The organism is Exobacillus caeni (assembly GCF_005747095.1).
Taxonomy (GTDB): Bacteria; Bacillota; Bacilli; order Bacillales; family Guptibacillaceae; genus Exobacillus; species Exobacillus caeni.
In genome coordinates this window covers 57,672-101,290 of sequence record NZ_SWLG01000014.1, presented here as the reverse complement: position 1 = coordinate 101,290, position 43,619 = coordinate 57,672, and the positions used below count along the sequence as shown (strand labels likewise).

Annotated in this window: 36 protein-coding genes (1 of these 36 only partly in view); 33 read left to right on the top strand and 3 right to left on the bottom strand. The window is 42.3% G+C overall.

What is annotated here, in order from left to right:
• Positions 1 to 789 precede the first annotated feature (789 nt).
• The 17 genes from pcrB (at position 790) to FCL54_RS24105 (ending at position 21,003) form a co-directional block, all read left to right on the top strand.
• On the top strand, positions 790 to 1,479 hold the full coding sequence (gene pcrB / locus FCL54_RS17775; RefSeq protein ID WP_138128265.1) for a heptaprenylglyceryl phosphate synthase: 690 nt from the start codon (positions 790 to 792) through the stop codon (positions 1,477 to 1,479).
• A 62-nt stretch (positions 1,480 to 1,541) separates the two neighbouring features.
• Entirely contained in the window at positions 1,542 to 3,758 is a 2,217-nt protein-coding gene (pcrA, locus tag FCL54_RS17770) for a DNA helicase PcrA (protein WP_138128263.1), read from the top strand.
• A 208-nt stretch (positions 3,759 to 3,966) separates the two neighbouring features.
• A complete protein-coding gene (gene ligA / locus FCL54_RS17765) occupies positions 3,967 to 5,973 on the top strand; it encodes an NAD-dependent DNA ligase LigA (protein ID WP_138128261.1) in 2,007 nt (668 codons plus the stop codon).
• A gap of 16 nt (positions 5,974 to 5,989) precedes the next feature.
• On the top strand, positions 5,990 to 7,189 hold the full coding sequence (locus FCL54_RS17760; RefSeq protein WP_138128259.1) for a CamS family sex pheromone protein: 1,200 nt from the start codon (positions 5,990 to 5,992) through the stop codon (positions 7,187 to 7,189).
• Positions 7,190 to 7,508: 319 nt separating this feature from the next.
• Positions 7,509 to 9,056: an L-glutamate gamma-semialdehyde dehydrogenase gene (gene pruA / locus FCL54_RS17755; protein ID WP_138128257.1), complete on the top strand. Its 1,548-nt coding sequence runs from the start codon at positions 7,509 to 7,511 to the stop codon at positions 9,054 to 9,056.
• 564 nt (positions 9,057 to 9,620) lie between these two features.
• The gene (gene putP / locus FCL54_RS17750; RefSeq protein ID WP_138128255.1) at positions 9,621 to 11,075 is read left to right on the top strand and encodes a sodium/proline symporter PutP; all 1,455 of its coding nucleotides are present in this window, start codon (positions 9,621 to 9,623) and stop codon (positions 11,073 to 11,075) included.
• Positions 11,076 to 11,578: 503 nt separating this feature from the next.
• Complete coding sequence (gene gatC, locus FCL54_RS17745; RefSeq protein ID WP_138128253.1) at positions 11,579 to 11,869, top strand: Asp-tRNA(Asn)/Glu-tRNA(Gln) amidotransferase subunit GatC; 291 nt, start codon at positions 11,579 to 11,581, stop codon at positions 11,867 to 11,869.
• Between the two features lie 18 nt (positions 11,870 to 11,887).
• Positions 11,888 to 13,339 carry an Asp-tRNA(Asn)/Glu-tRNA(Gln) amidotransferase subunit GatA gene (gatA, locus tag FCL54_RS17740; protein WP_138128251.1) on the top strand — a complete coding sequence of 484 codons (1,452 nt, stop codon included), beginning with the start codon at positions 11,888 to 11,890 and terminating at the stop codon, positions 13,337 to 13,339.
• A gap of 15 nt (positions 13,340 to 13,354) precedes the next feature.
• The gene (gatB, locus tag FCL54_RS17735) at positions 13,355 to 14,788 is read left to right on the top strand and encodes an Asp-tRNA(Asn)/Glu-tRNA(Gln) amidotransferase subunit GatB (RefSeq protein WP_138128249.1); all 1,434 of its coding nucleotides are present in this window, start codon (positions 13,355 to 13,357) and stop codon (positions 14,786 to 14,788) included.
• A 335-nt stretch (positions 14,789 to 15,123) separates the two neighbouring features.
• Positions 15,124 to 16,035: a diacylglycerol kinase gene (locus FCL54_RS17730; protein WP_138128247.1), complete on the top strand. Its 912-nt coding sequence runs from the start codon at positions 15,124 to 15,126 to the stop codon at positions 16,033 to 16,035.
• 247 nt (positions 16,036 to 16,282) lie between these two features.
• A complete protein-coding gene (gene rlmD, locus FCL54_RS17725; RefSeq protein ID WP_171016907.1) occupies positions 16,283 to 17,674 on the top strand; it encodes a 23S rRNA (uracil(1939)-C(5))-methyltransferase RlmD in 1,392 nt (463 codons plus the stop codon).
• A gap of 158 nt (positions 17,675 to 17,832) precedes the next feature.
• A complete protein-coding gene (locus FCL54_RS17720; RefSeq protein ID WP_171016906.1) occupies positions 17,833 to 18,255 on the top strand; it encodes an SRPBCC family protein in 423 nt (140 codons plus the stop codon).
• The gene (locus tag FCL54_RS17715) at positions 18,256 to 18,618 is read left to right on the top strand and encodes an ArsR/SmtB family transcription factor (protein ID WP_138128243.1); all 363 of its coding nucleotides are present in this window, start codon (positions 18,256 to 18,258) and stop codon (positions 18,616 to 18,618) included.
• Between the two features lie 88 nt (positions 18,619 to 18,706).
• The gene (locus FCL54_RS17710; protein ID WP_138128242.1) at positions 18,707 to 19,090 is read left to right on the top strand and encodes a VOC family protein; all 384 of its coding nucleotides are present in this window, start codon (positions 18,707 to 18,709) and stop codon (positions 19,088 to 19,090) included.
• A gap of 72 nt (positions 19,091 to 19,162) precedes the next feature.
• Positions 19,163 to 19,357: a hypothetical protein gene (locus tag FCL54_RS17705; protein WP_138128240.1), complete on the top strand. Its 195-nt coding sequence runs from the start codon at positions 19,163 to 19,165 to the stop codon at positions 19,355 to 19,357.
• 453 nt (positions 19,358 to 19,810) lie between these two features.
• The gene (locus tag FCL54_RS17700) at positions 19,811 to 20,680 is read left to right on the top strand and encodes a proline iminopeptidase-family hydrolase (protein WP_138128238.1); all 870 of its coding nucleotides are present in this window, start codon (positions 19,811 to 19,813) and stop codon (positions 20,678 to 20,680) included.
• Between the two features lie 158 nt (positions 20,681 to 20,838).
• On the top strand, positions 20,839 to 21,003 hold the full coding sequence (locus FCL54_RS24105; protein WP_171016905.1) for a hypothetical protein: 165 nt from the start codon (positions 20,839 to 20,841) through the stop codon (positions 21,001 to 21,003).
• 194 nt (positions 21,004 to 21,197) lie between these two features.
• On the opposite strand, the gene FCL54_RS17695 is transcribed toward FCL54_RS24105, so the two are convergent.
• A complete protein-coding gene (locus FCL54_RS17695) occupies positions 21,198 to 21,701 on the bottom strand; it encodes a CcdC family protein (protein WP_138128236.1) in 504 nt (167 codons plus the stop codon).
• A 227-nt stretch (positions 21,702 to 21,928) separates the two neighbouring features.
• Between FCL54_RS17695 and FCL54_RS17690 the strand changes: the two genes are divergently transcribed.
• The 10 genes from FCL54_RS17690 (at position 21,929) to mgrA (ending at position 34,889) form a co-directional block, all read left to right on the top strand.
• Entirely contained in the window at positions 21,929 to 23,086 is a 1,158-nt protein-coding gene (locus FCL54_RS17690; RefSeq protein WP_171016904.1) for a sensor histidine kinase, read from the top strand.
• A 12-nt stretch (positions 23,087 to 23,098) separates the two neighbouring features.
• Positions 23,099 to 23,734: a response regulator transcription factor gene (locus tag FCL54_RS17685; RefSeq protein WP_171016908.1), complete on the top strand. Its 636-nt coding sequence runs from the start codon at positions 23,099 to 23,101 to the stop codon at positions 23,732 to 23,734.
• A 459-nt stretch (positions 23,735 to 24,193) separates the two neighbouring features.
• Positions 24,194 to 25,207 (top strand): LacI family DNA-binding transcriptional regulator, encoded by a 1,014-nt coding sequence (locus tag FCL54_RS17680; protein ID WP_138128277.1) that lies wholly within the window; start codon positions 24,194 to 24,196, stop codon positions 25,205 to 25,207.
• 135 nt (positions 25,208 to 25,342) lie between these two features.
• On the top strand, positions 25,343 to 26,665 hold the full coding sequence (locus FCL54_RS17675) for an ABC transporter substrate-binding protein (RefSeq protein WP_138128230.1): 1,323 nt from the start codon (positions 25,343 to 25,345) through the stop codon (positions 26,663 to 26,665).
• A gap of 68 nt (positions 26,666 to 26,733) precedes the next feature.
• A complete protein-coding gene (locus FCL54_RS17670; RefSeq protein WP_138128228.1) occupies positions 26,734 to 27,633 on the top strand; it encodes a carbohydrate ABC transporter permease in 900 nt (299 codons plus the stop codon).
• Positions 27,634 to 27,636: 3 nt separating this feature from the next.
• Positions 27,637 to 28,545 (top strand): carbohydrate ABC transporter permease, encoded by a 909-nt coding sequence (locus tag FCL54_RS17665; RefSeq protein WP_138128226.1) that lies wholly within the window; start codon positions 27,637 to 27,639, stop codon positions 28,543 to 28,545.
• 14 nt (positions 28,546 to 28,559) lie between these two features.
• Positions 28,560 to 29,906, top strand: coding sequence for a GH1 family beta-glucosidase (locus tag FCL54_RS17660; protein WP_138128224.1), 1,347 nt, complete (start codon positions 28,560 to 28,562; stop codon positions 29,904 to 29,906).
• Positions 29,907 to 29,984: 78 nt separating this feature from the next.
• A complete protein-coding gene (locus FCL54_RS17655) occupies positions 29,985 to 31,274 on the top strand; it encodes a glycoside hydrolase family 30 protein (RefSeq protein ID WP_246055334.1) in 1,290 nt (429 codons plus the stop codon).
• A 150-nt stretch (positions 31,275 to 31,424) separates the two neighbouring features.
• A complete protein-coding gene (locus tag FCL54_RS17650; RefSeq protein WP_246055333.1) occupies positions 31,425 to 33,866 on the top strand; it encodes a carbohydrate binding domain-containing protein in 2,442 nt (813 codons plus the stop codon).
• 21 nt (positions 33,867 to 33,887) lie between these two features.
• Positions 33,888 to 34,889 carry an L-glyceraldehyde 3-phosphate reductase gene (gene mgrA / locus FCL54_RS17645; protein WP_138128220.1) on the top strand — a complete coding sequence of 334 codons (1,002 nt, stop codon included), beginning with the start codon at positions 33,888 to 33,890 and terminating at the stop codon, positions 34,887 to 34,889.
• A gap of 134 nt (positions 34,890 to 35,023) precedes the next feature.
• Here the strand turns inward: mgrA and FCL54_RS17640 are convergent, their stop codons facing one another.
• Complete coding sequence (locus FCL54_RS17640; protein ID WP_138128218.1) at positions 35,024 to 36,325, bottom strand: MFS transporter; 1,302 nt, start codon at positions 36,323 to 36,325, stop codon at positions 35,024 to 35,026.
• A gap of 364 nt (positions 36,326 to 36,689) precedes the next feature.
• Between FCL54_RS17640 and FCL54_RS17635 the strand changes: the two genes are divergently transcribed.
• Both FCL54_RS17635 and FCL54_RS17630 read left to right on the top strand, forming a co-directional pair.
• Positions 36,690 to 37,631 carry a Gfo/Idh/MocA family protein gene (locus tag FCL54_RS17635; protein ID WP_138128216.1) on the top strand — a complete coding sequence of 314 codons (942 nt, stop codon included), beginning with the start codon at positions 36,690 to 36,692 and terminating at the stop codon, positions 37,629 to 37,631.
• Positions 37,632 to 37,769: 138 nt separating this feature from the next.
• Positions 37,770 to 38,048, top strand: a complete 279-nt coding sequence (locus FCL54_RS17630) for a hypothetical protein (RefSeq protein ID WP_138128214.1) — start codon at positions 37,770 to 37,772, stop codon at positions 38,046 to 38,048.
• A gap of 150 nt (positions 38,049 to 38,198) precedes the next feature.
• Here the strand turns inward: FCL54_RS17630 and FCL54_RS17625 are convergent, their stop codons facing one another.
• On the bottom strand, positions 38,199 to 39,098 hold the full coding sequence (locus FCL54_RS17625) for a 3-hydroxyacyl-CoA dehydrogenase (RefSeq protein WP_138128212.1): 900 nt from the start codon (positions 39,096 to 39,098) through the stop codon (positions 38,199 to 38,201).
• Between the two features lie 250 nt (positions 39,099 to 39,348).
• Here FCL54_RS17625 and FCL54_RS17620 point away from each other — a divergent pair, with 250 nt between their 5' ends.
• From FCL54_RS17620 to FCL54_RS17605, 4 genes are all read left to right on the top strand, one after another.
• Positions 39,349 to 40,134, top strand: coding sequence for an SDR family oxidoreductase (locus FCL54_RS17620; RefSeq protein ID WP_138128210.1), 786 nt, complete (start codon positions 39,349 to 39,351; stop codon positions 40,132 to 40,134).
• A 275-nt stretch (positions 40,135 to 40,409) separates the two neighbouring features.
• Positions 40,410 to 41,144, top strand: coding sequence for an RQC-minor-1 family DNA-binding protein (locus FCL54_RS17615; protein WP_138128273.1), 735 nt, complete (start codon positions 40,410 to 40,412; stop codon positions 41,142 to 41,144).
• A gap of 71 nt (positions 41,145 to 41,215) precedes the next feature.
• A complete protein-coding gene (locus FCL54_RS17610; RefSeq protein WP_138128208.1) occupies positions 41,216 to 42,295 on the top strand; it encodes an SEC-C metal-binding domain-containing protein in 1,080 nt (359 codons plus the stop codon).
• 211 nt (positions 42,296 to 42,506) lie between these two features.
• On the top strand, positions 42,507 to 43,619 hold the 5' portion of the coding sequence (locus FCL54_RS17605) for a sensor histidine kinase (RefSeq protein WP_138128206.1). It continues 657 nt past the right edge of the window; only the first 1,113 of its 1,770 coding nucleotides appear in the window; the start codon lies at positions 42,507 to 42,509; its stop codon lies beyond the right edge, outside the window.

The window sequence follows — 43,619 nt, the reverse complement described above, 5'->3', positions numbered from 1 at the left end:
TGGGGAACTAACGAAAAGAAAGCCGGATGCGGGAAAGCCGCACGTCCGGTTTGATGAGGGGTCCGAGGGCGAAAGCCCTCGTCCTACTCTACTATACCTGGATGGGATTCTAGCAAAAAATTTTAATCAAATCCGTTAAGGAGCTCAAATCGGGTAAAATTGAGAAGGTATCGGACACTGATGCTTTTATAAAGCGCTGAAACAAGAATAAATTGCTCTGAAGCAAGAATAAACTGGCCTGAAACAGGAGCAAATCCTTCTGAAAGCCGAACAACTCTCATTGAAGCACGAATAAGGGCTTCTGAAGCTAGAATGAGAGGCGATGAGTTTAGAATAAGTGAGTTTGAAACAAGAATAAATTTCTATAACTAAAAAATTTTCCGGGAGGTGCTGAAAGCTTTCCTGAAATACCGGCTGGATTTCTTGAAACTCCGAAAGAAATGGCTGAACCACCGAAAGCTCTCGCTGAACCCCTAAAAATTACGCTAAAACTCCGAACCTCCCTGAACCTAAAAATCCTGGTGAAGCTCTAAAATCGCTGAATCTCCAAAACGAAGCTCCAATCCTCCAATAAGCACTTCTGAATCTCCAATACACACTCCGAAACTCCAATAAACGACATGGAGCCTATTTCAACCGCTCTAGAACGTCTGTAAAACTTCTTGCTACGAGTTTTCTTTCTCCAGAATAGGAGATATTAAGGGAAAAAAGGAACGGACCGATGAGTGAACGGGCAATTTTTGATATAATCCTCTTTATGAGGAACTGGAATAATAGGAGGCATGAACAATGCTTGAATATAAAGAATGGAAACATATCTTTAAGCTTGACCCGAATAAAGAGATCGAGGATACTGATCTGGAAAAAATATGCGAATCCGGCACGAATGCTGTTATGGTGGGCGGAAGCGACGGTGTAACACTTGACCGAACGTTAGAGCTGCTTGCCAGAATAAGAAGATATGCAGTACCCTGTGTACTTGAGGTTTCAAATATTGACGCTATTACACCCGGTTTTGACTACTATTTCATCCCGACGGTTTTTAACACGAACGATGTGCGCTGGATAAAAGGACTTCACCATGAAGCGGTTAAAGAGTACGGTGCACTGATGGATTGGGATGAGATCGTGATGGAAGGCTATTGTGTGTTAAACGAAGAATCGAAGGTAGCCTCGTTGACATCAGCAGATACCTCTATTTCGACTGAAGATGTGGTTGCCTATGCAAGAATGGCAGAAAAAATGTTCCACCTGCCTATTTTTTATCTGGAATACAGTGGGGCATACGGCGATATAGAAGCAGTAAAAGAAGTGAAGAGTGTACTTGAAGATACCAGGCTGTTTTACGGAGGGGGCATCTCCTCATTGGAGCAAGCAGAAGAGATGGCACATTATGCAGATGCCATTGTTGTCGGAAATATCATATATGAAGATATAAAGAAAGCACTGAAAACAGTAAAAATACTAAAACAAGATTGATTGTCTATTCGGCCTCGAGTAAAATAAAAGCAAGAACATACGTTTGTTAGGAGTGCTATATTATGCAACGGATAGTTGAAAAATTATTGGAGGGGCTAAACCCGGAACAGAAAAGCGCTGTTAAAGCAACGGACGGCCCTCTTTTGATCATGGCAGGAGCAGGAAGTGGCAAGACAAGGGTATTAACCCACCGAATCGCTTATCTTCTCGTAGAAAAGCAAGCAGCGCCGTGGAACATTCTTGCGATTACGTTTACGAACAAAGCAGCGAGAGAGATGAAAGAACGTGTAGCGAAAATCACCGGCCCGGCAGCGGAAGACATCTGGATTTCTACCTTTCACTCGATGTGTGTAAGAATGCTTCGCAGGGACATAGACCGAATTGGATTCAACCGTAATTTTACGATCCTCGATTCTAGCGATCAGCTCTCCGTAATTAAAAAAATTCTTAAGGAAAAGAACCTGGATCCGAAGAAATTTGACCCAAGAAGCATCCTTGGCTCGATCAGCAGTGCAAAGAACGAATTGAAGACGGCAGAAGACTATTCGAAAATTGCCCAGGGGCCATACGAGAGCGTGGTACTGGATGTGTACCGGGCTTATGAGAAGCAGCTTCGAAAAAACCACGCACTTGATTTTGATGACCTGATCATGACGACGATCAAACTATTTAAACAGGTCCCGGAAGTGCTTGAATTTTACCAGCGAAAGTTTCAATATATCCACGTCGACGAGTATCAGGATACAAACAGAGCGCAGTACGTACTCGTTAATATGCTGGCTGAGCGGCACGGAAACTTATGTGTTGTTGGGGATTCCGACCAATCGATCTACAGATGGAGAGGCGCGGATATCGAAAACATTCTTTCCTTTGAAAAAGATTACCCTGAAGCAAAGGTCATTATGCTAGAGCAAAACTACCGGTCCACAAAGAAAATTCTGCAGGCGGCTAACAAGGTGATCGGCAATAACTTTAACCGCAAGCCAAAGAATCTCTGGACCGAAAATGACGAAGGACCCAACCTTACTTATTACCAGGGAGACAACGAACATGATGAAAGCTACTATGTTGCCGGGAAGATCCGAAACATGGTCAGCGACGGAAAACGCAAAAATTCCGATATCGCGATTCTTTACCGGACAAACGCACAGTCTCGTGTGATCGAGGAAATCTTAATGAAATCCAACATAACGTATAACATTGTTGGAGGAACAAAGTTCTACGATCGAAAAGAAATTAAAGACGTACTTGCTTATTTGCGCTTGATCGCGAACCCGGACGATGATATCAGCTTGCTGCGAATCGTTAACGTACCGAAGCGGGGAATCGGTGCATCCACGATGGACAAGGTATCCCAATACGCAGCTGACAACGATCTTTCTATTTTCAACGCCCTTCAGGAAGTAGAGCAGGTCGGCTTGAGCGCACGCTTTGTTAATAGCTTAAGCGAGTTTGCAGGCTTGATCGCCAACTTCAATCAAATGCAGGAATACCTTTCCGTTTCAGAGCTTGTGGAGGAAGTGTTGGATAAAACAGGCTACAGAGACTCCTTGAAAAATGAGAATACGATTGAAGCACAAACAAGGCTTGAGAACATCGATGAGTTCCTGTCTGTTACGACTGACTTTGAAAAAGCGAGCGAGGACAAGAGCCTGATCGCTTTCCTAACCGATCTCGCATTAATCGCGGACATCGACAAACTTGATGAAGAAGATGAACAAAACGATGCCGTTACGTTGATGACTCTCCATGCGGCAAAAGGACTTGAGTTTCCTGTAGTGTTCTTGATGGGAATGGAAGAGAGCGTCTTCCCTCACAGCCGTTCACTCTTTGATGAAGAGGAAATGCAGGAGGAACGAAGATTGGCGTATGTTGGAATCACAAGGGCAGAAGAAGAGCTTTACCTGACCAATGCGAAAATGCGGACGTTATACGGCAAAACGAATGCGAACATGGTTTCAAGGTTCATCGCAGAAATACCGGAAGAATTGCTTGAAAAGAAATTCGAAGAGAAGAAAGTGCCGCAATGGGCAGCAACTTCAGGTGGAGTGGGAAGACCCGCTGCTCCTAAAGTTCCAAAACGCCCTCAATACACATCTACCGGCGGGGAATCCCTCGATTGGAAAGTCGGCGACAAAGCAAAGCACCGCAAATGGGGCGAAGGAACGGTTGTCAGTGTCAAAGGACAGGGAGAATCCGTTGAGTTGGACATTGCTTTTCCAAAGCCAGTTGGCGTGAAAAGGCTTCTTGCCAAGTTTGCGCCGATTGAAAAAGGATAAACTCGTTAAAACTATAAAAAATATCTTTTGCTTCTGCCGTATCTCACAGTCAGTGGAATACGGCAGTACGTGTGCTTTTTTTATTAACCGTTACAAAATAGATAAACTGTGGCTGACCGCTACGGAAAGAGACTGCCCGTTGCGGAAACCAACTTTAACTTCACGTTAGAAAATAAAATCTTGTACTTGATGGAAGGTGTGAACAGGATTGAACATAGAAGAAGCCCAAGAGCGTATCAAAGAACTGAGCGAGGTTCTGCAAAAATATAACTATGAGTACCACGTCCTGGATAATCCGTCTGTTCCTGATGCTGAATACGACCGTCTTATGAAGGAACTGATTGAACTGGAAGAACAGTATCCTGAACTGAGGAAGCCGGATTCACCGACTCAGCGAGTTGGAGGCCCGCCGATCGATGCTTTCCGAAAAGTCGAGCATAATATCCCGATGCTCAGTCTTGGAAATGCCTTTGGCGAACAGGACCTACGGGATTTTGACCGCAGGATCCGGGATAGGATAGGCGATGCTTTTTCCTATGTATGCGAGTTGAAAATCGATGGTCTTGCTGTTTCTCTTACATACGAAAACGGAGTGTTTGTAAGAGGTGCGACCCGCGGAGACGGTACGGTTGGTGAGGACATAACAGAAAATCTTAAAACAGTTAGGTCTATTCCTTTAAGGTTATCAGAAGAAGTTAACCTGGAGGTTCGTGGGGAAGCGTTCATGCCGAAGAAATCATTTGAAGCGCTTAACGAAAGCCGTGAACAGAACGGGGAAGCGCTTTTTGCCAATCCGAGGAACGCAGCAGCAGGTTCCTTGAGGCAGCTCGATCCTAAAATAGCCGCAAGCAGAAACCTCGATATTTTCGTCTACGGAATCGGGTCGCTTGACGGCAAGGAAATTTCTTCACACAGTGACGGACTTGACTATCTCAGGGAGCTTGGGTTTAAAACAAATCCTGAGTGGAGAAGATGCCCCGATATCGATGATGTGATTGCATTTATAGATGGTTGGTTTGAAAAGCGGCCTGATCTTTCCTATGAAATCGATGGCATCGTTATTAAAGTAGATTCACTTGAGCATCAGGAAGAACTGGGTTTCACCGCGAAAAGCCCGAGATGGGCAATCGCGTATAAGTTCCCTGCTGAAGAGGTGGTAACCCGGTTACGCGAAATCGAGTTGAGTGTTGGAAGAACCGGTGTTGTCACTCCGACCGCTATCCTTGACCCTGTACAGGTTGCGGGTACGACAGTAAAGAGGGCTTCGCTTCATAATGAGGACTTGATAAGAGAAAAAGACATCAAAATCGGCGACTATGTTGTTATAAAAAAAGCGGGAGACATCATTCCGGAAGTAGTAAATGTTATAAAAGATAAAAGAACTGGTGATGAAGTGGATTTCCGGATGCCGGAGCATTGTCCGGCCTGTGGCAGTGATCTTGTTCGCATCGAAGGGGAAGTAGCACTTCGCTGTATCAATCCGAAATGTCCTGCACAGATCAGAGAAGGCATGATCCATTTCGTTTCCAGAAATGCCATGAACATCGACGGTCTTGGCGAAAAGGTGATCGCCCAGTTATACAAAGAGAATTTAATCCATGATGTAGCAGACATCTACAAGCTGGAGAAGGATGAATTGCTTCAGTTAGAAAGAATGGGAGAAAAGTCGGTTTCTAACCTCCTTCAAGCGATTAAAGCTTCAAAGTCTAATTCTCTTGAGAAGCTTTTATTTGGCCTTGGTATCCGATATGTCGGCTCAAAAGCGGCAAAAACGCTCGCCCAGCATTTTGGAAACATGGCAAAATTGGAGAATGCTGCGAAAGAAGAGCTGGAAGCGATCGATGAAATCGGGGAAAAAATGGCCGATTCGATCGTTACTTACTTTGATAACGAAGAAGTTCATAATTTGGTCGTTGAATTAGAAAATTTAGGTGTTAATATGGAGTATAAGGGTCCAAAACCGGTTAACACGGAAAATATCGATTCCTATTTTACAGGGAAAACAGTTGTCCTGACAGGAAAACTGACCCAGCTGACCCGGGGAGATGCAAAGAAAAAGGTAGAAGAGCTCGGTGGAAACGTAACCGGAAGCGTAAGCAAGAATACAGACTTGCTTGTCGCAGGGGAAGACGCCGGTTCAAAGCTTGATAAAGCCCAAAAACTTGAGGTTCTCATCTGGAATGAAGACCGGTTTATGGAAGAGCTGAATAAATGAGGAGAGATGGTTGTAAATGGGTATACGACGAGGACTAATCGTCTCCATTAGTGCGATGAGTTTATTGCTGTCGGGATGCCTTCCGAATTCAGATAAACCGGAAGAGAAAATCGTTGAACAGCCTGATGATAAGAAAGAAAAAGCGATCATCAGCCAGGAAATTCAGACGACTGAAAAATATTACCGCAGCGTTTTAGATAAAAAAGGGGAAACAAATTCTTTAGATCCAGGGGCAGTCCGTGGATTGATCACGGACGGTGTAGATAACCGCCTTGATGTAGATGAATTAGAAACAGGCTTAATGAGAATAGCACAGGAAACATTTGATCCTGATAAATACTTTTTCAAAGACGGCCAGTTGTTTGACAGCAAAGAAATCCACACCTGGTTAAAAAGAAAAAGCAAAACGAACGAACAGGGCTTAAACCCTGCTCTCGGGATGAAGGAAGACCCGGCACAGCATGAAAAGGTGATGGAAGCCGAAAAGGCGAATCCGCGTTACTTGTCCTATATTCTTGAGCATAACTATTATGTGAAGAACGATGAGAATAAGGTAGCGCTTGGCGGAGTTGTCGTAGGACTTTCACTATATGACATTTATCCGTTTTCTGTATACGATGACCAGGGGTTAAAGTATACAGGAACAGCAGATGTAAAAAATGCTGTCGCAAAGGGGAAAAAGGCGGCAGAAGCTATTATAAAAGATATTCGAACCGATGAAAAAGTGGATGTTCCAATTGTGGTTGCTTTATTTATCGAACAGCCGAGGGATTCGATCGTTCCAGGTAACTTTGTAGCCAAAACGGTAGTGGACGGCGGTAAGGCTTCCATCGATGGCTGGAAAGAGATCGATGAAAAATATTATGCGTTTCCTTCTAAAGACGCAGAAGAAGCACATCCGTCTGACGCAGAAAAATTTGATTCCTTTAAAAGGAGTATCCAGGAATTCTTCCCGAACTTTGTAGGTGTTGTTGGTACAGGCCTCTATCGGGACGACAAGTTGCAACGAATGAAAGTCGAGATACCGGTTCAATTTTACAGCAAATCGGAAATCATTTCGTTTACGCAATTTGTTACAGGTCTTGTTAAAAATAAAAAAGACACATTCCCGCAAGACCTGCCTGTTTCTGTTTATATCACTTCGATGAATAAACCAGAATCGATCATAGTAAAAGATCCGCATGAAGAAGAACCATTTGTCCATATCTATCAGTAAGAAGAGGTGCGAGCCTCTTCTTTTTTGTTTTGCGGAGTCTTAAACAAACGTTTGATTGAAAAAACAAACGTGTTTAAAAAGCCTTGAAATCAGCTTTTAGCGGTCATTCAAGAGGAAGTTTTTAGTAAATAAAAAGAACCATGTTTAAAAAAAAGCTCAAAATGGAACAAGACAAGAGGGCGCTCAAACGTTTGCTAACCTGGTTGGTTTTATATAAGCAATCATTGATTCAGATTATTCCAAACGTTTGAACAACCAATTTCTATCATGTAGAATTATTAGATGAAAACGTTTTAGTAATGAAGGAGGCTGTTCTAATATGGTAGTACCTTACACACATGAACCATTCACAGATTTTACTGTTGAAGAGAATCGGAAAGAATTCGAAAAAGCTCTAAAACAGGTTGAGAATGAACTAGGAAAAGAGCATGACTTGCTTGTTAATGGCGAACGCATTAGCACCGAGGAGAAAATTGTTTCGAAAAATCCAGCGAACAAGGAACAAGTTATCGGGCGCGTTTCAAAAGCAAACAAAGATATTGCTGAAAAAGCGATCCAGTCTGCGGACGAAGCGTTAAAAAGCTGGAGAAAATGGAGTGCAAGAGCTCGTGCGGAAATTTTAATCCGAACAGCAGCGATTGTGCGCCGCCGCAAGCATGAGTTTTCTGCTTACCTTGTATACGAAGCAGGTAAACCGTGGAAAGAAGCAGATGCGGATACAGCAGAAGCGATCGACTTCATGGAATATTATGCTCGCCAGATGATCGAGCTAGGTGACGGAAAGCAAGTACAAAGCCGACCTGGTGAAGATAACCGTTATGTTTATACGCCGACTGGTGTAACGGTTGTCATTCCGCCATGGAACTTCGCATTTGCAATCATGGCTGGAACAACAGTAGCTCCAATCGTTACAGGAAACACGGTTTTATTGAAACCAGCAAGCGCTACACCCGTAATCGCTGCAAAATTTGTGGAAGCATTAGTAGAAGCAGGTTTACCTAAAGGTGTACTTAACTTTGTACCAGGAAGCGGTTCTGAAGTAGGGGACTATCTTGTTGATCATCCAAAAACAGCCTTGATCAGCTTTACTGGTTCACGTGAAGTAGGAACTAGAATCTTTGAACGTGCGGCAAAAGTCCAACCGGGACAAAATCATTTAAAACGCGTTATCGCTGAAATGGGCGGTAAAGATACAGTAGTAGTAGATAAAGATGCAGATCTCGAACTGGCTGCGGAGGCAATCGTTGTTTCTGCGTTTGGTTTCTCCGGACAAAAGTGTTCTGCTGGTTCACGTGCTGTAGTACATGAAGAAGTGTATGACAAAGTGCTGGATCGTGTAATAGAGTTAACAAACGATTTAACAACAGGTGACCCAACTAACTATGACAACTATATGGGACCTGTGATCGATAAAGGCGCTTATGACAAGATCATGAGTTACATCGAAATCGGGAAAGAAGAAGGACGCCTTGTTGCAGGCGGGACTGGTGACGATTCAAAAGGATTTTTCATCCAGCCGACTGTGTTCGCAGATCTTGACCCTGAGGCACGCATCCAGCAGGAAGAAATCTTCGGACCTGTTGTTGCCTTAACTAAAGTAAAAGATTTTGATGAAGCGATGGAAGTTGCAAACAACACAGAATACGGCTTGACAGGCGCGTTGATCACAAACAACCGTGAGTATATCGAAAGAGCGAAGGATGAGTTCCAGGTAGGTAACCTTTACTTCAACCGTAACTGTACAGGAGCGATCGTTGGATACCATCCGTTCGGCGGCTTTAAAATGTCTGGTACTGACTCCAAAGCAGGCGGACCGGATTACTTGATCCTTCACATGCAGGCAAAAACAATCTCAGAGATGTTTTAAATTTTTTATTCGGCCTCCCTATTATGGGGAGGTTTTTTTTTTGAAAAATGTACAAACTATAAATGGCTGTGAGAAGAAAAAGGTAAAATGCGGTTCTTTGGTCCCTGTAAGAAAAAGGATATATAATTATAAGAACTTTTTTACTGAAAAGAAAGTTTAACATTCAAGTAAAATGGGTATTTATTACCATGAATTTAATTTTTGTCACAAAAAAGTCAATTTATTTAAATAAATTTAATTGAATACTTATGACAATATATCTATAAAAACGGTTTAATTAGCCAATATAATGAATAATTATACACAAAAAGTTATATGTTATAATTTTCATAATGTTCTTACTACATTTGTATGATATAGTTAGTAATGGTTTAAAAGGAACGCGGGAGTTAAGAAAATTTTACAAATTTGCAGGTAATTGCATACCCGTGAATAAAACGGAGGTGAGAAAATGGAACATACATTAACAGCTGCAACATGGTTCTGGTTGTTAGTACCTATGCCACTCTTAGTTATCTTATCAATTATTACATTTTTCACTGAAAGGAGAGAGTAGTTACCATTATGAATATAGCAACGTTAATTACATTTATTGTATATCTTGTAGGAATGCTTGCGATTGGTATCGCGGCGTATCGTTTAACTAGTGACTTGTCTGATTATGTTCTTGGAGGCAGAAGGCTCGGAGGCTCCGTAGCAGCACTGAGTGCGGGTGCATCTGATATGAGTAGTTGGTTATTGCTTGGCTTACCTGGTGCAATGTACGCAGGAGGTATGAGCCAAATCTGGATTGGTGTTGGACTTGCTATAGGAGCTTATCTCAACTGGCAATTTATCGCAACTCGCTTGAGAAAGTATACGGAAGTTGCCAATGATTCCATTACGGTTCCGGACTTTTTAGAAAACCGTTTCCGTGATAAATCGAAGGCTTTACGTGTTATTTCTGCATTAGTTATTTTAGTATTCTTTACCTTTTACACTTCTTCCGGTCTTGTCGGTGGTGCTATCCTGTTTGAAAGTTCCTTTGGAATGAGTTATGAATCAGCGCTTTGGATAGGTGCGATCGTTATTATCTCCTATACCTTCCTTGGCGGATTCCTTGCAGTAAGCTGGACAGACTTCTTCCAGGGCATATTAATGTTCTTAGCGCTTGTTATTGTTCCGATCGTAGCCTTGAATGAAATGGGCGGCTGGAGCGAAACAGTTAACCGAGTTGGTGACATCGATACAACTTATCTTGACGTCTTTACTGGCATGACAACAATGGGTATCATTTCCCTTCTAGCGTGGGGACTCGGGTACTTTGGCCAACCGCATATCATTACGCGTTTTATGGCAGTAAAATCATCAAACGAAATTCCGAAGGCTCGTCTTGTCGGAATGACCTGGATGATCATCTCCCTGTTTGGTGCAATTTTTACAGGGTTTATCGGAATCGCTTATTTTGCAGGCAATCCGCTTGAAAACTCTGAAACAGTGTTTATCCAGTTTACAGACTTACTGTTTAACCCATGGATCTCTGGGTTCTTGCTTGCAGCAATCCTGTCTGCAATCATGAGTACAATTGACTCTCAATTGCTTGTATCTTCCAGTGCTGTTGCGGAAGACTTCTATAAAGCAATACTAAGAAAGAACGCGAGCCAAACAGAACTTGTATGGGTTGGCCGTATCGCAGTACTTGTTATCGCTTTGATCGCGATCTTACTTGCCTATAACCCAGAAAGCAGTGTGTTAAACCTTGTTAGTTATGCATGGGCTGGTTTCGGCGGTGCGTTTGGACCGGTTATTATTCTGAGCCTGTTCTGGAAACGTATGACTCGTAACGGGGCTCTTGCAGGTATCATCGTCGGTGCCGTCACTGTAATCGTATGGGCACAGCTTTCCGGTGGATTGTTCGACCTTTACGAAATCGTGCCAGGCTTTGTACTGTGCTGGATCGCTTCTATGGTATTCAGTTATGTTGGTGACGAACCTACTCCAGAAATGGAAGCTGAATTTGACGAAGCAAACGCAAGATAAAGAAAACATGAAGTCCCTTTCCACTCGAAAGGGGCTTTTTCTTTTGGTTTAATAAAGAAAACGAGGCGATGTAGGAGGATGCTGAATGCTTTTTATCGAGCAAAGAAACAGTGGCATTTATTTAGGGTATTTTGCTCTAGCTGTTTTTTCATTATTCACATTAAAAAAATTCAAGCTGGTCGAGAGTCAAAAACAAATATTAAAGGAACGAATGCAAGAGGCGAGGAAATACCGACATCGAATATGAAGATATAAAAACACGAACAGACATATCAATCAAACGTTTGATTATCGAACAGAGCAGTTAAACAAACGTTTGATTAACGAACAGATGGATTAAACAAACGTTTGATTGATGAACAAAATTATTAAACAAACGTTTGATTGAGATCAAAATCGTCAACGATGTAATCATAATTTGCAGTGGTAAGTTGCCTGTATTACAGGAATTTTGGTATCATCTATATATTGCAGACTGTTCGAATTTTTGGAGGTGACTCGAAATGGCAAGAATAACAAAAGAACAGGTTAAGCACGTTGCACACCTGGCAAGATTATCTTTTAATGAAGACGAAATCGAAACGTTTACTGAGCAATTGGACAATATTATTTCATTCGCAGAGCAATTGAATGAACTCGATACCACAGGGGTAGAACCGACAACCCATGTAATCGATGTAAAAAATGTATTGCGTGAAGATGAGACATGGGAAAGCCTTTCTCGTGAAGAAACACTTAAGAATGCCCCTGACCAGGAAAATGGCCAGGTTAAAGTACCGTCCATAATCGAGTAGAGGAGGAGAAGATAAGGCATGTTTGAAAAAAGCATCGGGGAAATTCATTCACTGCTTCAAAATAAACAATTATCCGTTAGCGAGCTTGTGCAAGCATCGTATGATAGGATCAGTCATGTTGAGGAGAAAGTTAAAGCGTTTGTCACTCTAAATGAAGAGGGCGCGAAAGAAACAGCAAGAAAGCTTGATGAAAAGCTTGGAACTGATGCAGCAAGAGGATTGCTGTTCGGCCTTCCAGTGGGCGTCAAAGACAATATTGTAACAAAAGGCCTTCGCACGACTTGTTCCAGCAAAATTCTGGAGAACTATGACCCTGTACATAATGCAACAGTGGTTGAGCGACTTCGCAATGCAGAAACAGTAACGATCGGAAAATTAAACATGGACGAGTTTGCGATGGGGTCTTCTAACGAAAACTCTGGCTTCTTCAAAACGCGCAACCCATGGAATACCGAACACGTTCCTGGAGGATCAAGCGGTGGGTCTGCGGCATCTGTCGCAGCAGGCGAAGTATTCTTCTCACTTGGTTCAGATACTGGTGGATCCGTTCGACAGCCTGCAGCTTTTTGCGGAGTCGTGGGATTAAAGCCGACTTATGGCCTGGTATCCCGTTACGGGCTTGTTGCCTTTGCATCATCCCTTGACCAAATCGGACCGATTTCCAAAACCGTTGAGGATAATGCATTTTTACTTCAGTCTATCGCTGGCCATGATAACCTTGATTCTACTTCAGCCAACGTTGATATTCCTGACTATCTTTCTCAGCTGACAGGGGACGTGAAAGGCCTAAAAATCGCTGTTCCAAAAGAATATATTGGAGAAGGGGTAGAAGAAGGCGTACGCGAAAAAGTGATGGAGGCACTAAAACAGCTTGAAAAGCTTGGTGCCACATGGGAAGAAGTTTCCCTTCCACACTCTAAATATGCCGTAGCAACCTATTATCTGCTTGCTTCCTCGGAAGCTTCTGCTAACCTTGCGCGCTTTGATGGCGTACGTTACGGTTATCGTGCTGATGATGCGGAGAATTTAATTGAGATGTATAAGAAGTCAAGAAGCGAAGGCTTCGGTGATGAAGTAAAACGCCGTATCATGCTTGGTACGTTCGCTTTGAGTTCGGGCTACTACGATGCCTATTATAAAAAGGCACAGCAGGTCAGAACGTTGATCAAACAGGACTTTGACAAAGTATTTGAAGATTATGATGTTGTGATTGGACCGACTGCGCCGACTACAGCATTTAAAATCGGAGAAAAAATCGACGATCCGCTTACAATGTACGTAAATGATATTCTAACCATTCCGATCAACCTTGCAGGTGTTCCGGCGATCTCTGTACCGTGCGGACTATCAAACGGGTTGCCGGTTGGACTACAAATTATCGGGAAGCATTTTGATGAAGGAAAAGTCTTCCGCGTAGCACATGCTTTTGAACAGGCTACAGATCATCATAAAGCAAGACCAGAGCTGTAAGGGGGTTGAGACAGAATGAATTTTGAAACAATAATCGGTTTAGAAGTTCACGCAGAACTGAAAACAAACTCAAAGATTTTCTGTGGATGTTCCACAAACTTCGGTGCTCCCCCAAACACTAACACTTGTCCTATCTGTACAGGACATCCGGGAGTACTCCCTGTTTTAAATAAAGAAGCTGTTAATTTTGCGATGCGCGCTGCGATGGCGTTAAACTGCGAAATCGCAACAGAAACGAAGTTTGACCGTAAAAACTACTTTTATCCGGATAACCCGAAGGCTTACCAGATTTCCCAGTTTGACAAGCCGATCGGTGAAAACGGCTGGATTGAGATCGAAGTAAACGGCAAGAAAAAGAAGATCGGTATCACAAGGCTGCACCTTGAAGAAGATGCCGGGAAAAATACTCATGTGGACGGAGAAGATTATTCTCTCGTAGATTTTAACCGCCAGGGTGTTCCACTGGTCGAAATCGTTTCTGAGCCGGATATCCGCACACCTGAAGAAGCGTATGCATATCTTGAGAAGCTTAAGGCGATCCTGCAATACACAGGCGTTTCTGACTGTAAGATGGAAGAGGGCTCCCTTCGCTGTGATGCGAACCTTTCTCTTCGTCCTCTGGGACAGGAAAAGTTCGGAACAAAAACAGAGCTAAAGAACTTGAACTCCTTTACGTTTGTTCAAAAGGGGCTTGAGTTCGAAGAAAAGCGCCAGGAAAAAGAATTGCTCTCAGGAGGTATCATCCAGCAGGAAACACGCCGTTATGACGAAGCGAAAAAATCGACGATCCTGATGCGCGTGAAAGAGGGCTCAGATGATTACCGTTACTTCCCTGAGCCGGATCTTGTAAAATTGATGATCGACCAGGATTGGAAAGACAAAGTGCGCGCTGAGATCCCTGAGCTTCCGGATGCGCGTCGTGAGCGCTATATGAGAGAATTCGAACTGCCGGCATATGACGCGATGGTTCTTACCCAATCGATCAGCATGGCTGATTTCTTTCAAGCGACAACTGAAAATGGCGCCGATCCAAAGCTTGCTTCCAACTGGTTGATGGGAGAAGTAACAGCGTATCTAAATTCTAATTACAAAGAACTTGAGGACGTAGCACTTACTCCTGAAGGGCTTGCTAAGCTGATCTCCCTGATCGAAAAAGGAACTATTTCTTCTAAAATCGCTAAAAAAGTTTTTAAAGATTTGATCGAAAAAGGTGGAGCCCCTGAAGAAATCGTGAAGGAAAAAGGCCTTGTCCAAATTTCGGATGAAGGTGAACTTCGCGGAATCGTTGAGGGCATCCTTAATGAAAATGAACAGTCGATCGTTGATTATAAGAACGGTAAAGACCGTGCGCTCGGCTTCTTAGTCGGCCAGGTTATGAAAGCGACAAAAGGAAAAGCGAACCCGCCAATGGTTAATAAACTTATCCTTGAAGAGATGGATAAAAGATAAGTGGTACACACTAACACAGACCAGTACTTTTGCTGGTCTGTGTTTTTATTTTCATCAATAGGGGAATGAACGGTATACCAATATCATACATTTTGCTTTTTGAATAGAAAGTGACTATAATCAATAGGTACGAATAAACTTTTGCCCAAACGGTCACGGCTCCAGGTGGTCGTTTTTTATCTGATAAGAATAAAAGGAACAAAAAGAAAGCTTTAATACGAAAGTTTTAATGTGACTTTTCATAAACTTTAAAACAGGCTATGATGTTAAAAAGTGGAATTGTTTCGAAATCGCGTTCAAGAAGTTTGCTATTGAAAAAGATAGGATGATGATCTATGAAGCGTGCAAGATTAATATATAATCCAACCTCAGGAAGGGAACAGGTAAAGCGCCAGCTGCCTTACATATTAGAGCGACTTGAGAAAGCAGGCTATGAGGCATCTGCCCATGCCACAACAAGCGAAGGAGATGCGACCGAAGCAGCGAAGAAAGCGGTAGAGAGGGAATTTGATCTTGTCATTGCGGCGGGTGGAGACGGAACGATCTATGAAGTCCTGAACGGTATTGCGGAGCAGACTTTCCGTCCTAAACTCGGTATTATACCAGCAGGGACTACGAACGACTTTGCACGGGCTATCCATGTACCCCGTACCATCGAAGGGGCGATGGATATTATCTGTGATGGATATGAAATGCCGATCGATGTAGGGAAAGTGAACAACAAATACTTTATCAATATCGCAGGCGGCGGCCGTTTAACAGAGCTTACATACGAGGTGCCAAGCAAGCTTAAAACGATGCTCGGCCAGCTGGCATATTACTTAAAAGGCGTGGAAATGCTTCCATCCATCCGTCCGACTGCTGTTAAAATGGAGTATGACGGAAAACTGTTCGAAGGGGAAATCATGCTGTTCCTCGTAGCCAACTCCAATTCGGTAGGCGGATTTGAAAAATTGGCGCCGACAGCTGACTTGAACGACGGGTTGTTTGATTTGATCGTTCTTAAGAAAACGAACCTGGCTGAATTTATCCGGCTTGCTACAAACGCGCTTCGAGGAGATCACATCAACGATCCGAACGTTCTCTATACGAAAGCAAGCCGCATTAAAGTGGAAGCGTCCGACAAGATGCAGCTCAATCTCGATGGAGAATACGGCGGACCGCTTCCGGCCGAGTTTGTTAACCTTTATCAGCATCTTACAATGATCGTACCGAAAGAAACCGCGGATAAGCATAACAGTAACTAATAGGCAGGCTATTACAGCTTGTCTATTTTTTTGTTATGCTGTCTTCATAAAACCTTAGCAGATAAGTAGTTGATTCCTTTAACAAATAAATAAAAAACCCTATCTTTTAAAGAACCTCTTAGAGATGTTTCCTTTAGAAACTGTGCTTTTTGGGAACAGTGTAAATAAAGGAAAGTTGCCTTTTTTTCACAAAGGATCTGTCTTATGGTAAAATCATTTGCAGCATTTGAAAAAGGACGGTTAAGCAATGGCTAAAATAGATGCACCTGTAAAGAAAAACGATATTGTAGAAGTCGAGTTCGTCGATTTGTCCCATGAAGGCGCAGGAGTAGCAAGAGTGGAAGGCTACACTTTATTTGTGCCATATGGCATCCCGGGTGAAAAAGCGAAAGTAAAAGTCCTGAAGACGAAAAAAGGTTTCGGATTCGGAAAGCTGTTGGAGGTACTGGATGAAAGCGAGCACCGCATTACGCCTCCGTGCCCGATTTACGATAAGTGCGGGGGCTGCCAGCTTCAGCATTTAACCTATGAACGCCAGCTTGTTTATAAAAGGAAGCTGGTTCAGGATGTGCTTGAGCGAATAGGCCATTTAAAAGATGTTACGGTTCACCCGACGCTCGGAATGGACGACCCCTGGAGATACCGAAACAAAGCACAGGTACCGATCGGGGAACGTGAGGGCGGTCTTATCGCTGGTTTTTACCAGAAGGGAAGCCACGAGATCATCGACATGGATGAATGCTTGATCCAGGAAGAGGCTAACGATACAGTTGTCCAGCAGGTGAAGAAAATCGCTTTAAAATACGGCATCAGAGCATATGACGAAAGAAGCCATCGCGGAACGCTAAGGCATGTTGTAGCAAAATACGGACGGCAAACGAAGGATGTTATGGTCGTACTGGTAACCAAACAAAAAGACCTCCCGAACCGTAAAAATATCATCAAAGAAATCTCAGAGACAGTTCCTGGCGTTAAATCGATCGTTCAAAATATCAATCCTAAACGCACCAATGTTATTTTCGGGAATGAAACAAGAGTACTATGGGGAACCCCGTATATTTACGATACGATCGGTGATGTGAAATTTGCGATTTCTGCCCGTTCTTTCTATCAGGTAAATCCGGAACAAACGAAAGTACTTTATGATAAAGCCCTGGCATACGCCGGGTTGAACGGGGAAGAGACTGTCATCGATGCGTATTGCGGAATCGGCACAATCTCACTGTTCCTTGCCCAAATGGCAAAAAAGGTATACGGAGTAGAGATCGTTCCTGAAGCAATCGAAGACGCTAAACGTAACGCCGAACTGAACGAGATGACTAACGTAGACTTCGAAGTTGGTGAAGCAGAGAAGGTTATCCCGGCATGGTATGACAAAGGGATCAAAGCTGACGTGATGGTCGTCGACCCTCCTAGAAAAGGCTGTGACGAAGCATTACTGCAAACGATCATCGATATGAAACCAAAGCGGGTAGTTTACGTGTCATGTAATCCAGCTACACTTGCGAGGGATCTGAAAGTATTGGAAGAGGGCGGGTTTATGACGAAGGAAGTGCAGCCGGTGGATATGTTTCCGCATACGACGCATTGCGAGGCGGTCGCAAAGATAGTTTTAAATAGTAACGATGCAGAGATTTAAGTAAGGATCTCTGCTTTTTTTATGTAAGTATAAAAGTTAATCCAGACACGTTAGGTTTTGTCAAAAAAATTAATTTTAAAAGTTTTGACAATTTTGAAACAATGTGATATGTTACTAATCAGTAATTGGTTACCGTTTAGTAACGCATGGAGGCAGGTATGGAAAAAATTCAACGCTTCATTGACATCAAAGCAGGTTTACAGGAAGTTTGGGAGCTTATCTCATCTCAGGAAGGCATGCGTCAATGGATCAGTACTGATATGGAGATTGACGCACGAGTAGGAGGGAAGTATCGAGTAAAGAATCCGGAAGAGAATCAGATGATTTGCGGCGAGGTGCTGGAAATCTTGCCGATGGAATCAATTTCTCTCTCATGGTTTGAATTGGGCTCAGATTGGATGAATCCGACTAAAGTAACGTTTAGACTAGAAGAAATAGCAAATGGTATTCGAGTTCATGTCACGCACACAGGATTTGAAAGGATCCGAAAAAGGGGATGGGAGAAAACTTATAATGAATACCAGAAAGGTTGGACCCGTCATCACTTGCTTGAGAACTTGAAGGCGCGAGCTGAGGCTTAGATGGCTTCATGCGATAAATCAAGCAAGGTGGATGTAAGAGACCTTTTCAACGCCCTCGGGGACAATACTCGTCGCACTATTATGGATCTTTTAGCAGAGCATGATGAAATGACGGTGAAACAATTAAGTGAGCACTTTCCTGATCTGGTTCGTTCCGGCATATCAAAACATTTAATGCAGTTGCGCAAATTGAATCTCGTGTACTCAATCAAACGCGGGAGAGAACAAATCTACCGGATAAATCCAGAAGTTGTAAGTAACGTGTTAAGACCCTGGGTTAAGAAGTATGAAAAATATTGGGATGACACGCTTATTCGGCTTAAACAAGCAGCAGAGAGTTCGAAACGTGATCACGATGAGTAATCCGTATGCAGAAACAATAACGCTTTTTAAAGCGGGTATGTGGCCATTATGTTGAATTTGTTCGAATGAAAATTAGGAGGAGATAGTTATGTTTTTATCTGCTTTCCCAAGTCTTTATACGACAGACATCAATAGGTCTTTGAGATTCTATAGGGATCTTCTTGAATTTGAAGAGACTTTTCGTTTCCCGGATAAAGGAGAGCCCGAACATGTTGAACTCCGCCTTGGAGACTCTATGATCGCTCTGGTAACCTATGCCGTCGCAAAGGAAGCCAGTGTGTCTGCGCCTACCCCGGGCCATCCTTTTGAACTTACCATCTGGACTGAGGATACGAATCAAGCCATTAATCGTCTGCGTAGGGCCGCAGTACCGGTGATCCTTGAACCAAAAGATCATGTGGCTGGAATACGCCGTGCTTATGTGTCAGATCCAGATGACAATTGGCTTGCTATTGTTTCCCGTAATAAGTAATTTGGTTATTAGTTTAAAATAAAGCTTCGCATTATAAGGTCAGCTAGAAATTTGTATGTAAGGGGTTTTTAGATGGATGCAAACAAAAAATGGCTCTCCATTCCGAAAGAAACGAGAAGCCGACTAATCAGTAATGTTTTTTGTAGTAACTGTGCAGATGTTACGACGATTCAGGGATTTACGATTGAAGATAATCAATTTGGTATTGTCTTAAAAGGTAAGTGTAAAAAATGCGGGCATGAAGTAGCCAGAGTTGTTGAAGATTAATAAACACTAAGAAGCAGGAAACCTGATTATAAGGATCCTGCTTCCTGTTATTCGCTTTTAAAATCGGGAATTCCAATCCATAGTTTTTTTGTAAAAAATAATGCACATATTTGCCCTTCCCTGCATATAGTAGTTCTTGGTGAGAAAATAATCAGGAAGGAAGTATGAGCCGTGAATTATATCAAATCTACTACGACTAACAGCAAACATGACAATTTTTTAAAGGGGTATAAGGTTATTGAAGTAAACTTATCTAATGAAAAGGATAACCTTTATGCAGTAGTGAATCCCGTGAATTTAAAGTAAGAATCTAACGCCAACTAACTAAACCACCTCGTATGTCAGCATGCATATAGAGGTGGTTTTCCCACTTATAGACAGGGAGAATCAATGTGCATATCATTTAGGTTATAATGAACGTGTAGCAATAACATAGTAAAGGTGGAGAAGGCTTTGGCAACGAAAGATGGATATATTGATGTAACCGGTGGGAAAGTATGGTACCAGGTACATAACTACGAATCGGATCACACACCAGTGGTTGTATTACATGGTGGCCCTGGCTCATCTCACTGGTCTTTGCAAGTGTTAAAAGAGCTGGCAGACGAGCGGCCTGTTATTTTTTATGATCAGCTAGGCTGCGGGAAATCGGACCGTCCTGATGATAAGTCGTTATGGAACATCGACAGGTTTGTGGAGGAATTGGATCAAATTAAAGAAGCGCTGCAACTGAAGAGCTTTCATATATTGGGACATTCCTGGGGGACAACCTTAGCGGCAGCTTATTATTTTAAACATCCGGATGCCGTCAAAAGCATTGTCTTTTCAAGTCCTTGCTTAAGTGCTCCAATATGGGCAAAAGACCAGGACAGAAACCGGGAAAAGTTACCTGAAGATGTCCAGCAAACATTAAAAGCCAATGAGGAAAATGGGACGACTGATTCTGAAGCGTATAAAAAAGCAACGGCTATATTTAATAACAATTTTGTCTGCAGATTGGAAAAAATACCCGATTGGCTAAAAGAAGGAGCTAAGTATAGAAATCCAGAAGTCTACAATATTATGTGGGGGCCTTCAGAATTTTACGTTAAAGGAAATCTTAAAGAGTTTGATTGTACGGCACAGCTTGAAACAATAACTGTTCCTACCCTCTACGCCTGTGGACGCTATGACGAAGCAACCCCTGAATCAACGGAATATTTTAGTAACCTTACTCCAAATAGTAAACTTCATGTTTTTGAAAACAGTGCGCATATGGCTTATCTGGAGGAACATGATGCATATATTAAGGTGATGAGGGATTTTTTCGCAAGTAATGAATAAGCATAAAGAACATAAGAGGGAGACCATTCTGCCTTAACCAGAAGACTATAAATTAATGGTCTTCTTTTTTTTGCGGACTTTTTAACTGCTTCTGTATTCCGCTAGGCGAATAAGAATTTTTTCTCTGAGGACACTATAAAAAACTCAGGAGGAATGTCATGAGAGACAACAAAGAGCAACATAAAGATAACCAGGATTTAAATCAGGTTAAAACCGAGGATTATGAGAAAAGCGAAGTAGAATACGGACTCGAATCAGTGACAAAGGGCATTGATTTTGTGGAGGGAGATAAAACCAGTTCTCCACACTGTGGAGGACTATAATAGAATAAAGTTGTAAGAAATGTGTATACGTAAGAATGGAAGAAGCAGGCCTCATTATGGGAATCCTGCTTCTTTTTATAATACCTCTCATTATTTCTATCCGAATTTTTCCAGGTTTTTACCACGGTTTCCCTTAATCGTAGCGGTTCCCCCTAAAAGCACTACTTCTCCTGTCTCACTTACAACCTTCCTGGTCACACTCTTTTAACAGAGCCTATCATCACTTCACCAGAAGCCTGTGATTGTTTTACCTTTCTAAATTTCAAGAAAGAAGCGATTCTCCATGGCACGATATAGCTGAAAGCTACTGTAACGAAAAGAACGGCGACACTCGCTGGGTCCAGTGCTGAAAAATACTGTCTTGCAACGATTCGGATCGCTACAATTGCGATCAGTGCGATAACAAAGGTTTTATTTTTTTGTGCATAGATTTTTCCGTCCTCGCGAATTTCAAAATTGGAAGTAAGCACAAGTGGGATAGACAGCACTATCCCGGTCAAGGAAGCTGCACCAATTTCCCAGAGGTTCAATTGCAGCGGAAGTTCCGAGAACATCGATATCGCTGGAAGCAAAAAGAGTACCGGTATTAAGATTTTTATTCCTGATCCTTGAATCGGGCGATACATCGCCCTCGTACGTCTCCAGAGCACCAAACCTACAACCAGAATCATGATTCCATAAATAGCTGATACGTTCATTTTTTTTCATTCTCCTTTATCGTTAACTTATTTGTAAGATGTTCATCATGTCTCGTTTCTTGTTCGCACCTTGATTATATCGCCCTTTAACTGCTGCTAAATAGTCACCTTCGTCAGCAATTGCCATGTTACTTTAGTCACTAGTGCAGTGTTTCCTTTGTAATCTATTTTTTACGCCACGGGAGTAGTATAATATTTTTAATTATATGGCAATGGGGGTGATGCCAATGCTGAACAGCAAGTCTATGAAAATGGTATGGGGCTTAAAGGCGGTGCTTGTCTCTATCATTTTGTATCAAGTTGTGGTCGATCCTTTTTTATTTATCGGAATGAAAGCAGTGTTTATTGCTTTTCTCGTACTGATGCAAGTGAATGATGTGGCTAGATATCACTATCATTTATCGGAGCGTCACAGGTATCTATATTTGTCATCGATGATTTTGAATATAGCGGCGATCGGCGTTTATATGGAGATGTTCGACAGTGTGGCGACGAGTATATACTTTGTTTATCCTCTCGTAGAGGTTTTTTTGAAAGGACAGAAAGTCTTCAAAGGTATCGTTCTCTTTCATTTGTTTGTTTATCTTTCAGTGGTGTATGTTTCACAGGCAGACTTTGAAAGCTCGGTCATGTCCTATATGGCAACATTCCTGGTAGTCTACTTATTCAGGGAGATCAGTTTGGAGCGGGAAAAAGGCCAGCTGTTAAACGCGGAACTGGCAGAGGCCCATGCTAAGCTAAAAGAAATCACTATCGTAAAAGAAAGAACGAGGATCGCCCAGGAGATGCACGATTCGATTGGGCATTCACTCATTGCTTTAAGGATGAACCTGGAATTTGCCGAAAACACGATCGAGACCCATCCGGAAAAAGCCGGAGAAGCACTCTCCAAAGCCCATCTTTTTTCACAAAAATCGATAAAGGAGCTTCGGAAGGCAGTTTCTGTCTTAAAAGATCAATCGGTAAACAGCCAGATCGAGCTTGAAGAGTTGTTGAAGGATATGATAGAGAGCCTGCAAACATCAGGAACCTTACACTTCATTTTGAATTTTGATAAAAACGTAGAATCTGGCAATCAAGTGATGAATAATTGCATTTATAACTCAGTACGCGAAGCGGTTACCAACGGCTTAAAGCACGGTAAAGCCCAGCAATTCCTGATCGACATCACCTGGAGCGGGGACCAGGTACGGCTTTTCGTGGAAGATAACGGGAAAGGCTGTACCCAGATCAAGAAATCTCATGGTCTGCATGGAATTGAAGAGCGTATTAGATTGCTGAATGGGAAAGTAAGCTTCTCATCAGAAAAAGATCAGGGATTTAAAATGTTGGCGGAAATTCCTGTTAGAAATGTAACAAATGCCACAAATGTGGAGGTGATATGAGTGAGAGAGATTATGATTGTTGATGACCAGGGGATAGTAAGAGAAGGACTGAAAATGATTTTAAGCCTCCATGAAGAAATCGAGATTGTTGGAGAAGCGGCAAACGGAGAGGAATTGTTAGCTTTATTGCAAGAGAGGCTGCCTGACGTCGTTCTTATGGATATCCGGATGCCGGTGATGGACGGGATCGAGACGTTAAAAATCGTGAAGGAAACCTATCCCGGTGTAAAAGTAATTATTTTAACAACCTTTAACGAAGATGAGTATATATTCAACGGGCTAAAATTTGGAGCGGACGGATATGTTCTAAAAGATTCCAGTTCAAAAGATATCATCAAAGCGATCGATGCGGCATGTGAAGGAAGTATGCTGCTCCATTCAGAAGTTAGTTCGAAAATTTCTAAAGTGCTGCTTGCGATGAACCAACAGTCTAAAGAAAACAGGGTAAAAGAACAAATGGATGGGGTGTTGACACCGAGGGAAATCGAAGTCGTGGAACTTGTTATGGAAGGGAAAAGCAACAGGCAAATCGCAGGAACACTGTTTTTAACGGAAGGTACGGTGAAAAATTATATTTCCCGTATTCTTGATAAGCTCGAGCTCAATAACCGTACAGAACTGGTGTTACATTTTCAGAAGAAGGCATGAGACGAAAACAACAGATTCAAACTGGTTGCGGTGTCTGGCACTAATAATAAAGCGTTCCTCTAAACTGTGGGGAACGCTTTACTATTGATGAAGTATCTTGATCCAAATCCCTGGAACAGGAACCGTTTTTCCCTGTGTCCTTCGTTTCCCCCAAAAAACGAAAAGGTCCCCTCCGTCCAGTTCGTTATCAAAACAGAAAGCATTGAAAAAGAAAAAGGATTTTGGGATTTGTTGATAGGGTTGTTTAAGTAAAAGATAACTGCCTATCACTGGCCTGATTCGTAAGGTGACAGGCAACATATACTTAATAGCTAGCAGCGGGAAATCCTAATGCTTTTTTTGCCTCCTGGTGGTGTCCAGGTAATTTTCAGAATTTTTTTCAAAAAAAGTATTGTCTAGCAAAAATATATGAGCTATAATGACGTTACCGAAAGCGCTTTCGATACAGAGGAGATAACCATGGTTACAATCTATGACTTAGCAAAGAAAACAGGTTTTTCAAGCACGACTGTCTCTAAAGCATTAAATAATTATGCTGATGTGAGCCAGAAGACAAGGCAGGCAATTCTTGATGCTGCAGCTGAAATGGGCTACTTGCCGAATGCGCATGCTCAATCTCTTTCTACAAAAAAATCCTGGACGATTGGTGTCATGTTCTCAGAAGAAAATGAAGTCGGAATGAAGCATCCGTTTTTCAATGCTATCATTGAAAGTTTTCGAAAATTTGCCGAAAAAGAAGGATATGACCTCATTCTCGCTTCAAGGAATCTCCGCAGCAGGGATATTAGTTATCTGGAGCATTTCTTGTATCGTGGAGTAGACGGAATTGTTGTGATATGTTCCGATCCAAAAGATCCGCAGGTGCAAGAAATGATCAACAGCAGTATACCGATCGTTGTAATAGATATGACAAACCAGAATTGCAGCGTGGTGTATTCAGATAATCTTTTGGGGGCAGAGTTAGCCATTGATTACTTGCATTCTCTTGGCCATACGAAGATAGCTCATATTGCCGGTGCTTCATCAACTTATGCCGGAAAGGTGAGAATCGAAGGATATAGGAAGGCGATGAATAAGCGAGATCTTCCTGTTCCAGACGAATACCTCGTTGATGGTGGTTTGTTTTCGATCGAAGAGGGCAGTGAGGCTATGGAAAAGCTCCTTGATTTAAAAGACATGCCAACAGCTGTTTTTGCTGCCGGGGACCACATGGCAATTGGAGCGATGGAAGCAGCGAGATCGAGGGGAATACATATTCCGGAAGATATCTCGATCATAGGATACGATGATATTGAAATGTCCAGATATGTTACACCGAAACTTACAACGGTTAAACAAGATACTGATGTTATAGGTGAACGGGCAGGACAGTTGCTACTAAAGCAAATGGTTCAAAAAAAGAAAATAATTACCGAGGAAGTTATTCCAGTTCAATTAATGGTGAGAGAATCCTGTATACCGCCAAAAAAATAAATAATTTTTTTAGACGTTTTCGAAACCGCTTTCGAAAAAGTTTGTTTTGGGTATTTCCGAAAGCGGTTTCGGGATTCACTATATTTTTTTCGCGAAATCGAAACCGGTTTCGAATTAAATGAAAGGGGTTTACACATGAAAAAGATAATGGGGTTTGTAATGTCGTTGGTAGTGTTGATTGGAGTGCTGGCTGGTTGTTCTGACTCGGAATCATCATCAGGATCAGGAGATGCTAAAGGGGAGAAAAAGGTAGATTTAAAGATCTGGTCTTTTACAGATGAACTAAAGAAACCTATTAAAAAGTTTGAAGAAAAGAATGGCGTTAAAGTGGAGCTGACGATCGTGCCGATTGCTGATTATCCGACCAAGTTAAAGCCTGTACTTGATAGTGGGGTAGGAGCACCGGATGTGTTCACCGGCGAAATTGCATTCCTTAAACAATGGGTAGATGCAGGATACTGGGAAAACCTTTCCGCGGATCCTTATAACGCTGACAAAATCTCTGATAAGTATATTCCTTACGTCTTTGATCTAGGTAAAGATTCAGAAGGAAATGTGAGAGCGCTTTCATGGCAGACGACACCGGGTGGCATTTATTACAAACGAAGCATCGCAAAAGAAGTGCTTGGGACTGATAACCCGGATGAAGTAGGCGAAATGCTTTCATCGATGGATAAAGTTTTCGAAGTAGCTGAAAAAATGAAGGAAAAGGGTTACCGTATGTTCCCTGACGAAGGAGCGATCCGCTGGTTCTCTCAAGGGGATAATCCACAGGCATGGGTGAATGAAAATAACGATTTGAAATTGACAGACCAGAAGATCGAATTTATGGATTATGCAAAGAAACTGCGTAAAAACAATTATACTGCACTTGCAGGTGAATGGTCGCCATCATGGTTTGAAGCGATGGATAAGCCGATTAAGGTGAAAGAAAACGGTAAGGAAACGGAAACACAGGTTTTCTCTTATGTTCTACCTACATGGGGTCTGCACAGCGTACTGAAGACCAATGTAAAGGAATCTGCTGGTGATTGGGCTGTTACAAATGGACCAAGCCCATATTTCTGGGGGGGAACATGGCTTGGTGTGTATAACAAATCAAAAAATAAAGAGCTTGCTTATGACTTCGTGAAGATGATGACGCAGGATGATGAGTTTTTAACAGACTGGGCGAAAGAAACAGGTGATGTTCTATCTTACCTTCCTGTAACAAGCAAAATTAAAGATGATTTTAGTGATGAATTCCTTGGCGGGCAAAATAACTATAAGTTTTTCCTTGACCAGGCTAAGAAAATTGAACCAGGAATCGTAACGAAGTATGACCAGCAACTTGATACGCTTTATGGAAATGCGGTAAAAGATTATGTTGATGGAAAGAAAACGAAAGATGAAGCGGTCAAAGAATTTTATCGACAGGCTAAAAACGCTTACCCTGAATTGAATGTACCAAAGAAATAAGCAAGGCATGATGTAAGCGGTATAGGTACTCTTATACCGCTTGCTCAATTTTGGAAAGGAGTTAGGATATGAAGAACCTCGACCGTTATGGATACTACTTCATAGCCCCGTTCTGGATCATCTTTCTTGTGTTTAATATTTATCCAGTCGCTTTGACATTATACTATAGCTTTACAAATTACAACGGAAGCGGTACCAGCGAGGTTGTAGGATTTGCCAACTATGCAAGATTGATCACCGATTCTTATTTTCTCGAAGCTTTTGTTAATACGTGGAAAATATGGGGGATTAACTTTGCTTTGCAAATAGCGATAGCATTGATTTTAGCAGCCATCTTCTCGGATTTGAGAGTGAAAATGAAGGGTCTTTCCTTTTTCAGGGCGATCTTTTATCTGCCTAACCTGATCACCGTAAGTTCAGTGGCGCTTCTCTTTGGCATTTTGCTAGATTGGCAGCACGGTTCTCTGAACTTGGTTCTTTTAAACCTGGGATTAATATCAGAGCCGATCAACTGGTTGAATGAACCTGCCACTGCGCAGCTGTCTGTCTCACTGATTCTAACATGGATGTGGTTCGGCCACTCTTTCATCGTCGTGATGGCCGGGGTATCGGGCATCTCTAGAGATTATTACGAAGCTGCATTGATCGACGGTGCCAATCGCTGGCAAACGTTTTCCAAAATTACACTTCCATTATTGAAACCGATACTCTTATACATTATGATCACTTCGCTTATTGGCGGTCTTCAGTTGTTTGACCTGCCGATGCTTTTGACTGATGGTATCGGGTCTCCGGAAGGCTCGCTGAACACGATGGTTCTATACCTTTATAATCAAGCGTTCAAGTATAACAATTACGGGTATGCTGCCGCAGTCGCATATGGCTTGTTTATCATCACAGTCATCTTTTCGGCTATTGTGTTCAAGTCAATGTATAGAGATCAAAAGAAACAAGCAAGGCAGGTGTAAATTATGTTGGAGAGATCTGAAATTAATAATCCCGCACCAGGAAAGCTTTCAAACACTTCCCTTTTGCCAGATGAGATAAAAATTAAAAAGCGTCGTTCGATTGTAAAAGGAATAATCTATATCCTTTTGACCCTGTTGGCTATTGTGTGTTTTATTCCTTTTTTAATGATGCTGGTGAATGCAACCCGCTCCAACGATGCGATTTTAACCGGTTTTACGTTAGTACCGGGAAGCTCGCTCATTGAGAACTACCATACGATGATGGACTATGTGAACATATGGAACGGCTTTAAGAACAGCTTGATCATTTCCGTGTCTGTTACCGTCCTTACAGGTTATTTTTCGGCATTGACCGCATACGGTTTTGCGTTCTATAAGTTCAAGGGGAAAAACTTTTTGTTTGTCTTCATGCTGGTTATGATGATGGTTCCCGGACAGCTTGGCTTGATCGGATTTTACGAGCTGAGTAAAACGCTTGGCATTTTAGATACATTTATTCCGCTTATAGTACCGGCGGTCGCAAGTCCTTTTGTTGTTTTCTTTTTACGGCAATATATTCAAACGACGCTGCATCCGAGTTTGATCGAGGCAGCGAGGATCGATGGGGCAAGTGAGTGGAAGATATTCCATACGGTAGCGATTCCGATTATGATGCCTGCGATCGCAACGATGTCAATCTTTACATTCATCGGATCGTGGAACAATTACATCATGCCGTTAGTCATTTTGTTTTCACCGGAAAAGTATACACTGCCTGTCCTGATGGGTTTTCTAAAAGGGTCACAGGTTGCTCAGAACCTGGGTTCGATGTATCTCGGAATTGCTATTTCTGTCGTTCCGATTATGATCGCATTTCTGTTTTTATCTAAATACATTGTTAACAGTATTTCAGCAGGAGCTATAAAAGAGTAGAGGAGTGGAAGGTTATGAAATTTGACAAACAATTTATCTTTGGAACAGCAACATCTTCCTATCAAATAGAAGGCGCACATCAAGAGGGCGGAAGAACGCCGTCTATCTGGGATGAGTTCTGTGATATTCCCGGAAAGGTTCATAAAAGCCATAATGGAAATGTCGCATGTGATCATTATCATCGCTATGAGGAAGATATCCAGATTATTAAAAGTCTTGGAGTAGATTCCTATCGCTTCTCAATCGCCTGGCCAAGAATTTTCCCTGAGAAAGGTGTCTACAATCCTGAAGGAATGGAGTTTTATCGAAAGCTAGCCAGTCGACTTCGGGAAGAAGGGATCAAACCGGCCGTAACACTTTATCACTGGGATCTTCCTCTTTGGGCACATAAAGAAGGCGGATGGGTGAACAGAGACTCTGTTCAATGGTTCCTCGACTATGCAAAGGTTTGTTTTGAAGAACTCGATGGTATTGTCGATTCATGGATTACTCATAATGAGCCATGGTGTGCTGGATTCCTTGGTTATCACCAGGGAGTACATGCCCCAGGACATACCAACCTGGATGAAGCGGTAAAAGCTGTACACCACATGCTGGTATCGCACGGTAAAGCGGTCGAAATGCTGAAAAAAGATTTCCAATCCACTACACCGATCGGCATTACGCTAAATCTGTCACCTGTCTATCCGAAAACAAACTCGGCCAATGATCTTCTTGCCGCTAATAACTCGGATGGCTATTCTAACCGGTGGTTTTTGGATCCGGTCTTCAAAGGAACGTATCCGGTAGATATGATGAATTTATTTTCTAAATATGTTCATTCGTATGATTTCATTAAGGATGGGGATATGGAAACAATTGCTGCTAAGTGCGACTTTTTCGGAATCAATTATTATAGCCGCGGTCTGGTAGAGTTTAGTGCAGCCAACGATTTTATGACTAAGGGAGCTCACTCGGACTATGAAAAGACAGCGATGGGCTGGGATATTGCACCAGAAGAGTTCAAAGATCTTATCAGGCGCTTAAGAGCAGAATACACCGATCTGCCTATCTTTATAACGGAAAATGGAGCAGCCTATGACGATGTGCTGCAGGATGGCAAAGTCCATGACCAGGCAAGGATCAATTATGTTGACAAGCACCTTCAGGCAGTGTCTGACCTTAATGAAGAAGGCATGAACATCCGGGGCTATTACCTCTGGTCACTTATGGATAACTTTGAGTGGAGTTTCGGCTATGACAAGCGATTCGGAATTGTGTATGTAGACTATGAAACGCAAAAGAGAACGTTGAAAGATAGCGCATTATGGTACACAGAGGTAGTGAAGAACCGCGGAACAGTACTGCCTCTTAATGCTTGAAAAGAGAGGGCGGCGACCTTGAAAACGACTACTATGACCAGGATCCATACTGCCAGGGACACAGGGGAACGATTCAGTATGAAAGAACTGGATTCTTCCAATCCGGCTATAAAGGAAGCAAACCTTTGCCTCGAAATCAATCCGGAGGTAACGTATCAAACCATGCTCGGCTTCGGCGGAGCCTTTACAGAAGCCTCAGCCTATTCTCTTTCCTTGATCAGTAAAGAGAAAAGAGACGAAGTGATTCGCCGTTATTTCCACCCGGAAGAGGGGCTTGGTTATCGCTTTGGAAGAACGCATATAAACAGCTGTGATTTTTCATTAGGAAACTACACCTATGTTAATGAAGGTGATATTTCGTTAGATAGCTTCTCGATCGACAGAGAAAAGCAGCTGGTCATCCCTCTCATAAAGGATGCAATCAAAGAGGCGGGACAGGAGTTGCATATTGTTTCCTCACCCTGGAGCCCTCCTCCATGGATGAAAAGCAACGGAGAAATGAACAACGGAGGCAAACTGTTGCCTGAGTACAAGGCTATATGGGCCAGCTATTATGTGAAATATGTGGAGGCGATGGAGGCAGAAGGGATTCCTTTATGGGGAATTACGATTCAAAATGAACCAGAAGCCAAACAGGTCTGGGATTCATGTCTATATTCTGGAGAAGAAGAACGCGACTTTATAAAAAACCATCTTGGACCGACACTGCATAAGCATGGGAAGGAAAACCTCAAGGTTATTATCTGGGACCATAATCGAGATGTTGTATTTGAACGAGCGAGGGCAGTGTTGTCAGATCCAGAGGCTGCCAAGTATGTGTGGGGGACCGGAATACACTGGTACGTATCCGAAGAATTTGAAAACCTTTCAAAGGTTCACCAGGCATTTCCTGACAAGCATCTTATCTTTACAGAAGGCTGTATAGAAGGAGGAGTCCAGCCTGAGGGTGCCTGGCATACGGGTGAACGATATGGCCGAAATATTATCGGGGACCTGAACAACTACCTCGAAGCATGGATCGATTGGAATCTTGTATTAAATGAAAAAGGCGGACCAAATCACGTGGGAAACTATTGTGACGCCCCTGTTATTGTAGATACGAAGAATGATGAAGTCTACTACAACAGTTCCTATTATTATATAGGGCATTTTAGCAAATATATTAAAACGGGTGCTGTAAGGGTCTCTTGTCAAGGCGCTACGGAGGAAATCCTGGCTACGGCATTTCGTAATCCGACCGGTGAAATCGTCGTTGTTGCAATGAACCAGGGAGAGGAAGAGTTACTTATGAATTTGGCTATTTCAGGTAGCGAAGCAATCGTCGACATGCCTGCCCATTCGATATCGACCTTTCTTGTAAATGGATAATTACCGGTAACAGAAGGGGCTGACACTTTATTTTTTAGTCAGCTTTTTTCTTTATAAGTAATTTTTTGCTGCTATTTTCTTTTGAAATTCGTGAAAGCAACAGCTAATGGTTGTAAAATCAATTTTTTAGGAGGAAACCAATTGAAAAGGATGCTGGCAATCATGTTGAGCGTATCATGTATGTTTTCCGGTGCCAATTTTGCAGCAGGTTCAGACGGAGAAAAGCAGAGTGAAAAGCCTGACCAAACCGTTAAACAAAACAAATCTGAATGGTCTCTCGTCTGGTCGGACGAGTTTAATGGTGATGAAATCGACCGGAACAAATGGAATTTTGACATTGGGAACTGGATCACAGACGAGGAAGGGAACGGCATCACTCCAGGATGGGGAAACAACGAAAAAGAATACTACACAGATTCAAATGAGAATGCCTTTATAGAAGATGGCAATCTCATTATAAAAGCGAAAAAAGAACAGGTTACAGACAAATTTGGAACCTATGAATATACTTCTGCCAGGATGAAGACAAAAGATTTGTTCAGCAAAAAATATGGCCGCTTCGAAATTAAAGCAAAGCTCCCTGTTGGACAAGGGCTGTGGCCGGCAATTTGGATGCTGCCTGAAGAAGACAAATACGGAGCCTGGGCCGCTTCCGGGGAGATCGACATTATGGAGGCATGGGGCAGCAAACCTGATAGAGTAGCCGGGACGATCCATTACGGCGAAAGCTGGCCGAGTAACAAGTATTCCGGAAAAGAATATGAGCTTCCGAAGAACAGAGGAATAGATAACTGGCATACGTATGCCCTCGAATGGGAGCCGGGTGAAATTCGATGGTATGTTGACGGAGAACTCTACCAAACGCAAAACGATTGGTACTCGAAAGGAAAAGATAACGCTGCTAACTATTCCTATCCTGCTCCTTTTGACCAGGAGTTCCATCTGTTAATGAATCTTGCAGTCGGCGGGTGGTTCGATGGAGACCCGGATGAGTCGACAGGCTTCCCTGCTCAAATGAAGATAGACTATGTTCGTGTGTATGATTTAAAGAAGCGAGAATACCGGGAACCGGTAGAGCCGATAGCTGGTCCGGTCACACTGCCAGCGGATGCCAAACAACCGTTAGATGACGGCAACCTTATTTATGACCAGAACTTTGAACAGGCTGTAACCGAAGTAGATCAAGCTGGTGAAGAACTCGATCCTATGTATTGGAATTTTGTCCATTTGCCTGATTTTGGCGGGAATGGAAGCTTCTCTATAGAAAACATCGAAAGCAGAAACTTTTTAAAAACGGAAGTAACTGAACCGGGATCACAGCTATATTCCCTTCAGTTGATCCAGCAGCTTTCACTTGGAAAAGGCGGTAAGTATAAAGTAAGTTTTGATGCAAAGTCTTCAACAGACCGAAACATGATGGCAAAAGTCGGTGCGGGAGCTTCACGAGGATGGACAAAGTATTCCAACGAAGAAACGTTTAACCTCACCGATGAGCTTAAATCTTATGAATTTACGTTTGATATGGTGAATGAAACCGATATTGCTGCGAGGCTTGAATTGAACCTTGGCGGAAACGGCACTGCGCCAGTATGGATTGGGAACGTCAGGGTAGAAGACATAAGCGGTCTCCCTGTTGACTATGATGCGCCGAAACAGCCTTTGCCGGACGGCAACCACATCTATAACGGAACATTTGATCAAGGGGAAATGGATCGGATGACGTTTTGGAATTTCATATTGGTGGCTGATGCAAAGGCAACTGCTTCTGTTAATGAAGAAAGCCGGGAGCTTTCAGTCAAGATTGGTGAACCTGGCGATGCACCGGAAGCTGTTCAGCTTAACCAGAAAGGAATTCCGTTAATAAAAGGAAATGATTATCAGCTAACTTTTGATGCGAGGGCTGACATACCTCGAACGATTCAGGTCGGTATATTGAACAAAGATGGAAGCCTTGCTTATTCGGGAATGAAATCGGTGGCTCTATCGCCGGAAATGGAAACGCATACTGTTAGTTTTACAATGGGGGATAACAATTCAGATTACGAAGGACAAGTTGTATTCAACATGGGAGAAGCAACCGGTGATCTGTATCTGGACAATGTCTCGATGATAAAGACAACCAGTATGCCTGACTATGGAAACATAGATTTGGCCCCTTTAAAAAATGGCGATTTCAGCAATGATTTGTCTTCCTGGACGAATTATGTTCATTTTGATGCTTCGGCCCAGTTCGGTACTGAAGAAGAAGAAGCTAAAATTTCAATCGCGAATGAAGGGAACGAACCGTGGAGTGTCATTTTGGAACAGGGAGATTTAAAGCTAGCAGAAGGAGCAGTATACGAGCTTTCCTTTGAAGCCAGATCGACGAAGGAAAGAGACGCGGAAATTACTGTGGAAAATGCCCAGTATACGAGATTTTTCAGCAAGGTGGTATCACTCAGCGAACAAGAGCAGCGATTTACGTATGAGTTCGTTATGCCTTCAGAAGATACCGCGGCATTTAAATTGCTGCTTGGCAAAACATCTCAATCACCTGTAGGAAATCATGATGTTTACATTGACAATGTGAGTTTAAAAGTGAAAAGCAATTAAATTTAACCTGGAGGATACTGAATGGCTTATCAACCGAACGAGGAACGTTATAATGACATGATCTATAACCGATGTGGAGAATCTGGAATAAAACTGCCGGCGATCTCTTTTGGACTCTGGCACAACTTTGGAGGCGAGGATTCCTTCGAAAACGGAAGAAAACTCATCAGAAAAGCCTTCGATTTGGGGATAACCCATTTTGATCTTGCTAACAATTATGGACCACCTGCAGGGTCAGCAGAAGAGAATTTTGGTTCTATTCTTAAAAAGGACCTGTCGGGCTATCGTGATGAAATGATTATCTCAACAAAAGCTGGATATGGTATGTGGCCTGGACCGTATGGGGATTGGGGCTCGAGAAAATATTTGGTTTCAAGTCTTGACCAGAGCCTGAAAAGGATGGATCTGGAATATGTAGATATTTTCTATCATCATCGGCCGGACCCTGAAACACCGCTTGAGGAAACGATGATGGCACTTGATCATATTGTAAGGCAGGGTAAAGCGCTTTACGTGGGGATTTCAAATTATGAGCCTGAAGAAACAGAACGGGCTATCACCATTTTACAGGATCTGGGCACGCCTTTATTGATTCACCAGCATGCTTATTCCATGCTTAACCTTCGGGTAGAAAACGGCCTGACTGATCTTCTCAAAACTCAAGGGGTCGGGGCTATCGCATTTGTGCCGCTTGCACAGGGACTGCTAACAAATAAATACTTAAATGAAATACCTGAGGATTCCAGAGCATCAAAACCTAACAGTTTCTTAGATGAAAAGGATATAACCGAGGAAGTTCTTCAAAAGGTAAGAACGTTGAATGGATTAGGCCGGGAACGCGGACAGTCACTCGCACAAATGGCACTTGCCTGGATTCTAAGGGAAAAGAAGGTCACTTCGGCTCTTATTGGAGCAAGCAAAGTAAGTCAAATCGAGGAAAATGTAGCTGCCTTGAAGAATCTGTCGTTTAGCCAGGAAGAGCTTAAAAAGATAGAAGAGTGCTTAAATTCAAATGAACGGTAATAGACCTGAGGAGTAGACCCATTAGATCTACTCCTTTTCTTTGTTTTTTCATTTAATTTCTTTGATTCTTATAATCAGTCTCTGGCCCAAACGTCTAACTTTAAGGAGTTAGATAAAATGAGTTCCACTAGCAACTATTTCGCATTTGCTCTTTTATGGGCAGTGACGGTTCTCCGTTTAAGTAAAACGACAGGTATAAGAATCAATGATATCACACCACTTCCAAGTGATAATGCCATGAAGCTAGAATTAGCTACTACGACACCTGATAAAGCTCCGCCAGCAGCTCCAGACAAAGCGATGAGAACGTCCGTTTTCCCCTGTATCCTGGCACGGTTGGTTGGTGTTGTTGAATCTACAATAAGTGCAGTCCCGCTAATCAGGCCAAAATTCCATCCTAATCCCAGTAATATCAGCGCAACTGTTAATAAAGCTACAGAATCCGTAGGTGCAAAAGCGGCTAACACACCGGAAAGGAGTAAGGTGATTCCGGATGAGATGGCCATAATGTGACGACCGATTTTGTCAACAAGCAGTCCCGTGACAACTGAAGGAAGATACATGGCTCCGATATGAAAACCTATGATTAGTCCTACTGCACTTAACCCATGTCCGTGATTACCCATATGCACAGGTGTCATAGTCATGACTGCGACCATAACGATTTGGGTAACCACCATGACAGTCGCTCCAATAGTAATGCCCCACATGTTTTTCTTCGAGGTTTCCTCTTCTTCCTCAACGGTTTGGCGATCATGCTGCTTTTTTATGGCGGCTAACGCTTCCGCAACTTTCAATGGGTCTGGACGAAGAAAAATAAAGAAGACCATGCCAGCAAGGAAAAATGCAGCAGCCGCTAATATAAATGGGCCTGCCAGTGAGGGAATCCCAAAAGAAAGAGCAACTTTACCCATCACATCAACCAAATTGGGCCCTGCGACGGCCCCGAAAGTGGTTGACACTAATGCAATACTTACAGCTGTTGCTCGCTGCTTTACAGTCGCTAAGTCTGTTCCGGCATAACGGGCTTGTAAGTTTGTCGCAGTGCCTGCACCATAAATTAGTAAGGATATAAATAAAAGAATGGGATTGTTTAATACTGCTGAAATAACTACTCCGACTGCACCGAGCGCACCTGTTATAAATCCTGCTGTAAGTCCCGTACGACGTCCAAATCGTTGTGATAAGTTCCCGACAATTAATGCTGCACCTGCTGAACCTAATGTGAATAAAGCGATTGGAAGTCCTGCCAGGCTATCGGTACCTAACATATCTTTTGCGAGTAATGCACCTACTGTTATCCCAGCTGCAAGACCGGCACCACCTAGGACCTGAGCGATTACAATAATAATTAAGGTCCGCTTATACAGTTGCCTTTGTTTATCTGGATTTTCAGTATATTGCTGTTGTAGTTGTGTGAGACTTTTTCTAGCCATGATTAAAACATCCTATCTATATTGGTTTGAACGTTCGAAACCCCTTTAGAAAAACAACGTAAGAATCTTTCAAAATGTAAAATCTTTAATAAGTCCCATCCCTTAATGCTTATTAGTTTTTCTATCCCTGAATTCTTTAGATACGGAATCTGGCTATTTATAAAACAAGGTCCATATACCCCTATAGGTATGCGTGTTTATTATAGATAGAAATTATAAAATTTGCAAATATATCTTTTATAGAATAAGGAAAAAAGGGGACGGATTATTCGTATCGATTCCAACACCAGAAAAAGGCATTTAATAAGGCCTGATCACATTGCAAATGTAGTAATATAAGAAGTGAATAAGAGGAGGAGTTTTCATGTTGCATATTGGAATTATTGGCTTAGGGGCAATTGGCCAGCGTTTAATCAAACAATTCAAAGAACAATCACATGTGGAAATTGTAGCCGTATGTGACCAGCTGGAGTCATTAGCAAAGGAAACTGCTGAAGCACTTGATGGGGCACAGGCTTTTACAAACTATGAAGATTTAATTGCAGACAAACAGGTTGACCTGGTCTATGTTGCAGTACCGCCGAAATATCACTATCAAATTGTGATGGATGTTTTAAAAGCTAAAAAGCATGTTCTGTGTGAGAAGCCACTGGCTAACTCTCTGGAAGAGGCAAAAGAGATGGCGGAAGCTGCCGAAAAAGCAAGTGTCGTCCATGCGATGAACTTTCCGCTTAATTATGGACAGGCGGCAACTAAATTTGGAGAAATGATTAAGAAGGACTACATAGGCAAGCTGCGAAGGCTGCAGCTCACCATGCACTTTCCAGAATGGCCGCGTTTCTGGCAGAAAAATGACTGGGTAGGCGGTCGTGAACAGGGCGGTTTCGTTTTAGAAGTTGGTGTGCATTTCATTCAACAAACGTTAAAGCTATTTGGCGAAATCAAAAATATCCAGACACGATTGGAATTGCCGGATGATCCGGCAAAATGCGAAACAGGGATTATCGCAACGGGAGAGCTTGAAGACGGAACACCAGTGTTAATCGAGGGGTTAAGCCAGATCGCCGGAAAAGAATTTATTGGCTATAGCGCATATGGAACAGAGGGGATTTTATCCCTTGAAAACTGGGGATTATTAAAAGGGGCAAAAAATGGCGAAGAATTGAAAGCTATTTCGATTGAAGATGCAAAGCCAAAACAACTAATAGATGAATTGGTAAAAGCAGCTCACGGACAGGAAGCAGAACTTTATGATTTTGAAGTAGGGTACAGAGCCCAAAAAGTACTGGAAGATTTGCGGAAATAAAAAAGCACCTTAAAAAAGTGCCTGGCACCCTCTATGGACAGTTGTCCACGAGTGGTGCCAGGCACTTTTTTTTCATCTAGTCATACAACCTCTTGCTGTTTTATGATTAAAGTAAATGCTGGATAATTGGGGGAGCGTATGAAAATTTATCTGATTGTTACCCAGCTTATTTATTTAATCAGCCTGGTTCCCTGGTTCGTTATTTTGGGATTGTCGTTTATGAGCTTTGATAATGGGGTGAATGCTTATAACATTGCTTTTGTCTCATCGATTAGTGCCTATCCACTGGCTGTAATCGTTTGTTCCATCATTTCCTGGTTCCTTCGCGAAGGAAAGAAACGGGTTGCTGTTATTGTTAATTTATTTCCGGTATTATGGGTAATAGGCTTTGGGTTATTGATGCTATTTTTTGTTTGAAATAAAAAAGATGACTCATAAGCGCCTGATTCCCTTCGTTAGCACAACATCTAAGTAAATATTGGACCAAGTTTTTCTAGATAAGATGTTGGCCAGGGCTGTACTTTGCTTTTGAGTCATCTCGATTCCTGTCTTGTAATCTCATATTGATTAACTTTTTAAGAAACCCGGCTTCTCGTATTCCGGATTAGGATAAGTGTAGAATCCTTCTCCAGTTTCTCTTCCAAGCTTCCCTTTATCGATATACTTTGTTTTCAGTAATTCTGCAAGCTGCTTGAACTTTTCATTCCCTGTTGCCTCCGCTTTTCCCTGTGCAATATTGTAAGCAGTAGTAATTCCTACAATGTCTAATATGGCAAAAGGTCCTTTAGGGGATCCAGTTGCGATCATCCATGTTTTATCGATGGTTGCAGGGTCGGACACTTCTTTTACTAGCAGCAACTGGGCTGCTTCTAATAGGGGAACTAATAATGAGTTTAAAATATATCCTGGCTGCTCTTTCTGTAAAGGCAAAGCAACCATTCCGATCGCCCCAGCAAACTCGATTAGATCATTAAAAACGTCCGGATCTGTTCCCTGATGTTTCATGATTTCTGCCGTGTTGTTTACCCATATCTCATTGGCAAAATGTAGTGCTAAGAACTTCTCAGGCCGACCTGTCGCCTCCGCAAATTGGCTCGGCAGAAGGGTTGAAGAGTTTGTAGCAAAGACTGTTTTTTCAGGAGCAACTTTTCTTAACTTCTTGTAAAAGTCGGTCTTAATCTGGACAACTTCAGGAACCGCTTCAATCACGAGGTCTGCGTCTTCCACCGCTTTAGCTAAATCACTGTAAAAAGAAATACGATTATAAGCTGTATCTACCTCTTGTTCAGTGGCGCCGAGATCTTCTTGATACCGGGGTTTTAAATTTGCAATCCTGTCTTTTGCCCGTGCTATCGCATCATCGTTAATGTCATATACAGTTACGTGGAAGCCTTTAAAAGCAGTTTGGAAAGCGATCTGGCTTCCTAAAACACCACTTCCAGCCACAGTAATATTCTTAAAATCCATCGAGATTCTCCTTTTCAAAAGAAATTTTCAATAACATTCACTTCATTTATAAACATTACCTTAAAAAGAATGAACAAAACTTACTCTCTGATTATCAATAGGATGAAATAAGACAGGACTCGTAAACAATATTGCTTTTCATCATACCAAAAGATGCAAATTCCGCTGGATGGGAATGCTTGAAAGAGTTTTATTTAATTGGCCAATGGGAAGATGAAAATGGAGTGACTCATTTATAGGAGGAATAAGAATGGGTAAAACAATTTTCATCACAGGAGCGGGCAGCGGGCTTGGAAGAGGTGCTGCACTTGGTCTAGCGAAAAAAGGCCACCATGTTATTGCTACTACTGAAATAAAAGCACAGAAAACAGACCTTTTACGGGAAGCGGAAGAACAGGGCCTTGATATAGAAGTATTCAAACTTGATATTACTAACCAATTGGATTTAGAACAGATAAAAAAGTATGATTTTGATGTGTTTGTGGCGAACGCTGCGATCAATGAAGGGGGACCACTCGCAGAGGTGCCGATGGACCGGTTCCGTGCTTTATTCGAAGTGAACGTATTCGGAACACTTAAAACTGCTCAGATCGCTGCGAAAAAGTTTGTGGAAAAAGGAATCGGAAAGATTGTCTTCATGAGTTCTATGGCAGGTATTTCGGCCACACCTTATGTAGGACCGTATACGGCAACCAAGCATGCGATCGAAGGGATTGCACAGACGATGAGAAATGAGCTTGAAAAGCTGGGTGTGCAGGTTGCAACCATTAACCCGGGAGCTTTCGAGACAGGATTCAACAAACGAAGCGCTGAGGAAATGTGGAAGTGGTTTGACGAAGAAAAGAACTTTACACCGAAGGAAGATATCGAAAAGCAGCATGAGAAACTAAAAAATCAATTTGACCCTGAAGATATGATTCAAAAGATGGTTGAGATCATTCCTGCTGACCATCACAAATTCCGTACCGTCTATCCAGAAGAAACGGAAGAACAACTAAAGAAAACCCAGCAAAAACGCTGGGAAATGGAAATATGATTAATTGAGTGCCAGGCACCCTTTGTGGACAGTTGTCCATTTTGGGTGCCTGGCACCAATTTTATGTTAAGATAATTGATGAAGAAAAGATCTATAATGCGCGAAGTTGGCTTAACTTTTCAGTGAGGAAGCCATCAAAGATGGATAGAAAAAATTACAATAATTAAACATCACCTGTCGGGTTCCGTCTACTACCTGGATATGCATCGGAACTATCCTGAAATAAAGAGAAATCAAAGAGAAGAAGGACCATATTATGAGGAGTTGTGCTTGTGATGTCATCCACCACAAATCGAGTATCACGTGAAGAAATCAAGGTTATATTGAGGGCAGCCGATGAACTTATTGCACAGGGAGGAAGAACACTCTTCGCCAAGATTTTAAAAGGTTCAAAGGAAAAGAAGGTTCGGGAGCTAGAACTGGATCGGTGTCCTGCTTATGGGTATTTTAAATCGGAGAAATTGGAAGCCGTCATGCAAAAAATCGATTGGATGGTCGATTATGATTTCCTGGATATCGAATATAGTGGTAAGCTGCCGTTGATTATTTATACGGATCGGGGCTGGCTGATTGAGTCCGATCAATTGACAGATGAACTTATAGAGGAATGGAAGGAATGGATCGATAAAGGGAAGAAAGAGCCAGATATGATTTATTTAAAGGATCGTAACAGGCAGATGATCCTATTGATGCTGGAGAAAATTAAAGAATCAGGTGATCAAGCGTTTATCCCTTATTTAAAATTATGGTACGAAGTTGAGTATATAAAGATGAAGGCTGAGATTCAAAAAACGATAGGAGCTTTGGAACGAAAAGAGCCGGTCGATGAGCTGGCCGTACAGGAAAGAAAAGCACGTATCACCAAAGCTTTAGAAGGATCGGCACCACAAGATCTTCTTATAAAATGCTGGTCATGTGGAGAGCGATTTACTTTTACAGTAGGAGAACAGCAGTTTTACAAACAAAAAGGATTTGCGCTACCGAAAAGATGTAAGGATTGCAGGTATTAGACGCCAGACAACCTTATGTGCAATTTTTTATGTTACGAGGAAATAAATGAAGCAGAAAGGAGTAGGTTGGGATGAAACACGGCCGGAACGATCCCTGTCCTTGTGGAAGCGGGAAGAAGTATAAAAAGTGCTGTGGAAAAGAAAATGTCGTATCGCTTCATCACATTTTAGAGGGAGAACTTCGTGAAATCCAGCAAGAAATCGTTGTTTTCGGTGTGGAAAACTATGGGGATTTAATGGAAGACTATCTAGAAGAGTACTATGAAGATTTAGCGATTCCTGATGAAGCGATGGATGTTTTTCATTTTTTTGCATGCCTATGGTTTATAACTTCTGTAAAAGTAAATGGTAAAACAATACTTGAAACGTTCATTGATAAAAATAAACATAACTATAAAAGACCAAGAGTAAAGGAAGCGCTTGAATCCTGGAAAAGTACCAGGCCGTCTATTTCGATTGTCAAGGAGATGGAAGATAACAACTATATCATCCTTGAAGATTATTTCACAGAAGAAGAGACGAAGGTGAAAATTTATGAAGTGGATGAGTATGCAGAACCCGGGAGCTTCATAATCGGCACTATTTTACCTGCTGGAGAAACAGCATTGTTTTTAGCTACATTCTTAGATATACCACCTGAAGAGGCGGATGAAATTGAAAATGAACTTCTAGATATTTATGATATAAGCAAGATAAGCGATCCGGAACAGTTTATAGTCAATAACTTCATAAAGATACTAGATCTTTTTTTATTTGGAGCTGAAGATACTTTAGATGATCTTATCTGGACTTCACCGGAACATGAGGAAATAGCGATTGCATTTCAACAATTTATGGAACAAAACCTTCCTGAAGGGGTAGAAGGGCCAGAGAAATTGGGTGTTGTCCTCTGGAATCAGTATTGTGAAGTGAAAAACCCTTTAATACAGAAGCCGGATGTTTATTTAAGTGCGCTTATCTATCTGGTTATTGACCTTTTGCCATTGGCCGGAGGAATAACTCAAAAACAGTTGGCCGAAGCATTCAACGTGTCTATCAGCAGTATTTCGTCAAAGGTCAGGGACATGAAACAGGTTCTAGAGAAAGAAATTAACGATTTTCTTGAAACAGTGAGGAATGACACGTTATTTGACGAAGAAGATTTATTTTAAGGCACATCGAATATTTGGCCATACAAGTTTAATAAAATCTATTTAGAAAAAAGCAGAGTGTTGTTCCTTAGCATCCTGTTTTTTTCTATTTTTTACTGGCATTTTTCAATGGATGCTTAAATATACACCAGGGTACCTTGTACATTTCTCAAAAAAACATATAATAAAAAGAACTTATGTCTGATAGGCCTTTATAGAGGAGACTGGTGTTATGTTCGAACTACTCTTAACGATGCTTGAAAGACTCGGGATTATCGTGACGATTGCGTTTGTCCTCACGCGGTTCCGCTTTTTTCAAAGTATGATATATCAAGAAAAATTGCTTGGAAAACAGCAGCTGAATGCAATTTTATTTTTCGGTTTTTTTGGGATCATAGGGACGTATACAGGCTTGACGTTCAACGCAGACACAGCTCAGTTCGATCCATGGGCTGTTGATTTAGGTTCCGATGAGGCGATTGCGAACTCCAGGGTAATCGGGATTGTGATCGCTGGCCTTCTCGGCGGGTACAAGGTTGGTATCGGAGCAGGGCTGATCGCCGGGGTTCACAGGCTTACACTTGGCGGTTTTACGGGCCTTGCATGCGGGTTAGCCGCGGTTGTTGCCGGTATGATATCTGGAGCTTTTTTTCAGCAAAAAAGGCATGTTAAGCTTCCGGTGGCTTTTTTTATCGGAGCGCTCGCAGAGACTGTTCAAATGGTCATCATCCTGTTAGTAGCGAAGCCGTTTGAAAAAGCGCTTTCCCTGGTCGAAGTAATCGGGATGCCGATGATCCTGGCGAATGGTATTGGGAGTGCCCTCTTTCTTTTGGTGATTAAAAATGTAGTTAATGAAGAGGAAAAGGCAGGTGCCCTTCAGGCCCAGAAAACACTTCGAATTGCCGACCAGACACTATCCTATCTGAGGGAAGGAATGACTGCCAGCTCCGCAAAGGCTGTTTGTGAGATCCTGTTCAATGAAATAAAGCCGATGGCTGTTGCGATGACGGACAAGACGAGCATTCTTGCCCATGTAGGACTTGCCGATGACCATCATCGTGCAGGCAGTCCTGTTCAAACCCACGTAACAAAAGAAGTTATCAAGAACGGGGAACTTGTTGTAGCGAATGATGAGACGATCCATTGTGTGAACAAAGAGTGCCCTCTGGGAGCCGCCGTCATTGCTCCATTAAAGCAGCGGGGAGAGACGATCGGCACATTAAAATTTTATTTTTCATCCGAAAAAGAAATAACGAATGTTATCCTGGAACTAATCTCAGGATTAAGCGTTCTTCTAAGTAACCAACTGGAAATAGCAGAAGCTGACAGAGCCCATCAATATGCT

Coding starts and splice junctions, on each gene's coding strand:
- pcrB (WP_138128265.1), top strand. CDS start 790: ATGCTTGAATATAAAGAATGGAAACATATCTTTAAGCTTGACCCGAAT.
- pcrA (WP_138128263.1), top strand. CDS start 1,542: ATGCAACGGATAGTTGAAAAATTATTGGAGGGGCTAAACCCGGAACAG.
- FCL54_RS17760 (WP_138128259.1), top strand. CDS start 5,990: ATGGGTATACGACGAGGACTAATCGTCTCCATTAGTGCGATGAGTTTA.
- pruA (WP_138128257.1), top strand. CDS start 7,509: ATGGTAGTACCTTACACACATGAACCATTCACAGATTTTACTGTTGAA.
- putP (WP_138128255.1), top strand. CDS start 9,621: ATGAATATAGCAACGTTAATTACATTTATTGTATATCTTGTAGGAATG.
- gatC (WP_138128253.1), top strand. CDS start 11,579: ATGGCAAGAATAACAAAAGAACAGGTTAAGCACGTTGCACACCTGGCA.
- gatA (WP_138128251.1), top strand. CDS start 11,888: ATGTTTGAAAAAAGCATCGGGGAAATTCATTCACTGCTTCAAAATAAA.
- gatB (WP_138128249.1), top strand. CDS start 13,355: ATGAATTTTGAAACAATAATCGGTTTAGAAGTTCACGCAGAACTGAAA.
- FCL54_RS17730 (WP_138128247.1), top strand. CDS start 15,124: ATGAAGCGTGCAAGATTAATATATAATCCAACCTCAGGAAGGGAACAG.
- rlmD (WP_171016907.1), top strand. CDS start 16,283: ATGGCTAAAATAGATGCACCTGTAAAGAAAAACGATATTGTAGAAGTC.
- FCL54_RS17720 (WP_171016906.1), top strand. CDS start 17,833: ATGGAAAAAATTCAACGCTTCATTGACATCAAAGCAGGTTTACAGGAA.
- FCL54_RS17715 (WP_138128243.1), top strand. CDS start 18,256: ATGGCTTCATGCGATAAATCAAGCAAGGTGGATGTAAGAGACCTTTTC.
- FCL54_RS17710 (WP_138128242.1), top strand. CDS start 18,707: ATGTTTTTATCTGCTTTCCCAAGTCTTTATACGACAGACATCAATAGG.
- FCL54_RS17705 (WP_138128240.1), top strand. CDS start 19,163: ATGGATGCAAACAAAAAATGGCTCTCCATTCCGAAAGAAACGAGAAGC.
- FCL54_RS24105 (WP_171016905.1), top strand. CDS start 20,839: ATGAGAGACAACAAAGAGCAACATAAAGATAACCAGGATTTAAATCAG.
- FCL54_RS17695 (WP_138128236.1), bottom strand. CDS start 21,701: ATGAACGTATCAGCTATTTATGGAATCATGATTCTGGTTGTAGGTTTG.
- FCL54_RS17690 (WP_171016904.1), top strand. CDS start 21,929: ATGCTGAACAGCAAGTCTATGAAAATGGTATGGGGCTTAAAGGCGGTG.
- FCL54_RS17685 (WP_171016908.1), top strand. CDS start 23,099: ATGATTGTTGATGACCAGGGGATAGTAAGAGAAGGACTGAAAATGATT.
- FCL54_RS17680 (WP_138128277.1), top strand. CDS start 24,194: ATGGTTACAATCTATGACTTAGCAAAGAAAACAGGTTTTTCAAGCACG.
- FCL54_RS17675 (WP_138128230.1), top strand. CDS start 25,343: ATGAAAAAGATAATGGGGTTTGTAATGTCGTTGGTAGTGTTGATTGGA.
- FCL54_RS17670 (WP_138128228.1), top strand. CDS start 26,734: ATGAAGAACCTCGACCGTTATGGATACTACTTCATAGCCCCGTTCTGG.
- FCL54_RS17665 (WP_138128226.1), top strand. CDS start 27,637: ATGTTGGAGAGATCTGAAATTAATAATCCCGCACCAGGAAAGCTTTCA.
- FCL54_RS17660 (WP_138128224.1), top strand. CDS start 28,560: ATGAAATTTGACAAACAATTTATCTTTGGAACAGCAACATCTTCCTAT.
- FCL54_RS17655 (WP_246055334.1), top strand. CDS start 29,985: ATGAAAGAACTGGATTCTTCCAATCCGGCTATAAAGGAAGCAAACCTT.
- FCL54_RS17650 (WP_246055333.1), top strand. CDS start 31,425: ATGCTGGCAATCATGTTGAGCGTATCATGTATGTTTTCCGGTGCCAAT.
- mgrA (WP_138128220.1), top strand. CDS start 33,888: ATGGCTTATCAACCGAACGAGGAACGTTATAATGACATGATCTATAAC.
- FCL54_RS17640 (WP_138128218.1), bottom strand. CDS start 36,325: ATGGCTAGAAAAAGTCTCACACAACTACAACAGCAATATACTGAAAAT.
- FCL54_RS17635 (WP_138128216.1), top strand. CDS start 36,690: ATGTTGCATATTGGAATTATTGGCTTAGGGGCAATTGGCCAGCGTTTA.
- FCL54_RS17630 (WP_138128214.1), top strand. CDS start 37,770: ATGAAAATTTATCTGATTGTTACCCAGCTTATTTATTTAATCAGCCTG.
- FCL54_RS17625 (WP_138128212.1), bottom strand. CDS start 39,098: ATGGATTTTAAGAATATTACTGTGGCTGGAAGTGGTGTTTTAGGAAGC.
- FCL54_RS17620 (WP_138128210.1), top strand. CDS start 39,349: ATGGGTAAAACAATTTTCATCACAGGAGCGGGCAGCGGGCTTGGAAGA.
- FCL54_RS17615 (WP_138128273.1), top strand. CDS start 40,410: ATGTCATCCACCACAAATCGAGTATCACGTGAAGAAATCAAGGTTATA.
- FCL54_RS17610 (WP_138128208.1), top strand. CDS start 41,216: ATGAAACACGGCCGGAACGATCCCTGTCCTTGTGGAAGCGGGAAGAAG.